We start from the raw sequence: 57671 nt of genomic DNA on the forward strand, positions 1-57671 counted from the left end.
ACTTAACTTTTTTGTGTCCAAGATATTGACTCAGATCCACTTTCATGAAAAGATAAAAGAGTCAATGCAATTCCCGCAATCAAACCAAGGATCATTGTAATAAAACCTACCCATGCCCCATTATAGGATGCAATTAGTTTTAAAGGTCCCTGGAAAGGTACCCATGGCAAAGAACTACCCCATTTAGCAATACTCGGAAGAAACCAACCGAACACTAAACCGATAAGAGGGATACCAAGCCACAAGATAACCTTATCCGTTTTTGAAAAATTTAGTAATGTATGATTACCACTCATTTAAATTTCCCCTTTTTTAGATAATACACTTGTAATGGCTTGTCTCCATACAGCTGCAACATCTAATTGAATTCCTATCATCGGATAGTTTGATAAGTTATCAAATGTTAACGCTAATATAATTGATTTTTCACGTAGTCCAGTAGACTCAATAAGACCAAATTCTACCCCTTTTTGCAATAATCTTATAAAACCGTCAATAAACCCCTCCTGTACGGCTTTAATTTTTAATCTATATTCTTTATTATGTGATGATTCCCGGCTTCCATATAAAAGAAACTCATTTAATACCTGGACAACAAGCAGTTGTGTATCTGTAGATTCTTCAATCAACAATTGCAATCCATCACTAATAATCTTCTCTACAAAATTCTCTTTCGTATACTCAATAATATGAACGTATTTTTCAAAACTATATCCCTCTAAAATCCAAGTGAATACAGCGTCTATTAGTTCTTCTTTCGAAGAGTAATAATAATATATGGATGGCTTCTGTATGCCTACAGAATTAGCGATCATGGAAAGTGAAGATTTTTCAATTCCATACTGTCCAATTAACGAGGTGGTCGTTTCAAGAATTTTTTGTCTTGTTGTTTCGCTTTTACTCATTTTCTCACCCTTTCTACCTATCGTTAGGTAGATATTAGCACCTAACTACACTGATTGTCAAAACGATTCATTGATTCCATTTAGAGAGTTTGATAAAACCTTCGTGCTTATGAAAGCCTCATTTCCGGAAAGTGAACGGAGAACTTATGCTGGACAGAAGGAACTGCTGGCCGATCCGCATTACCGTCTTATTACGGAAACGAATAGCCGTACAGGGACTGACGCTGCTGCTCACAGTGGAAACAGACTGGGGTTTGGCTGTGGAATGTGGGAACGGATTAGCGTCAATCGGCGAAGTCAAACTTATTGATGATGAGAAAGAGTTAATGGATTCCTTGAATGATATGGTGTTGAAGTATGAAGCCACTGATAGTTCATATAGGTTGCAAGATGTAGACACTGACTTTCTTGTTGGGATGAACAAAGGGATTCAAGGATTCAAAATAAAAATCAGCAGGATAGAAGGAAAAGCAAAATTATGACAAAATCATTCAGTAGAACGACAAGAACTTGTGATCAATCAACTGGAACGGTTTTCGAATGGAGACGAACAAGAGATTGCTTCTCTTATGAAAGCAAACCTTAAAAAATAACGTTTATGTTATAACGCTAACGGAGAACAAGAACTCATTAACAAACGACGTAAGGCTACCACTGGGAATTGAAGGTGGATATCATTGCAGGACTTATTGTTTACGAAGGTCAAAGAAATAATCAACTCTTGGGACCCAGCAGAGCTTTTGGCAATTCACTGCCCTGAAGACGAATACCATTCGGAAATCAAAGAGATCTGCCTACAAATCAAGAGTAACAATAATTATACCTCGCACGAGTTAGGCATGTTCATCCATCAGACATATCAGTCTTATCTACCTGTACAACGCAACCCGCAAGCAGCGCTAACATTTTACTGGCCTATTCTGGGTAGGCAGATCCGTTTACGTGGGACGGTCGAGGATATGAGCGAAAAGGCTGGGGCTGCCGATTTCCGGCAACGGTCCGTTGAAGCCCGAGCCGTAGCACTTACGGGAAATCAGAGTCGGGAACTTGTAAGGGAAGAAGAACTGGAGCATCCGCTTGCCGTACAGAGGGAGCGGATCAGCCGCGATCCTGAAATGACAGCTCCCAATTGGGGGTTATATGCAATGAACGTAAGGGAGGCGGGATTCTGGCAAGGGGATACTCAGCGGAAACATACCCGGGTTCAGTATTACTTATATGATGGACAGTAGTGGAAACATCGTAGGCTTTGGCCTTGATTGGTCAAGTTCGATCGGTATCCATTTGTCGAAAGCATAATCGATCGCTGCTATCTGTCGGGCTTTACCATCAAATTAGTCATAAAAACGCGAACGAACACCTTTGATCAATCTGCATTTTTTGGAGTTGAAAGCCGCCGCTAACTAATCAAATCGACTCTGAATCTTTACTTGGATTGCAATCTCCATCTAAGTTTTGTAAACTGGGTTCAAATTGGATAGTATTAACATCACCAGTAATGGGACGATGTTTTTTTATGTCCGCGGGAATGGGATAAAGTCTTTGTCATTTATGAGATCTGTCGGATGATAAGAACATTATGTCATTAAATGTCGCATAAAAGCGGCTTTTTCATCCCATTCCCGACAGATCGCCATAAAAGGAAGAATCTTGCGTAGCGTAGCTCGTCGACAATTGTATCGATTGTCATTCGGAGCAAGGTTAATATAATGGATCATTTGGACGATAGCGAATTAATCAGGGAACAAATCGCGAATCATGCATTTTCATTGCGGTTAAACCCCCTTATTGTGGACACTTCACCTCTTATTCGATTTAGTTAAATTTATCTAACTTTAAACGTTAAATTTGATGGAGGTAAATATATATGGGATTAGAGGTTGATCTATATTCGTTGAAATGCGAAATGCTTGATGACTGTGTTGATTTATTTATTGACACTTTCTCAAAAGAACCATGGAATGATGTTTATGAATCAAGAAAACAAGTTGTGGATCTTTTTGAGAATTACATGAAAAACAATTATTTTATTGGTTACGTTCTAAAAATAGGCGATGAACTTGTTGGATTGAGCATAGGCGTAAAAAAGCCATGTCTAAAAGGAATGGAATATTTCATTGATCAATTTTGTGTAAGTGAAAAATTCCAAGGACAAGGAGCAGGTAGCAAGTTTCTAGAGCTTATCGAATCTGACATTAAAAAGCAGGATATAAATACTATCGTGTTAACAACTTCCAAGGGATTCCCATCAGAAAAATTTTATATTAAAAATGGATTCAAAACATCTGATAATGCAATTCTTCTTGCCAAATGAGCATGCCTATTAGTTAACTCTCTTGCAAAGTAAAAAAATAAGCAGCTTATTTTTTTATACCTCTGTTGTATGGCTAAATTCATACGTGCAAAATAGCTGGGTATGGGAGAAACCTATACCCAGCTATTTTCTTCGATCATCGTAACCTTATGCGATCATAACGGCACTCATATACAGACCGTTTGAAAGGAAGAGTCGCATGAGAGAATGGATTGTGTTGGTGCAAAGAGGAGAGCATGATGCTTTCGTCGCCGCGACTGCGCTTTAAGTGGCTCGTCGGTTGCTGCGGTAACTCCGATACCGGGTTCATCTCCATCGTTGTCATTGTCCAACATTATTTCAAATTGAAGCCATTACGTGATAGCCGGTCTGTTATTTTGCTGGATGAAGGCTATGCAAATTGGCTCTGGACGCACGGATATATTATGGAGGATGTCGCTTATGGCATTGCATTAGCGGTAACGGATGAGCGCGCAACTGGGCGCCTCTACAACATAACAGAACCACAGACCAGAACGATGCTGGATTTCATACATGCGATTGGTGAGCAGCTGAATTGGAAAGGCATGATCATCCAAGTCCCGTACGGCCATCTTCCGGATGAACTAGGTATCCCCTTACACACAGAACAAAACATCATCGTCGAATCCATTCGAATTCGGGAAGAGCTAGGCTACCGAGAAGCTTTCTCCTTCGAGGAAGTGCAAGAGATTTTTCGTTGGAATGATTTAGTTCGATAATTTTTTTCATGAAATAACAAAACAACAAGCTGACGCCGTTATAGTACGGGCGCCAGCTTGTTGAGCCTTTACATGGAGTCTTGGGTATTCTCTCTGTAAACTATTTATTTCTGAAAGGGTCTTTCCTGTTTCTGCTTACTTCACTTATTAACGTTGATCCCAACAATAAGGCAGCGCCTATTATTTGGAGTAAAGTCATCTTTTCTCCTATAACAAGAGCTGAAATAAATAATGAAGTTAATGGGTCGATATAACTTAATACAGCAATGCTCTGACCTTTAAGTCCTCCCATTCCGGTAAAGAATAGATAGAAGCCTATACCGCCATGAAGTATCCCCAAGAGCAACATCAAAATAACAGAATTTCCAGTTAATTGAAATAACTTGAAGCCATCTCTCATAAGAACATAAGGTAATAGCATTACAAACGATAATACAAGCTGTATAAACGTGTTTTCCAGCCCATTCATATTTTTGATACATTTATTAACAAGGGTTAGTATTGCATAAAAACCCGCAGCTATCAGTCCATAGAAGATACCGAGCAAGTTATGTTCAGCTGCTTCTATCCCGCTGCTTTTCATAATGAAATACAGTCCGGCAATCGCTATACCAACACATACCGCTTTTTTTATTGAAGGTTTTTCTTTCAATAAAATAGGGGACAACATAATGACCAAAACTGGTGCAAATTAATAGCTTAAGGCTGCATTTGCAATTGTTGTTTCTTTATACGCCTGGAAAAGAAAGATCCAATTGCCGCTCAAAGCAATGCTCGCGATGAACAGTGCAACGGCATTCTTTTTCATGGTTTGCCACGAGAATTTATGTACAATACCGAACTCAAGCCCTAAACGCTGCTTAAATAAATTACATGTCTAACTTTTTGGGGTCACTTCAGATTCAATTCTTGTGGCTTTTGTATGTGGTTTTTCGGTAAACATGCCATTCCAAACGAGTTCCCATCTATAAATCTATGCATAAAAGGTATGCGGAAATTTAAAATGCTTCACTCCATCTATTAATAGTGGTCAAATAAATAACGTATCATCCTTCTCTTTGATCAAGACTGACCGGATGTTCTCATTGCAGCTATCAGGCACAAAGTAAAAATGAACGAACTCCGTCTCATTAGAAATCATATGACTGACAACTGCCTCTAAATTGATAGGGTATGCTCCTGGCTTCAGGATGGCTTTTTTCGCTGGGCTATTTTAAACATTTGGCTTTATAAAAATTGGTCATCGCTAAAAACTTGTCGTAGGTGATGTTCCATATGTTCATAGTAGTCCTGAATCAACCATGCAAGTGTGACAACGCTTCCGTCAGGTAGCTGACAAGTACGCGATAAATTCGTATCCGACAAGTTGGAAATCACACGAACTACAGATTGATTAAGACTCAACCAAAGTGCAATCACATCTTCCGAAGGTGCATCGATGTATTGTTGGGCTTCAACCCAGATTTCTTGGTTGTACGGGATTATAACCAATGGTTCTATCTGACATTGCAGTTGAATGAAACGGGATAGATTGTTGATTGCTGAATCACATAGATGACCCAGAATTTGAAGACGTGACCATTTACCTTCTGGGCGTGGCTGTATAATTTCATCGTGATCGAATTTTCGGAATCTTCGAGGGACGGATTGCAGCAAAGCCTCCAAGTTTGAAACTGTGTTCATAATCATTAGTATCACTCCTTCTTTTGTAAAACCGTAAAAGGCCACTCTCCAGCCGAACATTTTATCAATAATACCATAATATTTGATCATTATTTTTGTGTATTCTCGGAAAAACCTTTATCGATGGAAAAGTGACCACCAAACCATTGTCAGTTTGAATGTCATTTCCTTTCTCGATCCATAGTTTTGCACCCGAAAAGGGAACCCGTTATTATCATAGGGCCAGTCTTTTTTGCTGAGTGATCACGTGACCCCTTAATTTGCTTAACGCGGAAGACCACGTCAAGCAATGAATGGCCTAGGTTGTCAAACGTAAATAAATCCAATATAATAATGCATATCAACATTTTTTCGGCTCAAGGAAAGGTGGTATCCAGTTCTAACATGCGCTATCTGATTGCTTCCTAATCCCTAACTAAAAGGAATACGGAATGCAGGCGCTACCTGATGCGGTAGCGGAATTGGGTATGGTGTGTCCATTCCCGGTTGTTCTGATGACTCATGTTGGAGACGAAAACTGGAAAACCATGATGAGCTTAGATTTTACTTGCTTATAAAGTCTAAGTTTATGTTAGGCTTATTTTTGTTGTATTAAGCTGTGGCTTTTATGGTCTTCCGGCTGCGAGTGCGTCTGCATTCGCAGCCTTTTTTCGTATTAGGGATTTACCGTAACTATCGTTCATTTAGACGAGGAGGTAGACCTTATGAAGATCCAATTGTTTCAAAATGTGAGTAAAAGCTATGGCAACCATCAGATATTGGACCAGGTATCTTTTGCAGTTTATTCCGGCAACCGGGCTGCGATTGTCGGCGTTAATGGAGCTGGTAAATCAACCATCTTGAAATTAATTATGAATTTAGAGGAACGGGATGAGGGAGAAGTTTCTCTCAGGCTTGATGAAGGAAGACTGACGAGGCAGTCCTAGAGTAGTGAACTTAGCGTTGGCTTGTTGAACATCACTGTAGCCGAGCAACCGTCTAAGACAGTTGTTTTATGATCACTCATTTAGGTATCGCCGCCGCGGAAAACAAGTGATCAGCATGGTAAAGTTAGAAAAAAATTTATCATATGATGATCGAAAGTCAATTATGGTTAAAAAGAGAAGAAGGCGCAGATTAACATTAATTAAAAAAAGCCTATTTTTTAATTAGGATGAAAGGATGATATCAATGATGGGACCAAATCCTAGAGAGAAGTACCCTATACCCGGGAATAAAAATGTACAGTTCATCAACAATACGATTACAAAATCCAACATCATCGTTGGGGATTATTCATATTATGATGCACTAAACGGAGAATCGTTTGAGGATCAAGTGTTATACCATTATGAAGTCTTGGGAACGAAACTGATAATTGGAAAGTTTTGTTCAATTGCTCCTGAGACGAGATTTGTTATGGGAGGTGGTAATCATAGAATGGATGGCTCAACTTATCCGTTCAACATTTTCCGTAACGGCTGGGAAGCTTATACACCTGCATTGGAACAACTGCCTCTTAAAGGCGATACGATTGTGGGCAACGACGTCTGGATTGGCAGGCGTGCAACCATTATGCCGGGTGTGCATATTGGTGATGGAGCCATAATAGGTGCCGAGTCGGTCGTCGTAAAAGATGTGGAGCCATATACAATTGTTGGTGGGAATCCGGCTAAGGAGATACGAAAACGTTACTCGCCAGAGATTATGGAAGAATGGCTGGAAATCAGCTGGTGGGATTTTGATATTGCGATCATTATTCAAAATATTGAGGCGATCGTAAGCGGGGATATCGAATCGTTAAGAAAAATGAAAATCATTTCTGATTTAAAATAACTCAACTTTAGCAGCATGAAATCGCTAAATATGCCTTGATGTAGTTGGGTAAACCCCGGTAATTTACTGCTGGAGTTAACGTTAATTTAAATTGTTAATCTTCTTTCTTGACTTCGTGGCGTGATCTGGCGTGGCTTGTCAGGCAGTAGAAAGTAACATGAGATCACAATTGTCGTAAGGATTAGTTCATACGCGCAAAATTGCTGGGTATGGGAGTAACCTATACCCAGCTTATTTTCTTAGATTATCGTAACCTTTTGCGATCATAATGGCACTTATGTACAGAACGCTTGAAAGGAAGAGTAGAATGAGAGAATGGATCGTGTCGGCGCAAAGAGGAGATCCTGATGCTTTCGGACAACTTGTACTCCGGTTCAAGGACATGGCATTTGCCGTAGCCTATGACCGATTGCGCGATCCGCATTTGGCCGAAGATGCCGTACAAGAGGCATTTACCGAAGCCTATTTACATTTGCCCAAGCTGGTGGAACCGAGTGCCTTTCCCGGTTGGTTGAAGCGAATTGTCATACGTCAATGTAACCGGATTATGCGACGCAAGAGTCATCGTCTTGTTTCGTTTGATTCTTATGCACATGTTGCGGAAGCCGGACGAACGCCTGACGAGATCGCGGAACTACGGTAAATGCGGGAACTGGTTCGCCGCCACATATTAGGGTTGTCTTCAACTATGCGGGTACCCGTTCTGTTATTTTATATTCATGGCTACTCGCTGGCCGAGATTTCTTCTTACCTGGGAACACCGGTTTCGGTATTGAAAAAAAGATTGTACGACGCGCGGCGTAAATTGAAAGCTTCTCTCCCTGTCACTGACTTCATCTCGGCGTTCCAACAACTATATGAAGGAGGAAAACGAATGCTGCATATCGTAAATGGCGATATCGTTGCCGAGAAGCTGAAACAAGGTGTTGTTCCGGGGGACATCCTCGTATGGAGGGAGATTTATTCGGAAGGCCCCGTTTTTCTAGATCCGTCCGATCCTGCCGGCAGGTCTGTCCGAGCAGACTATTTGGAGAAGGCGATGGGTATCCCGTGCGAGGAATACATCGATGGCTGCGAATCGCAAGAGCAACAGCTCCGTAGGTTCAAGGATTACGATGAAATCGTATTATGGTTCGAACACGACCTGTTTGACCAAACAATGTTATGCTACTTGCTCTATTGGTTTTCACAACAAAAACTGGGGCGAACGAGGCTAAACTTGCTATGCATCGGAGATTTTCCCGGCATCGAACGTTTTCGTGGCTTGGGCCAACTGTCTGTCGAGCAGATGGGAACCTTATCGGGAACGTGGCATCTGGTTAAGAGGAAGGAGTTGGAATTAGGCCAAGCGTATTGGGAAGCCTTTACCTCATCCGATCCGCGCCGGCTAACGCAACTGCTGCAGGAGGATAGTTCCGCTTTGCCATTCGTTCGGAATGCCTTTCGTTTTCATTTATCACGCTTTCCCTCTGTTCAAGATGGACTTGGGAACGTGGAACGGACCACTCTGGAGTTTATCGCCCGGGGTCTGAACCAACCGATGGAGCTATTCCGTCAAGTGAGCGATGAGCTTCATGAGTTCGGTATGGGCGACCTTCAATTTTGGCTGATTCTCAAACAAATGGCAGTAGGACCACAACCGTTAATTCGTTTCGAAGGAGCGGAAGCCGCTATTCCCAGTTATACCGATCCTTCAGAGGACTTTCGCCATCGTCGCATTCTATTAACGGATACAGGCCGACGTGTTCAAGACGGAAAAGAGGACTGGGTAGCCGCCAACGGGATCGACTGCTGGCTTGGCGGGGTTCATCTTCTGGAGAAGGAACGAGTATGGCGTTGGGACGAGAAGGAGGAATCCATCGTTAGATCGGAAAAAATTTAGCTTATTTAGAAGTTCGGATTTGCTTCTATGAGCGCAAGCCTGGTGTCAGTCTAAAACATATTTATCGGAGGCAAAAGCGTGAACACTATATATTTTACAAAAGAACCCCCTGAAGATTTTACGCAATTACTTTCCCTCTATGAATCATTAGGATGGAATTCACTTAAATTATCCGTTGATGAATTGAAACAAATGTGCAATCAAAGTTGGTACGCTATTTATGCTTTTGATGATCAAAAATTGGTGGGGATGGGGCGTATTATTTCGGATGGAGTGATTACTGGAATTATATGTGGACTGTGTGTACTGCCGAGTTATCAGTCCAAAGGAATTGGCAGAGAAATGCTGAATCGAATGATTCGCCATTGTGAACAAAATCGCGTAATTCCTCAACTTTTGTGTACAGAAAGCTTGGAATCCTTTTATGAGTCTTTTGGATTCAAGAAATTTTCTGTTGGAATGACAAGAAATATAATTCGATAATGTTTTCTCATGAAATAACAAAACAACAGGCTGACGCCGATAGATTACGGTCGCCAGCTTGTTCAATATGCTCCTTCATCTTTTAAGAACTGAAATAAATTATGAAGCCAATGGATCTATATAACTTAATATAGCAATGCTCTGACCATTTAGTCCTCCCATTCAAATCATATTCACCCTTGAAGTATCCCGAATAGAGCATCAAAATTACACAATCTCCAGCTATCTGAAATAATTTGATAATTGTCAGGAGGAAGCGTACATGATTAGGAAACAAAAAATTGTAGTGATTGGTGCAGGTATTGTTGGCGCATCAATGGCCTACAACTTATCAAAGCGGAATCAGGATGTCACTTTGATAGAGTGTAATTCAACAGCTGCATGTGAAGCAACTGAAAAATCTTTTGCTTGGATTAATCCTTCGGGCCGGGTTTTAAAAAAATTTCGACATTTGTATGATGCAACGTTAGCCGAATATCATGCATTAGAAAAAGAACTGCCTGATTTAAAGATAAACTGGCACGGAGCACTAACATGGGGAGTTCCTACAAATATGGAGAAGTCTCGTATACAAAAATTAAATCGGCAGCAGATCATAGAACTAGAACCTAATTTGAAGGAATATCCGGAGGAAGCTATTTATACGCACGAAGAAGGCGCAGTAGATCCAATATTGACAACAAATCTTTTGGTGAAGAAAACAAAAGAACATGGAGCGAATATATTGTTTGATACAAAAGTGATGCAAATAAAAAAAAGAGGGTCCAAGGTTGTTGGTGTACACACCACAAATGGTTTTATAGAATCAGATGTTATTGTTTTAGCAACTGGTGTAGTTATACCCGAGCTATGTAAGCCCTTAGGCTTTGATGTTCCTGTCACTCCTTCGCCTTCTATTATTATTCGCATGAAATCGAAAGAAAAGTTAATCCATACTTTAATCTCAAATTCACAATTTGAAGCAAGACAACTAACCAATGATATGCTAATAGCTGCGGAAGATTATATGGATGAATCCGAAGAAAATGGGCCGGAGGCAATTGGAAAACGAGCCTTTGAAATCCTTTGTCACAGTTTAAAAGGCGGAGAGAATTTGGAATTGGAATGTATCAAGGTAGGAATGAGACCCATGCCTGAAGATGGTTATCCCATTGTTGGCTTTCATGATCAGATAAAGGGTCTATACCTAGCAGTTATGCATTCTGCCATTACGTTAGCTCCTGTAATTAGTCGCTTGGCTGCAAACGAGATTATAGATAACGTGCGGATCAAAGCATTAGAAAGCTGTCGGTTATCAAGATTTTAAACATGAAAAGTAATACTAAAACTCATATCCGAGTTGGTAAATAGTCCTAAAATTCACTCTACTATCTCGACGTACTGGTATACAATTTACGATATGGAACCATTTATTTTCAATAGAAAGTAGGTTATAAAATGAATATTAGTCGACAACTACATGATAGATTTGATCCAGTTGTATCTCACGTAAAACAAACATTCAACTCCGTTATTGCTTCAGGTTCTGCTCTTATTGTTATACATAACGATTCAATTGTTTCGGAGGAGTACTGGGGCAGACATTCATCAAATTTAGGTTCAAGACCTATTCAAGAGGATACTCAATTTCATGTAGCGTCTGTAAGGAAAAGTTATATTGGTTTTGCTGTCGCTTATGCAAGATATAAGGGATATATTGCTTCGATAGATGACCAAGTAATAAAATATCTATCCGATTTAGACGCTAACCTCTTACATTCCACTACCATTAGGCATCTACTTACACATACCCACGGATTAAACCGTAGTGAAGGTACTATTTATCGTGAATTTGCTCCAGGTAAGAGTTGGGCTTATCGTGGAATTGGCATAGATATGTTAACTCAAATTGTAAAAATAACCACAGGAAAAACGGTTGCGGAAATTGTAACGGAACAAGTGTTTCAACCACTTGGATTTAAGCAATCTGGTTGGTATGGAAATAAGAATGATAAACTAGTTGAAGTTATCCTACGACATCCTAATGATCCTGCTTGGTATACGAGTGAAAGTACTGATGGGGATAAAATGAATATGTATGTTTCAGCCAGAGAATTAGCATATTGGGGGTACCTTCATTTACAAGAAGGACTTATAAACAAGAAGCAAATTATACCTAGAGAGATAATTAACTTAGCAACCTCCGTACAAAGTCCAAAATCATTAGACCTAGACTTACCACAAAATGGATACCTATGGTTCCTTAAAGACTTGCCTTCTAAGAAAACAGAAATTGGTGAAAATGTACCTCAAGGCACATATCAAATCTTAGGATATACAGGCTCAACTGTGTTAGTGATTCCGAAACATAATCTGGTAGCAGTTCGGATGTTTAATAGTTTTGGTTCACCTACAGGCTTCGATTATCTAGAGGATATCAGATCATTTGGAGATACTATTATGAAGTGTATATTAAACGATAGTAAACGGGGATCGACTTAGTAATTACTGCAGCGGTAGTCTAGGACATTTTTTATGTTCCTGGCTGCCGATGAGTTTGTTATTCAGATCGTCCTTTTTCCTAATAAATGTTATTACTTGTAACAAATAAATCAGCTTAAAACCCCACCCCTTTCATCAGAATAGAAAAGATTTTCAATAAAATCAAAAAAGATTGTAATCGCCTCTTGAAATTGACGTTGCGTCATTATTTATAATAAGGGCATAACAGAAGATAGAGGAGAATTATTATGATGAGAAAAGGATTCATTCTGGTTTTAATTATGTTAACGAGTATCACAAGCGGTTGTGGAATATATTTGGGAGCATCTCCAACGGGAACTGAAATAATGGAAGAGCATTCTATAGAGGGTATGAAAGAGGTAGGGATCGAATTAACCAGCGATAATGTGGAAATTATCACTCATGATAAAAATACAATTGTAGCGACCTTAACTACTTTCGCTGAGGGTCCAAAACTATCGGTTACTCAAGAAAATCAAAGCATGATAATTAAAGTGGAAGATGGAACAGATTCATATCTGGCAGCCGTGGGTAGAATGCCACGCTTACAGATAAAACTTCCCGCCAGTTATCAGGAAAGTGTGGAGATAACCAGCAAATCAGGAAATACTCTGCTGAATCAATCTTCTTTGAATCAGGTAACGGTTAACACTAAGTCTGGCAATATCACTACAGAGAATTCGAATATAAAGCATTTTACAGCAAGAACCACAAGCGGTTCGATTTCTACTAGGAATGACCAGTTCATGGGGACATATGATCTTCAATCAAATAGTGGTAATATCGATATGTCCATCGTCAATAAGCAACTTGATGCAACGATCCATGCCGAGACGAATAGTGGAAAGCTGTCCGTTTCGCTACCATTTGAGCTAGAGAAGATGGAGGAAGACCTGATTGTAGGGCGTGATGGAGATGGTACCCACTCTATTAAGCTAAAAACCGGCTCTGGAAATATTTCTATCAAGTAAATCAGGTAAGGAGTTTATAGGAATATGGCAAACCAAAAGACTTTGATTTCTATCAAAGATCTCGCTCGACAAACCAATATAACAACTCGTACACTTCGATACTATGATTCAATTGATCTACTTACACCTGCTGAAACGACAGAAGGTGGTCATCGGATGTATACAGAGGAAAATACAGCGCGACTGTTTAAAATAATTTTTTTGAAAGATCTTGGTTTTCAATTAAATGATATAAAAAGCATATTAGATAGGGATGTATGGAACTGGGATGGTTACTTTGAAGAACATTTTAGGATGCTACAGGAAGAAAGAGCGAGACTGGATTCTTTGGAGCGAAGAATGAAAGAAATGAAAAATATCTTTGAACTGGAAGGCGAGTTAGAAGCCCCCGTACTATTGGAATTAATTAAATTAAGCAGACAAGATCCTCAGTCTCGCCATGAGCACATGAAAAGTTTGTTTAATAATAATGAAATTGCTCATTATAAAAACTTGCCTAATCTATCAAATGATGATCATGAAGCAAAAGAGTGGCTTCAAAAAGTAGCTGATTTAAAAAAATTATTGAATGAAGATCCTGCTTCATTACCCGTTCAGGAGATAGTAGCCTGGATTGATAGGAAAATGAGTGAAGCGCTGGGTGGGGATGAACAGCTGATGGAAAAGATTTAGGAAGTTCGTAAATCCCCTGAAATGTCTTCTGCTTTGCACTTCTATCCACTCGATTCTGATTTACTGGCATTTGTTGAGCGTGCTTTTGAGTTATATGACCAAAACAAGAAGAATAAAACAAAGGGGTGGGTCACATTGAGTTGATATAGTCATCTGTTGAGGGAAAAAGGGTTACATGTTCAATAAAATTGAGTACATACTCAGAAATAGAGACGAGGTTTTCATTCATGAAATTATTTATTTCTGACATTATTCAGGCTAAAAATCGTATTAAAAATCATATTGTCGAAACGCCTTTAGTTTTTTCGGATAGCTTGTCTGAACAACTATCTTCAAAAGTTTATTTTAAATTAGAAAATCTACAAAAGACGGGTTCTTTTAAAGCAAGAGGAGCACTCAGTAAAATTTCAACATTAATAAATCAGGAGAAAAGTAAAGGAGTCATCACAGCCTCCTCTGGTAACCATGCACAAGCAGTTTTCTATGCAGCTTCCTTATTTGATACTTCTGCACTCGTAGTCGTTCCAGAAAATACAGCACAAGCAAAAATAAGTGGAATTCAAAGATTCGGTGGAGAAATTGTACAGTATGGTGCTTCCTATGATGAGGCAGAAGAATATGCGGAACAATTAGCGAAGGAAACGGGCAGAAAGTTTATTCATGCATTTAATGATGTCGTTACAATGGCTGGACAAGGTACGATTGGTTCAGAGGCAATGCTTGAAAAACCGGATTTTGATGTCATTTTAGTACCAGTTGGTGGTGGAGGGCTTCTGAATGGGATTGCTACTGCTGCAAAAGCGATTAATCCTGACGTGCAAGTAATCGGAGTACAAAGTGAAGCTTCTCCAGCATGGCATGAATCATTCATGGCTGGAAAAATGGTTGATGTAACTTATCAAGCTTCAATCGCTGATGGGATTTATGGCGGCATCCATGAAGCCCCTTTACAGCTCGCTTTTTCAAGAATAGCTGGCAGTATATTAGTTAGTGAAGAAAGCATTTCACAAGCGATGAAATGGATGGCAACGAATCATCGTTATATGATTGAAGGCTCTAGTGCTGTAACGATTGCAGCGCTATTACAGAATCAAGTTCCAGATATTGCTGATAAAAACGTCCTCTGTATCATTACAGGTGGTAATGTGGATGCATCTTTATTTTTGAAAGTGATGAATGCACATCAGTTCTGAAAGATGAATTACCAAAACCGGTTAAATAATTTTAGGACGGTCACATCTGAAAAAAGATATGACCGCCTATTTGTATAATTCAATCCTACTAAAAACTTCGACGTTTAAAATGTTTTTTTTGAAAGATCTTGGTTTTCAATTAAATGATAGTAAAAGCATATTGGATAGGGATGTGTGGAGCTGGAACGGTTCCGTTGAAGAACATTTTCAGATGCTACAGGAAGAGAGAGCAAGACTGGATTCATTGGAGCGAAGAATGAAGGGAATGAAAAATATCTTTGAACTGGAAAATGAGTTAGAAGTCCCAGTTCTATTTAATTAAATTAAATTAAGCAGACAAGATCCCCAGTCTCGCCATGAACACATGAAAAGTTTGTTTAATAGGAGTGAAATTTATCATGATAAAAACTTGCCTAATCTATCAAATGATGATCCAGAAGAGAAAGAGTGGTTTCAAAAAGTAGCTGATTTGAAAAAAAGTTTGACCGTTTACAAAAATGATGAACCGAAATCATCTGTGATTTCGTTTTTTTCTTATTGAGTGAAAGGGGCAGAATAGTTGAATAACTCTCAAGTTTGATTAAAACAAGAAGGTGACTCAATAGAACAAAATTAGCGACCAAATTGAGTCGCTTCTTTTCTTTTACAATTACAACTTTCTACTATTTACTCTATTTGACAAGAATTGAAAAAGCACTATATACCAATAAAACTGCCATAATTATATTAAACTGTTGTCTGTATTGTAATAAGAGCTTTTGAAAAATCGAACCAAATAGACTCCAACTGAATGTACTCATTAAACCAACCATTCCTAAAAATAATGAGAAAAGAATGTAGCTGAAATATGAAGTGTAATTGGGGAGAATGAAGGTTGCTACTACTGTAATCCCGAAAAGAATACCTTTCGGATTAACAAATTGTAACAAGATACCTATTAAGAAAAAGTTTCTATTACCTTCATCATTTCCACTGTCATTATCTTTACTGGTAAGTATTTTAAAAGCCAAAAATAACATATAACCTACACCAAAAATGGTCAAAGGAAATTCAATTATTGGCATAACACTTGTAAGTATGATATTTAAAAAACTACACAATAATGTGATAACAAAAAATCCGACACCTACTCCTAAACAAAATTTAATTGTTTTCTTAAATCCATGTTTATTCGCGAACGCCATTGCCATGATATTGTTGGGACCTGGAGTAAAACTGGTAATAAAAACAAATAACAAAAATGAAAATAAAGGCATTTTAGGACCTCCCTTTTATGAAGTGTGTTATAATGTCTGAAACGAACAATATAACGTTTTACTTTTTATTATACATAACGGTCGTTATGTTGTACATGATATAGGAGTGAAGTTTATGGAGGAAATTCATCTTATTCTTGCAAGAAATTTAAAAGCTATCAGAGAGAAGGAAAAATTAAGTTTGGAAAAGGTCTCTCAATTAAGTGGAGTAAGTAAAACGATGATAGGGCAAATTGAAAGAGGAGAGTCAAGTCCAACTCTTACAACTATTTGGAAAATAGCTAATGGATTAAAGATCTCCTTTACTTCCCTAATAAATAATCCGCAGCCTGATACTAAAGTTGTTTTAAGAAATGAAATTCAAGTATTGTCTGAAGACAATGGAAGGTATAGAGTATATCCCTACTTCCCCTTCCAAGAGGATAGACGCTTTGAAGTTTACTCTGTTGAAATTGAAAAAGAAGGGATACTAAGTTCTGATTCCCATAGAGAGGGAACGGAGGAATTTATCACTGTTTTTGATGGAGAAGTAACTATTCGTGTCAGTGAATGTAAATATAAATTAAATAGTGGTGATTCAATTAGATTTAGGGCTGATAGACCTCACACATATTATAATTCTGGAGAAACATTAACCCGATTAAGTATGACGATATATTATCCAACCTAACAAAGCTTCATTTTAAAAAACTTCTTCAACTCCCTAACGGGTGCCATAATACAAGCTCGTAAATCTCCAGAAATGTTGTCTACTCTGCACTTCTATCCACTCGAATCTGATTTACGGGCATTTGTTTAGCGCGGTTTTGAGATATATGACCAAAACATGAAGCGTAGACAAATGATTGGATCACATTGATAAGATTTGTAGCGGGAATGATGGAATTTTGAACAAATTGTATCAATAACAAAATAAACACTTGGTTTTTATATTAATGATTGTTGACATTACTAACCTCTTGAAATATAGTAAATCTTGTAACACAAAGTCGTGTTATCCAAGAATGAGAGCAATGGAGCCGCTAAAAAATCGAGATTCGGTTTTTTGTCGGCTTTTTTTTTATTATTTTTTGAAAGCCTTTCCATTTTATTCTAAACATTGGCAGGATAATGAAATGGAAGAACAGAACGGGGAAACAGTTAGTAATACAGGAATATGACGGCAAGCAGGTACTACTATTTGTCAGTACACGGACAGGTCATCAGTGATAAAAATCACAGATGATTGAAAACTTTCAGCCAACGATCGATATGCGGGAAGAATGTTTTTAGAACAGGTATTTGTACAAAATGCTGTTTGTGATCACTGTGGAGACCGATGTCATTACGCTTGTGCTGAATTGCACAAAGCATGAAAGCTTTTTACCGCCCGGCATTGCCTCCGCTATTGCCAAGTCGGTAATCGGCATCGTCACCAATACCGATCTGGCGCCGTCTGAGGAGAAGATGGAACAGGCGAGGAGTTATTTGCAGGAAGCGGGGGCCTCCGAGATTTTTAATATGTCTGTCGTCCAGAATTTTGGGCTGGTAGAACTGGAGGCTGACTTTCAGGGATAAACGGCTTCTCACCGGCAGTTGGTGGAAAGAACGAGATTCAAAAGTACATATTTCATACAACGAGGTGCATAACACATGGATGGAAGAACTGTAATAGCCGGTGAAGTGCCTAATACAAGAATGGATATTCGTGAGATGCTGGAGGTACGTAAGATTATCGAAAAAGCCAAGGGCATTCTAATGAAGGGAAATGGTTTTTCCAAAAATGAAGCTTATCAGATGATTCGCAAACTAAGCATGGATCGGCGATATCCAATGATTGAAAATGCTTCTACCATTGTCATTTCCTATGATTGATTCGCAAATTAGACATCTGTGCAGATTACATACTGAACTATCTGATACTGAGGTGGACCGGATCGTTGAGGTGGCGGAGTCGTTTGAAACTTCGGATGGGGATTACGATGTTTTTATTGATGTGTTGTCCAAGTATGACAATGAGGCCATCGTGGTTTATCATCGCAGACCTGATGGCGGCCGCTCGATGTACAAGCATTCGTTGGTTAGTGATAAAGCCCTGCGGGAAAATGAGCCGGGGGTGCTACGTACGCTGGAGACAGGCATTATGTCGCGGGGGCTGGTCGCCTACACCACCCAGGCAGATCATCTCTTGCGGCAGACCGTTTACCCGATTGAGCATAATGACCGCGTCATCTGCGTCGTCATTTATGAGAGGAATGTAAGTGAGGAGATTCAATCGCATTTCGATGGCACCACATCGCCATATCAGGGTGATGAAATCCCGATAAATCTGTCTGCGCTACTGCGATTTAAGGAGACTGTGATCAATCAACTGGATGATGCGATCCTGTTTTTTGATGATGATGGCTTTGTTAAACTGAAGAACAGCCAGGCGGATATTTATTACCAACGGTTTGGGTATCGGGAGAATATTCAGGGTCTGCATTATGATAATCTTTCCCATGATCGGACTAGTTTCTCCCAGCTCATGAAGGGGGAGAATGTCTCGCTGCACATGAGCAAGGAGATGCTGATCGGAGGTCGCTACTACAGAGTGAAGCGATTTCTCATCAACGAACGTGAATTCCGCCTGGTGCTCATTTTACAGGATATTACTGAAATCAAGCGTAAGGAAGCTGAAATTGTCTCCAAATCGGTTGCGATACGTGAAATCCACCATCGGGTTAAAAATAATTTACAGACAGTCGCTTCCGTATTGCGTATCCAAAGCCGGCAGGTAAAGAGTGCTGAAGCGAAAAAGAGCCTAAACGAAAGCGTAAGCCGTGTTCTGGCCATTGCCGCGACTCATGAGCTTCTTTCCATGGAGATGGAGGCTAAGGTGAAGCTCTTAGAGGTGACTCGAATCATCGGTGCCAATATTCAGCGCTGCTTTGTGAACGGGAATAATATTCAGGTGAAGATGACCGAGAATCAGCCGATATATCTGGACAGTGACCGCACGGTAGCGATTGCGCTAATCATCAATGAATTAATCCAAAACAGCTATGAGCATGCCTTTGATAATCGGCTGGACGGGAATATCAACGTGAGCCTGATGCTTGAGAACGGATATGTGACAATTGATGTAGCCGATGATGGACAGGGCTTTACCGCCCGGAACAATTCGTGCAACAGCTTAGGATTGTCCATTGTGAATAGTTATGTAAAGGATAAGCTGAAAGGGAAGTTGAAAATCGATTCCAATTCCAGTGGTACGATTGCGAAATTTACATTTAAACTTTAAATGGATCAGGCTACAATGTTGTAGTTCTGCAAGCGATGAGGCTTAATGTTTCCAACCCCGGATTATCGGGATTGGGTTAAACGTTAAGCCTTTTGTATTGCTGAGCTTGTATCATTCCAAGATGAAGGAAGGAGGAAGGAAGATGAAAGAGGAGCTGCTTAGTGTCGGTATCGATATGGGAACCTCGACCACTCAGCTAATTTTTTCCAAGCTTCATATTGAGAACATGGCGTCCAGCTTTACCGTTCCACGTGTTGTGATTACGGATAAGGAAGTTGTGTTTCGCAGTGATATCTGTTTTACACCGATGCTTGCGGATAACAGAATAGATGCCGTGAAAATCAAGCATTTTGTAGAAGAACAGTACCAGAAGGCCGGGATTAATAAAGAAGATATCCAGACAGGTGCAGTAATTATTACGGGTGAAACCGCACGAAAGGAGAACGCCAATGAGGCGTTGCTCACTTTGAGCGGTTTCGCGGGGGACTTTGTTGTTGCGACGGCAGGCCCAGATTTGGAGAGTATTATTTCCGCTAAGGGAGCGGGGGCGCATACCTATTCCAAGGAGCATTCCACAACAATCGTCAACATTGATATTGGGGGTGGAACGAGTAATCTGGCGGTATTCTCCAGTGCAGATTTGCTAGATACCGGCTGTCTGGATATCGGCGGGAGATTGATAAGAGTTGACCAGAAGTCGCATCAGATCACCTATATTGCTCCAAAGATCAAGAAACTGATCGCGTTGAAAGGGCTTGATCTGTCGCTTGGTCAGCAGGTATCTCCCGCCGATCTGCAGCCGGTGGTACTCGAAATGGTACATCTACTGGAGGAAAGCGTGGGCATCCGTCCGCAAAGCGAGTTTTACCCGGAGATTATAACGAATAAGGGGCTAAAATTGGAGCAAAAAATTGCCTGCATTTCTTTCTCCGGGGGAGTAGCGGATTATATTTACAACGAAGCGGAAGGTGATATGTTCAGATACGGAGATATTGGTATTCTTCTCGGCAGGGCGATTGCGGCTTCAGCGTTGTTCACACAAATGACTGTGGTCCGTTCGGTTGAGACGATTCGCGCTACGGTGGTCGGAGCAGGCTCGCACACAACAGAAATAAGTGGCAGCACGATCACTTATACGGAAAAAAGCTTCCCGCTGAAAAACATTCCCATTCTCAAGCTGGCCTTGGCGGATGAAGCAGGTGTTGATCCGCAATTGTTGGCTGCAGCGATTTCGGAGAAGCTGGACTGGTTCAAGCTGGATAATGATATGCAGAGGGTAGCCATTGCTATCGAGGGCAAGAAAAGTTTGAGCTTTCCCGAAGTGCAAAGGTATGCAAGGGGACTGTTGCAGGGCATGGCGGAACTGATTGAGCGGGAGTATCCGCTGATTGTCATCGTACAGCATGACATGGCCAAGGTGCTGGGCCAGACGCTTTATGCTCTTCTCAATTATGAGAAGGATGTCGTATGTATCGACGGTGTACTTGTCGATAACGGTGATTATATCGACATCGGAAAACCGATTGCAGATGGTAAGGTGCTGCCTGTCGTCGTCAAGACACTGGTGTTTAACTAAAGTGTGAAGCTGTAACCGTATGATGAGTGACAATATTATTAAAGTAGGAAGGGTGTAATGAGTATGAGATTGAAAACAACTCTAAATGGAAAGACCTTTCAGTTCCGCGATATCAAGGATGTTTTAGCCAAGGCCAACGAGCCTAAATCAGGTGACAGATTTCAGGGCATCGCTGCTGAATCGGTCACCGAACGTGTAGCTGCAAAAATTGTGCTGTCCGAGCTGACAGTGGGAGACTTGACGGAGAATCCCATCATCCCCTACGAGTTGGATGAGGTGACTCGAGTCAACATCGACGGACTTAACAGACATCAATATGAAGCTAAGAAGAACATGACCATCGGCCAGTTGCGAGAATGGATCCTTAGTCACAAAACTACACAAGAGGATTTAATCCGAAGTTCTCGTGCCTTCACCGGTGAGGTGGCAGCTGCTGTGGCTAAGATCATGTCCGCTATGGACCTGGTCTATGGTGCCCGGAAGATCAACGTCGTCACCCGCTGTAACACCGCCATTGGACAACGTGGGACCCTGTCGTTCCGCTGTCAGACCAATAGTACCACCGACGACCCTGAAACGATCGTAATGGGACTGATGGAGGGTGTGTCATACGGTAGTGGTGACGCCTGTCTGGGCATCAATCCCGTGGAAGACAATGTAGAGAGCACACGCCGTATCGCGGATGGTGTGTACAACTTTATGTCCAAGAACGAGATCCCTACCCAAGTGGTGGTCCTGTCCCACATGACTACCCAGATGAAGGCCATGGAGCAAGGGGCGCCTCTATCTATGATTTTCCAGTCCATTGCGGGCACTCAAGCAGCCAATGACAACTTCGGTGTGAACCGTAAGCTAGTGGAGGAGGCCTATATATTGGCCAAGCAGCGCGGCACCAGCGTCGGTCCTAATCTGCTGTACTTCGAGACAGGTCAGGGTTCAGAGGTTTCCATCGGTGCAGACTTGGGCGTAGACGAGATGACTTTAGAAGCTCGGACCTATGGCTTCGGTCGTTATTTCAACCCTTTCATGGTGAACAATGTTTCCGGTTTCATCGGTCCTGAGACCCTGTATGACGGCAAAGAAATGATTCGCGCCAATCTGGAGGACCATTTCATGGGTAAGTTGATGGGACTACCTATGGGTATGGCTCCGTGCTTCACCAATCACACCTCTATTACCCAGGACGATCAGGAGATGGCAACTATGCTCCTCAACACAGCTGGAGCGAACTTTTATATGGGTGTGCCTGTAGGTGACGACGTAATGCTGGCCTATCAGGATACCAGCTTCCACAATGATGCGGCTCTCCGCGAGTTATCTAGACGGAAGCCTGCCCCAGAATTCCATAAGTGGATGATGAAACGCGGCTTGATGGACGAAAATGGTGTCCTGACAGAGCTAGCTGGCGATGGATCAATTTTCCTGAAATAATAAGGAGGGCTATAAGATGAATGAAGATAAGTTAATTGAACTGGTGAAACAAGTCGTTTCTGAGATGACGTCAACGCAAAAAAGTGACAATCCGGTAATGCTCGAGGCGGTTCCTTCTGACTCTGAGGAATACGTTCCTGATCTGTCGCAGGTGGATTTCCGCAAGGTGCTTGACATCCCTCATCCTGCAAATCGTGAGGAATATCTTCGCGTTAAGGCAAAAACGGAGGCACGTTTAGGCGTGTGGAGAACGGGTCCTCGTTACCGTACCAACACACTGCTACGCTTCCTCAGTGATCATGCTGCTGCTATGGATGCTGTGTTCTCCGATGTGTCAGAGGAAATGCTGGAAGAGATGGGACTGTTCTCCGTGAGTAGCCGCTGCAGTTCTAAGGACGAGCATCTGACTCGCCCGGATTTGGGACGCCAATTTTCTGAGGAGACCATCGCGAGGTTTAAAGCGAAGCTGAAGCCAAAAGCAAAGGTACAAATAATGGTTGGTGACGGACTTAGTTCCGCCGCAATCGAGGCGAACCTGCGCGACATTATTCCGGCGATCTCTCAGGGATTGAAGATGTATGGACTTGAAGTAGGCAATATCCCATTCGTCAAGAATTGCCGTGTACCTGCCATGGATGTAATTGGCGATGAGTTGGAACCAGAAGTAGTCTGCATGTTAATCGGTGAGCGTCCAGGTCTTGTGACCGCTGAATCTATGAGCGCCTATATCGCGTACAAGCCAACAGTAGGTATGCCAGAGGCACGGCGTATTGTCATCTCCAATATCCATGATGGCGGAACCCCTGCAGTTGAGGCGGGTGCTCATATCGCGGAATTGATCAAAACAATGCTGGAGAAAAAGACTTCCGGTATTGTGATGGGAGACTAGGGCCCAATCCATACGGATGACATGAGCAACTAAGTAATGAGATTTTTTGAAACACAGTTTAGAAGAACTGCAAGATAACGGTTATTCGATCACTTATACAGATTGAGGAGGTATATTATTATGGCAAACTCAGACGCATTAGGGATGATTGAAACTAGAGGTCTGGTAGGGGCGATTGAAGCAGCAGATGCCATGGTAAAAGCAGCGAATGTGACCTTGATCGGCAAGGAGCGAATCGGCTCTGGTCTTGTTACTGTCATGGTTCGCGGAGATGTAGGAGCGGTCAAGGCTGCGACGGATGCAGGAGCGGCTACGGCAGAGCGCATTGGCGAACTGATTGCGGTGCACGTAATCCCTAGACCGCACGCTGAAATGGCTGCAATTTTGCCAAAAGGGGTCAAAACTGCAGAATAGTAGACTTATTGATTCTGGAATTTATTCTGGTTCAGGATGGTAGGAGATTATTCTGTTTCGGTTCTCTACGAGTTCTCGCAAACGTCCAAAAGTGGCGGTGCTTTGGGGTAATGCCCCGAAGCCTTGCTATGCTTGGAAAAACAAAAAACCCGCGAAAATCCTTGTTATATCAAGGATTTTCGCGGGTTTTATATTTTCTTTGCTTGACTTCTCTTCCGCTATCTTCTGGATAGTGGTCGCGACTCAAAATCGAGAGGGAACCCGTGGGGGGGCTAGGTCCCTTACCGGCATAAAGCTACCATCATTAATCAAATTTTTGGTAGAGTAGTCTTTTTTCTTATATTTATCTTTCTTGCATACTTCTTGTTTTCGACTATGATAAGAGGAAGAAAGATTGAATGGGAGGATTATGATGCAAAAAATTAAAGTTGGAATTGTAGGTTTTGGTTCTTCTGCTGTTACCTTCCATGTGCCTTATTTGCAGGCATCAGAGTATTACGAGATTGCCTCGGTTGTCTCTTCCAATCCGGAAAAGGTACGACACGCAATCGGTGATGTACAGGTAGTGTCCTCTGTTAAGGAGATGCTACATAATCCACAAATTGAGTTGGTTATCATTACGACACCTACTGGTATGCATTATGAAATGACCAAAGAAGTTCTGCAGGCGGGAGTGCATGTAGTAGTAGAAAAACCTTTTGTCCTGACCGTACAGGAGGCAGACGACTTGATCGCCCTGCAACAAGAGACAAAGGCACTACTTAGCGTCTATCAGAGTAGACGATATGACAGTGATTTTCTAACCATTCAGCGTTTGATTCGAGAAGGTCGTCTGGGAGATGTGTATCTCTTTGAATCACATTTTGATCGGTATCGTCCGGTTGTTCGAGATCGTTGGCGAGAGAATGACGTGCCAGGTTCCGGCATCTTGTATGACTTAGGATCACATCTGATTGATCAGGCGCTGGTTCTGTTTGGAATGCCAGAGACTGTCACTGCCGATATATTGGCTCAGCGTCCAGGCGCCAGAACGGATGATTTTTTCCATGTTACTCTTCAATATGAGCGGTTGCGTGTCGTTTTGCATGCAAGTAATCTTATAGTACATCCAGGGCCACGATTGCAAGTGCATGGGGACAAAGGTAGCTATATCAAGCACGGCATTGACGCGCAAGTCCCTGCTGGTCAAAATCCAAGGATCATGACAAAGGATAAATGGGAAAAAGAACAGGGTGAAAATGTCTATGGGCAACTGGCAACAATCTCAAATGATGAAATGATTATCGAAAAGGTCGTTTCTGAAATAGGTTCCTATCAATACTACTATGATCAAATGTTTGAAGCGATTCGACTAGGAAAAGAGCCCCCAGTTACAGCAGAAGAGGCCAGAAAAACAGCTATTCTGATTGATGCTGCGAAAAAAAGCAGTCTGGAAGGTAAAACTATTCGCCTCCCCTTACCATAAAGGGTTGACCCTAAAGTCAGCCGTTTATTTCACCAAGGAAGAGTATAGTGGATAGGGATGTATGAAGAAGGTACGGTTACTTTATCTATTGAATTTTTGACAATAGTTGCTTTTAGATTTAAGTAAGTTCACAATAGTATGAGTAATATAATTTTTCGGGGGGTTAATCATGAATAAACCTATTTCTATATTTGTATGTTTGATTCTCGTATTCTTAGTTGGATGCACAAGTGGAGAAGGTAAGAAGACGGATGAAATGCCTACTGTCATATATTTTGGTCAGGGAGAGGAATGGTTCGCTACATATACAATTTCTAGTGTTAGAGAGTCATATTTTGCTTCCTTGTATATCCAATATATTACGGATAGAACGAAAACAACCGTAAAACAAACAGCGGATATTGGTAAGATTGAATATATCCTTAAGGGAAAAGAATGGACACTAAGTAGCAGTGAGCCTCAATCATTAGTAGGAATTCTCAATTTTCATACTGCTACAGAAATAAATGCTGATCAATTCGATCTAGATTTAGCTGACACGGTCACATTAGAGGTAAGATGGAAGGATCAAGTGGAAAAGATTGATCTTAAGAGATAGGACAATTTTTCAAATAGGTAAGGTACACGATTGTGATCTATGGTACAAAAAATTATACCAAAGAGTAAGTATGCGACTATTTATTATCAAGGGACGATACATAATATTGAAAAAGTCTTTGATTATTACAATAATGAATGGTTGCCAAATTCAGAGTACATAGAGCCAGATGAAAGCTATGAAATAGAGTACTATGACAGCGAGCGTTTTCTGGGGAATGAAAATAGTAATTCAGAAATTATCTTTTTATTACCTATTGTGAGAAAATGATTTCACTTCAGCCATGTAGAATGAATTACCATAAACCGGATAAACATTTTTAGGGCGGTCACATCTGTAAAAAGATATGGCCGCCTATTTGACGTATAAGAATATATAGAAATTCTTATACGCATGAAAAAAACACCCTCTAGGGAAGAACCAGGTTCTTCGATAGAAGTTATTCTTATATGCTTCAATCCTACTAAACACTACGATTCTGTAATTGTTCCGCCATTTACATGAATGACCTGTCCAGAAACATATCGGGAATCATCGGATGCTAGATATACATAAGCAGGGGCCAATTCAAACGGCTGTCCTGCACGCTTCATAGGTGTGTCAGCACCAAATGTACTTACATGCTCAGCGGGAAAAGAAGAAGGAATCAGCGGAGTCCATATCGGACCAGGTGCGACAGCATTTACACGGATTTCCTGCGAAGCAAGCGATTGGGACAGGGATCTTGTGAAGGTGGTAACTGCTCCTTTTGTTGCAGAGTAATCAATTAACGTGACGTTACCTTGGTATGCAGTAATGGAGGAGGTTAACACAATAGAGCTTCCTGCCTGCAAATGTGGTAAAGCTGCCTTGGTTACATAGAACATCGGATAAATATTCGTTCTAAAAGTAAGGTCCAACTGTTCTGCGCTGATATCCAAAATACTATTTTGAGGATACTGCACGGCTTGATTTAGGACGAGTACATCCAGTTTTCCGTAGGTATCAATTGTCTGTTTAACAATCGAATTACAAAAAGACTCCTCTTTTAAGTCCCCATCAATCAGAGTACACATGCCTCCGTACTTTTCTACATATTCTTTCGTTTTCTTCGCGTCTTCATGTTCGTTGTAGTAAACAATGACAAGCTTTGCACCTTCTTTTGCAAAGGCAATCGAAGTCGCACGTCCAATACCGCTATCCCCACCTGTTATGAGAACAACTTTATCTTTTAATTTGTCGCTTCCCTTGTATGCAGGATTGTCAAAAATAGGGACAGGTTCCATGAATGCCTCGGTACCTGGTTGAACATCTTGATGCTGCGGTGGGAATGTGTGAATTTCTTCTGTGGTCTTTTTCTGCTTGTCGTGATAAGGAACTTTCGGATACATGAGAGGGCCTCCTTCTAGGTATTGTTTACAGTTAAGCTTTACCAAACGAGCAGAACTACATGTGCGTGTCCATAATAAAATCTTGTTATGACACAGCACGTACAAGTAATGCCTTCTGTGTACATGAGTAAAAATAAAGAGTAAAACCTTCTACTTTGTAAATAAAAGAAGGGTGAATAGCTCACCCCGTACTCTATTGCTACTGAATATATTTACCTAGATAAAATTTTCCAAAACAGAGAAATTGTAGCTCGTATAGCCGAAAAGATACCTAGAAAATCAAAATAAACGGAATTTTGTCTAAGTATTGACAAATCAAAAAATAGAATGGCCCTAAAGGGCTAATTGTGATTAATATCACATCATTAGCAAATACTGGAATGTTTTAATTTAAGCGTAATCATTAGATAAGATTTCCAGTAATGCTTCTTCAAGGAAACAGCAGAGTCAAAAGGAGGAATAAGGGATGAGTGAACTTTCGCGCCAAACAAAAAAAGAAAAAAAGCCTCACAAAGAGACCGAACAAAACTTGAAAGGTACCTTTGCTTCGGTTTTATTACTAGGTGGTTTTATCTTGGTAACCTGGTTATTCGTATTTAAAATATTTTTAGACAGGGCCTAGAGACAAGAAGGAATAGGGGAGGGTTTTGTATGCATTTGCATCGATTTGAAAAAATCTGGTTGATGGTTGGTGGAGCAACGCTTGTTTTATTTCTTGTTGTATTATCTGTAAACGCATATGCAATGGGGATGATGCCACCCAGCCATATGAAAATGATTGATCCGAACAAAGTAGATGAGACAGCACCGTTTGATAATCCCGGCTTACATGAAACAGGTGAAAATGAGTACGATCTGGTGATGAGCTCGATGGTGTTTGCTTTCCAACCTAACCAAGTTGAAGTTCCTGTGGGAGCAAAAGTTAAATTTATTGTAACCAGTAAAGATGTTGTGCATGGCTTTCAAATCCCTAAAACAAATGTAAACATCATGGTATTGCCAGGACACATCAGTGAAGTGACTCATACATTCGATGAACCAGGAACTTATCTCATCATTTGTAATGAATATTGTGGCTCTGGACATCAAATTATGGCTGCCACAATTATTGTGAAGTAATAAAGAAGGGTAGTGATGTTGATGGCATTGCATGTAGAAAGAAGAGAGACGCCTGCATTTTCTGACATGGATAACAGCCAGAAGAATGAACCAAAGGTCAAGGTTGACCGGGCTAGCGCCAAACTTTCTCTGGTTCACATATACGTAGCTTACATTGGTTTTGCGATCGCCATTTTGTGTGGCTTGTTACAGGGATTGGTAAGAGGGGGCATTATGACATTACCTTCCTGGCTTAATTATTATCAGATTTTAACAGCGCACGGTGTATTACTGGGCCTAGTTTTTACAACATTCTTTATTGTCGGATTTTTCTTATCGGGATGTGCGAGAACGTCAGGTGGTAGCTTGTCACCGATGGCACGTAAATTAGGCTGGATCGGTTGGTATCTGATGACAATTGGTACGGTAATGGCCACAATTGCGATTTTAGCGAATACGTCCAATGTCCTTTATACGTTTTATGCTCCAATGAAAGCTTCTCCGTTTTTCTATATTGGTGCTGCCTTACTTGTAGTAGGTAGCTGGTTTGGTGGCTATGCGATTTTTAATAACTATATAAACTGGAGAAAACAAAATCTAGGAAAAACATCGCCACTCTTCCAATACATGGCAGTTGCAACTATGATTCTGTGGCAAATCGCTACGCTAGGAGTAGCTGCAGAAGTTTTGCTACAACTGATTCCATGGTCACTTGGTTTGGTTCCAGATGTTAACGTTCTTTTGAGCCGTACTCTGTTCTGGTATTTCGGTCATCCACTCGTTTATTTCTGGTTAATGCCAGCTTATGTTTGCTGGTATGTGAACATTCCGAAGATAATCGGTGGCAAAATCTTTAGTGCTTCACTGGCTCGTCTCTCCTTTATTCTATTAATCCTGTTTTCAATCCCCGTTGGATTCCATCATCAATTAATGGAGCCTGGAATATCAGATAAATGGAAATTGTTGCACGTAATTTTGACTCTTACTGTAGTGCTTCCTTCTCTTATGACCGCATTTTCACTTTTCGCAGTATTTGAGACAACAGGTAGAAAAAAAGGAGCGAAAGGGCTGTTCGGCTGGTTTAAAAAACTACCTTGGAATGACGCACGCTTCTTTGGTCCAATGTTAGGTATGCTAGCATTTATTCCTGCAGGAGCTGGTGGAATTATCAACGCAAGTAACCAGATGAACGCAGTTGTTCATAACACAATCTGGGTTACGGGGCATTTCCATCTTACAGTAGGTACGAGTATAGCCTTAACGTTCTTTGGTATCAGCTATTGGTTGATTCCATCGCTTACAGGGCGGATTATGACAAAAGCTCTACACAGAGTTGCCATTTTACAAGCGGTCATGTGGACATTCGGAATGGCTATCATGTCTGGTGCCATGCACTATTTGGGTTTGCAAGGAGTTCCAAGACGTACTGATTACACCACATATTTTGATCATCCAGAAGCATTAAGCTGGATTCGTCCACAAGCCTTGATGGGAATGGGCGGAGCTGTCTTATTCTTTGCAGGGGTACTACTGGTTGGTATCATCGTGTATCTCGTTTTCTATGCGCCAAAAGGAGAAGAGGAGTACCCCATTTCGGAAACGCAGGATGCAGAAGAACGAACTCCAAAAATCTTGGAACGCTGGTCTCTATGGCTAGGTATTGCGGCATTTTTAATCATCGTCGCGTACGCCTATCCGATCTATCAGTTGATTGATCACTCACCTCCAGGCTCACAACCGTTTATTACCTGGTAGGTTAAAAGGGTGTACCCGAATTTTTTACCTAGAGGAAACAGGAACATGGATATAGCAAACCCGCCAATTTAAATGGACTGCACCCCAATTGTTAGACACACCTAACAATTGGAGGTGCAGTCCATATCAATGTCCTCGGCTAATGTATTAGCTAAGTTTATATTTTTCAGTAATGACTGAAGCATCAACCGTGAATCCTCTTTTTTTCATTGTATCAGCTAGCGTTTTCTGAGTGCCGCCGTCCTGGTCGGCAACAAGATATCTGTCAAAACCCGAAACCGAGGAATTCCATCCGTCCACGATTACATAATGCGAGTTACTTCCTTCCTTAAGTCTTACCATGCATATATTACCGTTCTGGACTTCTCCAGAAACGTCAGCTATTTTATCAATTTTTACTGCGATGTTCTGATTTCCCATTTTTGCTGTGAAACCACTTCCCGTAAAATCAGCGGCGTTGTTTGTACCTTTTTCGCCTTTCATCGAATGGGCAAATCCATAATAATTTGTTTCCGTGTTCCATGTTTGTATAATTTATCAAAGCTACATTCAGGACAACGTTCAGGTGCACAAACGGTTTCAACCTTAAAGAGCATATCGGATTCATTTTCTTGTGGTACTTCAATTGTAGTGAGGTTAGGTAAGAATAATAAGTCGGACATGCTACTTTCTCCTTTATCAAACAAGCTTTAAAAACTGGTAAAATATCGATTTTTTAATAAAAATCTGTTCCAAAACAATAATGGGAAATCCAATTCCTAAAATTTAAGCCTGTTGTTTTTTTGCAAAAAATTGTTGTACAACAATAAACACCACAAGTGCAATGCCGACAAGTATACCGCTTACTAAACCTACATAATCTATAGAACCTATACTTATTACTCCTCCCCCTATTACAGCTCCTAAACCGATTCCCAAGTATAAAGCCGATGCACTGAAAGAGAGAATCATTGAAGCCTGATTAGGGTTTAATGAAATCAGGTAGGAATTTAGTGCTGGATTCATACCAAAACCAGGAATTCCCCATAACAAAGCAACAAGAGAAACTAGAACAATTGTCAATGTAGATGGGTTTAACAACGTTAACACTGAGAAAGCTATTAATAGAATCCCAAATCCAGCAAGAGATAACATGAGTGTTTTAGGGGCACCTATACGATCTGTGAAATAGCCTCCAACGAGATTACCAAAAAGGGCACCTATTCCAAACAACAGTAAGAAGATACTAATATTTTCAATATTAGTGATTGCTGTTATTATAGGGGCTATATAAGTGTAAGTCATAAAGCCACCAGTTGTAGCAATAATGCTAACACTTAAGGTTAACAATATTGTTTTATTAAAGCTTTTCAAACGTTCTTTTATACTTATAAAAGCTTCCCGTTCAATTTTTGGTAAAAGTATTAATACACCAATTGTAGTGATTAAAGATACCAAGGAAACAAGTGCAAAGGAATAACGCCAAGATATCGCATTTCCAACCCAGGTTCCAATAGGCGCGCCTACTATTAGTCCCACGGTAATCCCGGCGATTATAAAGGACAAAGCTCTCCCACGCATAGTAACAGGGACTAAACTTGCTGATGCCGCCATAGCCAAAGGAGTAAATAAAGCTGCAGCCAAGGCAGCCATTATCCTTGTGACAAATAACCATTCAAAAGAAGTTACTATTATAGAAAGACCATTAGCAATTGTAAAAACTAGCATGGACAATACCAATAGTGCTTTTAAAGGCATATTAATTGTTATCGTTCCTAAAACAGGTGCACCAATTGCGTATGCGATTGCAAACGCAGTAACTAATTGGCCTGCCACGGCAATAGAGACATTCATATCGTCTGCAATGCTTGGTAATATACCGGCAATGACAAAATCATCTGTACCAATAATGAAAGTACCTATTACTAAAATAAAAATACGGTAATTCATTTTATGTCACTACCTTTACCTTGATTTTCCACCTTGGTCCAAAATTTAATTAGGTTTTCTAACTTTGCTTCAACTTCCTGTAAATTTCTTATTTGTTCACGAGTTTTCTCTAATTTTTCCCTGTATAGAGAAAGTGCAGAGGAAGCACAGCTGGAGTTATTATCTATGGGATGAAGAGATCCACAGGATATAACAGGAAAGATCTCCTCAGTATTTAAACCTAAATCTAAGAAAAGTTGAACTGCTTTTACACGCTCCACATCCTCCTCGCCATATACACGATATCCATTTTCTAATCGCTTTGGATAAATTAAATTTTTTTCCTCATAATATCGAATTGATCGGATGCTGACTCCGGTTTTTATTGATAATTCGCCTATTTTCATATTAATCTGCCCTCCTAAATTACTACGTTATAGCCATATTAAAGTATGACATGGTGTGAGGGTCAATATCCATTCTTTGAATTATGATGTTCTCAACATAGTACAGTTTAAGTATTCAATTATCCTTGGGTAATATTCCTAAATATTAATTTCTAAACTTAATTTTAAAAGGCGTTTCCACTACATAATCCGATTTCACACTTAAAATGTTGTTATGTTTCTAATAGTAATTTCCACCCTTTTATCCGAAGACCCGATAAATAAAACTTTTGTTGTCAATTATACTGTTCGTACAAGTTAGCTTTACCTCTAAGGGACGTTATGGTGCTCCAAAAATTCATTTTCTGCTAAGAAGTGAAGGTATTTCTATTAGTTTGAAGAGAACTCAGCGACTTATGAAAAAGGCGGACATTCGATTAATTACAAGGAAGAAATTCCGCCCGCAATCAAGTAAAGATAGAGTAATAGAAAGACCTAATATACTAGATCAAGACTTTACAACAACATCTATTAACGAGAAATGGGTAGCAGATATTACATATATCCATACTCTTCGAGATGGATGGTGCTATTTGGCACCCGTTCTTGATCTACATTCAAAGAAAATCGTTGGATACTCTTTTTCTCAGAATATGACAGTAGGGTTAGTTTTACATGTGTTAGAGAATGCATACGTCACTCAAAAACCCGCAAAGGGTTTCATTCTTCATACCGATTTAGGTACACAGTACACAAGTCAAGATTTCGCACAGCATGTTGAGGAATTCCACATGATTCACTCATTTAGCAAAAAGGGGTGCTCCTACGATAATGCCTGCATTGAGTCCTTTCATGCCATACTGAAAAAAGAAGAAGTACACCATGTGAAGTACATAGATTATAAGTCAGCAAAGCTTGCGCTTTTTACATATATAGAAGGCTTATACAATCGCAAACGGATACATGGAGGTTTAGGGTACAAAACACCACAAGCAGTAGAAGATTTGCTGAGAAACGCATCCTAGCACTTAACTTTTTTGTGTCCAAGATATTGACTCAGATCCAAGCATGATGGGAAGCATTCGTGAGACAGTGACGGATTTAGTAAACGAGCTGGCATCAGAAGATATTGTGAATATATGGGACTTCGTAAACCTTTATGGATTCATCGGGAACGTTTACAAATGGCGTTAGAAAAATGCAAGTGAAAGACATTTTCTTGTGCTCAATAAGTATTTCAACCCACTTACATTGCACGAGATGTGTTGAGATCATCTCAAGTTAAAATTAACCCCCTATGCTTGTCCTATTTTTTAGTGGGATGGGTATAAGGGGTTTTTAAGAATAGCTTTTTTTCAATCTGATACAATTAATGTACTAAGTCTAAAACTGTAAATAAGTTCACTTTCCTGTTTCAAAAGAAATGCCCTCATGGTAAAATCGATTTGAGTTTTCACTAATATTTCACTTGTACTATAAAAATTCATAACATTCAAACTGATATTAACTATTCAACAGAGAAACACACAAAGGGGATCTCGATTATGGCTGAAAAATTTGATGTTGTCATTGTAGGCGGAGGCCTGGCTGGTTTATCTGCCGGTGCATTGCTTTCTAGTAAAGGGAAGAAAGTAGCACTACTAGAACGCGGAATGCTTGGAGGACGTGCCGTTACACTGTCGATCAAAGGTTTTAACTTTAATTTTGGTGCACATGCAATCTACGCAAGAGACTCTTCTGTTTTACGTACCTTTGAGGATAAATTGGGGTTACATATTGACTGGCAAGATTTTGATCCGGATAAAGCAAAATATGATATCGGTAACCAACTTACCAGTATGCCTGCCAATATCGTAGGTTTATTCCGTACCAAGGTGTTGAAGGGTTTCGATAAAATTGCGTTTACCTTTGAAATATTAAAAACTATGCTAAAAATGGAAACAGGTCATTCGCACATGTCCATTGCGAAATGGATGGAGAATCAAAATGTTAATGAAGATGTAAAAGAAATGATGTTAACGCTTGCATCTTCCAATTTTTTCACCAAGGAACCAGAAAAAATTCCATCTGATGTGTTTTTTACCTACTATCGTCGTTTATTCGCCACTAATAAACCTGTAGCTTACATTGGTGGAGGTTGGCAGGCTCTCATAAGTGAATTCGTTCGAGTTATGGATGAAAATCATGCTGAGATTATGACGAAAACAAAAGTAGACAGCATTACGTGGGAGAATGACCGAATCAAGGCAGTTCATGCCGGAGAGACGACAATTGAAGGGGACGAATTTATTTTCGCAATCCCTCCTAAAGAGATGGTGAAGATTTTCAAGGAAACGAAAATTGATCATCTTGTTTCCCACTACGCGGCTTATAAGCCAAGTGTAGTACTGGTATATGATATCGGATTGTCTAAAAAAATCGATGTACCATTTACCTATGTGTACGATAAAAAAGAAAATATGTTTATTACCGACATTTCCCACTACGATACTACCTGTGTACCAGAAGGTGGTCAACTTCTCCAGGCAACGGCATATTTACGCCAGGATGAAGTGGGTAATAAAGAAATTGTGGATCAATATAAAGAAAAAGTGGAAAAACTATACGATAAACACTTTCCAGGCTGGCGTGATAAGCTTGTGGTTCCACGTGTTTCTGTAAAAGCCGTCGTTCAGGAGATTAAATGGACAATGAGTCAGAAACCAATGCCAGTATCTAGTACGGATTACCGCAATCTCTTCTTTGCTGGTGATTGGTGTGAGGGTCAAGGACAACTCTCTGAACTCTCTTTCTCCAGCGCTTATGAAGTAAGCAAATTAATCTTTGAGAAAGAATAATTGGAAATTACCCCTTGTCCAAAAAGGCAAGGGGTTAATTTTTGTTTTGAAATGTGATAAAATATACGTTTGAGGACGATAAATGTATCGATAAAGGATGAGATTAGATGATAAGTACAAATGGTGTTACCCTGCGCTACGGTAAACGAGCGTTGTTTGAAGACGTAACAATCAAGTTTACGCCGGGTAATTGCTACGGCTTGATTGGAGCAAATGGAGCAGGAAAGTCAACATTCTTGAAAATCCTGTCTGGCGAAATCGAACCAAATAATGGTGATGTTCACATGACTCCAGGCGAACGTATGGCTGTATTGAAGCAAAACCATTATGAATTTGATGAAGTAGAAGTACTGAAGACTGTTATGATGGGTCACAGCAGACTTTTTGAAATTATGGAAGAAAAAAATGCTCTATATATGAAAGAAGACTTCTCTGAAGAAGATGGTATGCGTGCATCTGAACTGGAAGGCGAATTCGAAGATCTTAACGGATGGCAAGCTGAATCTGATGCTGCATCTCTTCTGATCGGTCTTGGCATTGAGACAGATTTGCACGAGAAAAAAATGAAGGAACTAGATGGCAGCCAAAAGGTACGTGTACTCCTTGCACAAGCACTGTTTGGAAATCCTGACAACCTGCTTCTCGATGAGCCTACCAACCACTTGGACATCGAATCGATTCGATGGTTAGAGAATTTCTTGGCTAACTATGAGAATACCGTAATCGTGGTATCGCATGACCGTCACTTCCTGAACCAAGTATGTACTCATATTGCTGACATTGACTTTGGTAAGATCCAAATGTATGTGGGTAACTATGACTTCTGGTATGAGTCCAGCCAATTGGCTCTTAAATTGATGAGAGAGCAAAACAAGAAAAAAGAAGAAAAAATCAAGGAATTGGAGAGCTTTATCGCACGCTTCTCTGCCAATGCTTCCAAGTCCAAACAAGCAACATCCCGTAAAAAGACGTTGGATAAAATTACACTGGATGACATTAGACCTTCCAGCCGTCGTTATCCGTTCATTAACTTTAAACCTGAGCGGGAAGCCGGAAAAAATATTTTAGAAATTACAGGTTTAACAAAGTCAATTGATGGTGAAAAAGTAATTGACAACCTTCATATGATCGTGAACAAAGGAGATAAAATTGCTTTGGTTGGTCCGAACGGATTGCCAAAAACAACTTTGTTCCAGGTCTTAATGGGAGAGTTGGAAGCAGACAGCGGTTCTTACGCATGGGGTGTAACAACAACTCAAGCATACTTCCCGAAAGATAACTCTGCTTATTTTGATGGTTGCAATCTGACACTTGTTGATTGGCTACGTCAATACTCTAAAGATCAGGATGAGACATTCTTACGTGGTTTCTTAGGCAGAATGTTATTCTCCGGTGAAGAGGCATTGAAAAAAGCTAACGTATTGTCCGGGGGAGAAAAAGTACGCTGCATGCTATCCAAAGCGATGATGCCAGGTGCCAATGTCCTATTGTTCGATGAGCCAACCAACCACTTGGATCTCGAATCCATTACAGCACTAAATAATGGATTGATGGAATTTGACGGTACAATGATGTTCGTATCCCATGACCATCAGTTCGTGCATACCATTGCGAATCGCATTATTGAAATCACACCAAATGGTATTATTGACAAGTTAATGACGTACGATGAATATCTGGAGAGCGAAGAAGTGAAACAGCTTCGTGAAAAAATGTATAGCTAGTTCTAACCAAAGTCTTACTGGTAGGGCTTGTGATAAACGTATTCCAGAACAGAAGAGAAAGGGTTAACCACATCAATGGTTAACCCTTTTACCAAAAACGCTGGAGGGCATCATGACGACTTTGCACGGTATCTGGTTGCCAGATGCTTTTTTTCTTTTTTGTTTACAGGGCGGCGAAGTTGTACCTGTCAGTTTGTGGATAGATCAACTAGATGATGAAGAACGGCGATTAATTAGCACAGCAAGCAAGGTTGGGACACGCTCGTTTCAGGTACCTTACTGGTTTGATCAGGGTGAATTTTATCCTTCTAACAAACCAAAGTTAATGTCTGCTCAAATAAGTGGCTTATTGGTACCGCTTGCAGATGCATTACCATTTTTGTTGAAAACGAACATGGATCATTCCATTTCTAGTCAGGTGTTCGCTTCTGATACGCTTAGATATTGGCAAAAAGCTTCCATGTTTGCCTTGTATCTTCTCGAACATTCCAGATTTAAACCATCAGTTGCTCTGGTAAAAGGTAAGCGCTACGGATATTCGGAAGCAACAGCTTATTGGGATGTGGATTTGAGCAGGGAGGAAGAAAAGAATCAATTTAACCACTTAGCCAGCTCCATGCCAGCCATAAGCCGCGCTTATGATCCATTAAAAACAGGCAATGAAATGAATACCGATCCATTTAACATTCTGCACGAGTTTTTACTGCAATCAATTGAAGTAACCTTTATCAAGTGGTTGTACAAGGAAACAGGCGAGTACGCACGGCTTTTACAGAAAAAGCGGCTGGATACCCCTTTACAATGGCTACAAGGTTTACTCGTAAAAAATACGGCATCAATAGAAGGCTTAACCAAAGAATTGCAAGGCTTCAAGCAACATATTGATAAGTGGACTCGTGGAGAATTGCGCAACGAGCGGGATTTTGTTGGACATATCCCGATGCGACTTTTTTTACAGCTACAGCCTCCAGCGATGGAGAATCTTACGGAATTGCAGCTTCCTGAAGCAGAGTGGCTTCTTCATATTTGCTTACAACCGATCACTGATCCTGGTCACTATATCAATGCAAGAGATATTTGGTTAGGAACAGATTCTGCTGCCCAGTATTTTGGCTCCTTACTTCCCCGTGCTCAATTTTTCCTGCTGGAACAATTGGGAAAAGCATCCCTATATGTACCGCAGTTAGCAGATGAATTAGCAAAAGAACTACCATGGCAACTCTCAATGACTTCGAGCGAAGCCTTTTATTTTCTTAAGGAGCTTGTGCCTAGCTTACAAACAGCTGGATTTGGGATTCAGTTACCTTCATGGTGGATGCAGAAGAGTCGCAAATCACTCGGAATCAAACTGCGTGTGAAGGATTGGAAAGCGATATCTGACTCTAAGCAGTCTGGAGACGTGACCCGTTTTGGATTTGAAGAGTTGCTACAGTTTGATGTGAGAGCTGCATTAGGTAATCAGGAAATATCTATGGACGACTTGAAGAAAATCGCTACTTCTCAATCACCGTTAGTCATGATACGCGGGGAATGGGTAGAGGTAGATCATCAGGCATTAGCTAAGATCCTTCCGTATTTAACCGAGCATAAGGAGGAGGATCTCTCCCTACACGATTTGTTATATCTGATGGCAGATATGGAAACATCGAGTGAATTAGATGCTTTGCCGATTGTTGACTTTGAGGTACCTGAAAATCTGCACCATTTACTCAGCGGTACATTACAGGATGTTCATGAGATGTACCCTACGCCTACTGTTCTGAAAGGAATCCTGCGTCCCTATCAGGAAAGAGGTTATACCTGGTTAAAAGCACTGACAAAAATGGGCTTCGGAGTCTGTTTAGCAGATGATATGGGTCTAGGGAAAACCCTTCAGATGATTACGGTTTTAGCATCGGAAAAATTGGATCAGCCAGCTTTAATTGTATGTCCAACCTCCCTGTTAAATAACTGGGACAAGGAAATTGATAAGTTTGCCCCTCAGTTACGGGTTTACACGCATCATGGTCCTGATCGATTGCATGACAAAGCCCTTGAGGATAAGGTGAAGGAACACGACGTAATCCTTACTTCTTATGCATTACTAAATCGGGATGCGGATGACTTGCGCAGGATCAAGTGGTCATACTTGGTCCTCGATGAAGCGCAAAACATTAAAAACAGCAAAAGTAAGCAGGCAAAAAGTGCGATGAAAACGGAAGCTACGTATCGTGTTGCGATGACGGGTACGCCGATTGAAAATAGACTAAGTGAATTGTGGTCGATCTTCCAGTTTTTGAATCCGAATTATCTAGGGTCACTCGCCCATTTCCGAAGTCATTTTACGATACCAATCGAACGGTATCAGGAACAAGGGCGCAGTGAAGCACTGAGAAAGCTTGTTTATCCATTTATTTTGCGCCGTCTAAAAACCGATCCGGCCATTATCGCTGACTTACCAGAAAAAATCGAGAGTAAAACGTATTGTTCTTTGACTAAGGAACAGGCTGTGCTTTATCAGCGTGTTGTTCAAGAAATGATGGATAAGATCCAGGGTGCAACTGGTATGCATCGTCGAGGTCTTGTTCTGGCTACCTTAACGCATCTGAAGCAAGTATGTGATCATCCAGTTCTTTATTTGCATCAGCAGGCAGACCAGATCGAACAACGCTCAGGAAAAGTGAAGCGAGTGACACAACTCGTGCAAGAAATCATGGAGCAGGAGGAAGCTGTTCTAATTTTTACCCAGTATGTAGAGATGGGTAGGTTACTTCAACAGCATTTGTCCACTGTCTGTAACGAAGAGGTCCTGTTTTTACATGGAGGTGTAACAAAACAGGCCCGAGATGAAATGATTGATCGTTTTCAGACGAATTCGGGTCCACGTATATTTATTTTGTCATTGAAAGCTGGAGGAGTAGGGCTTAATCTGACTCGGGCCAATCATGTTATTCATTATGATCGCTGGTGGAATCCGGCAGTAGAAAATCAGGCAACAGACCGGGCTTATCGAATTGGTCAGAAGAAGAATGTCCACGTCCACCGCTTGATTTGTCAAGGAACACTGGAAGAACGAATTGATCAGATTATCGAATCCAAAAAAGAGCTGGCAGAACAAATCATCCATTCTGGTGAACAGTGGATGACCGAATTATCAGCAGGTGAGCTTCAATCCATATTTGCACTGCGTGAAGATCTGCTGTATCAGGAAGAGGAGGAGCTGCTGTGAATATAGAGTCGAATAATATCGCACCAGCTCTAGCCTCCCGGTTTAAGGAGCTGATTCGCGAAGCGGGGGGAACGGCACGTCATCAGCGAGGTCGTACCAAAGCAAAAGATGGTGGTGTTCGGGGCTGGACGGCAGACCAACAAGGGATAACTGCACAGGTTACAGGATCAAATAGCAACACCTATTTGGTGCAATACAATCCAAAACTTGTTACAACCGAACAAAGACAGATGAGTATGCAGGTATTGCTAGACGAACCATTGTATCTAGCTCAGCTGATGAATGGTCACTTTTCCAAGGAGCTGTATGAAGACCTTACATCACTAGGGATCTCTATTTTACCTGACAACTTGCTTGCAGGTAGAAAGACGTGTAGCTGTCTTGATCAGGCAGTCCCATGTAAACATATATTTGCCTTGTATTATCAACTGCTTGTTGAGATGGAAGATAATCCTCTTGTGTTTTTTTCTATGTTAGGCATGGACCAAAGAGAAGTAGTAGATCAGTTTCAGCGGAAATGGCTACCTTCCCATTATTCTTTGCCAACAGAAGGGCAAAATTCGACGGCTTTTCCTTTTGTAACCTCTTCTGAAATGGAACGAACAGCGCCTCGAGAAGAAGTGAGGAAGGACCAACATGAAGGTTCTATTTTTCTACGCAGATCTGTAGATAACGGTACATATTTTCAAACAAAGATTCCCGACTCTCTACTGAATTTACCTGTAAAAAGTGAGGAAACCTTACCAGAACAATCCCTTCTTATTTGGGGTCCTCCTGTATTTGCACAACGCAATGGAAATATTGTAACTGGTGCCTTGCAAGAGGTATATCGCATCATTGCTAAGAAGGCGGGTGAGGAGAGGAAGGACTTGTCGTGAAAATATATGCCATGCATATCAAGTCATCTGCTCTCGACCCAAGCGTGCTCCACACTTTACTCACCATTCTTCCACTTGAAAGACAGAAGAAGGTTGCCAGATACAGTAATCGAGCTGATCAGGTTAGAACATTAATAGCGGATGTGTTTGTTCGAGATTTGATTCGGCAGACCTTACATATTCCGTTCGAACAGATAGGAATCTCAACCAATGAGTATGGGAAACCATTTGTGACGAACGATAGCATGAATGGTTTTTCATTTAATCTCTCTCATTCTGGTGAATGGATCTTTGTTGGTACGTTCCATGATTCAATTGGAGTCGACGTTCAACAGTGTAAGAAAATCCAGCTTCGCCTGGCAGACAGATTTTTTTCTGCGGAAGAACAAAAACAGTTATTGCTTCAGCCAGAAAACCATCAGGAAGCTATTTTTTTTCGATACTGGGCATGTAAAGAGAGCTATATCAAGTACGTTGGTAAGGGAATATCATACAAGCTGTCATCCTTTACCATACAATTAGGTTCTAGCTCGGACATACATGAAGTACACGAAAATGGACGCGATACAGGAATTCGCTGTAGGGAATATCAGGTTGATCCAGGCTATAAAATGGCAGTTTGTGCAAAAAGCATTTCTTTTCCAGAACATCCGATTGTAATAAATTGCGAAAAATGGTTAGTAGAGTTAGGAAAAAGAATAGAGAATAACGAATAATGTCAAAAGCAGCATATCTCTACATAAAAGAGATATGCTGTTTTTTCTTCTATTTTTCTGCAATGGTCATATGGTAAAGTAGTACGTCTAAATGAGAAGGGGAGGATCTGAATATGATTTATGCCGCACCTAATCAGTCAGAAGCCATAGTTTCATTCAAGACCCGCTACGACAATTACATCGGAGGCAAATGGGTGGCTCCTGTTAAGGGAGGATACTTTGAAAATGTAACTCCTGTTACAGGAAAAGCGTTTTGCGAAGTAGCCCGCTCTACAGAAGAAGATATTGAATTGGCACTGGATGCAGCACATGAAGCCAAGGAAGCGTGGGGACGAACATCAGCTACGGAACGAGCGAATATGTTAAATTGTATTGCAGATCGAATGCAGGAAAATTTGGAAATGCTGGCCGTAGCAGAAACGTGGGAAAACGGAAAACCAGTACGTGAGACGATGGCAGCAGATATTCCGCTCGCTATTGATCATTTCCGCTATTTTGCAGGGTGCATTCGTTCACAGGAAGGATCGCTCAGTCAGGTGGATGACGACACTGTAGCGTACCATTTCCATGAGCCATTAGGTGTTGTCGGTCAAATTATTCCATGGAACTTCCCTCTGCTTATGGCAACATGGAAGCTGGCGCCAGCACTAGCTGCAGGAAATTGTGTCGTGTTAAAACCAGCAGAGCAAACCCCTGCTTCCATTATGCTGTTAATGGAATTAATTGGCGATTTAATTCCTCCAGGTGTGGTTAACGTGGTGAACGGTTTCGGACTGGAAGCAGGTAAGCCACTAGCTCAAAGTAATCGAATTGCCAAGATTGCTTTTACAGGCGAGACCACAACTGGTCGATTGATTATGCAATATGCATCGCAAAATATTATTCCTGTAACGCTGGAGCTGGGTGGTAAGTCTCCTAATATCTTCTTTGAAGATGTGTGTGCAAAAGATGATGCATTCTTTAATAAAGCTATTGAGGGCTTTGTGCTCTTTGCATTGAACCAAGGTGAGGTTTGCACGTGCCCATCTCGAGCTCTCATCCACGAATCGATCTATGACACATTCATGGAGCGTGCCTTGGCTCGTGTAGAAGCAATTAAACAAGGCAATCCACTAGATACAACAACAATGATTGGAGCACAGGCATCCTCAGAACAACTGGAAAAAATCCTTTCCTATCTGGATATAGGTAAACAGGAAGGTGCTGAATGCTTGATCGGAGGAGAGCGTAACTTCCTAGCCGATGATCTGGCTGGTGGCTACTACGTGAAACCAACCGTGTTCAAAGGACATAACCGGATGAGAATTTTCCAAGAGGAAATATTCGGCCCGGTTGTCAGTGTGACGACCTTTACAGATACTGAAGAAGCACTTGCGATCGCCAATGATACACTTTATGGTTTGGGAGCAGGTGTATGGAGCAGAGACATGAATCAGGCATACCGCATGGGCCGCTCCATTCAGGCAGGACGTGTATGGACGAACTGCTACCATGCGTATCCAGCACATGCCGCATTTGGTGGATACAAAAACTCTGGTATTGGAAGAGAAAACCACAAAATGATGCTCTCTCACTATCAGCAAACCAAAAACGTGCTGGTTAGTTACAGCGATCAGGCGTTAGGCTTCTTCTAAGATGGATGCGGTAGCAAAAGTTCTCGCAACTGACGAAGCACTGGCACTGATTGAACGTCTGAAGCAAAAGCATGGTCCGCTCCTATTTCACCAATCAGGAGGATGCTGCGACGGCAGTTCCCCCATGTGTTATCCAGAAGGTGAGCTCTTGATAGGGAATCACGATGTGAAGCTGGGAGAAATAGGGGGTTGTCCTTTCTATATGAGTGAAGCTCAGTATGAATACTGGAAACATACCCAATTAATTATTGATGTTGTAGAAGGAAGAGGCGGCATGTTTTCATTGGAAGGACCCGAGGGAGTGCGGTTTTTGACGCGTTCCAAGGTGTTTCCTGCTGCTCGGAGGGATGAATAAATCTAGTAAAAAGAAGAATGACTCCAGATATTATGCTGGAGTCATTCTTTTTAAGTGAGGAAATCCGATTTTGTGAATTGACTTTTGTTCAATGTCAGGCGTTGAAGTTAGGTATTCTATCTTGTGCGAATCTGATACGAGAAGGTATTTAGATTAATAAGACAATAACAGGTTTTTGAGGGAACTTTCAAATTCCTTATATTCCTAACAGCCAATTCTATAAGAACATTCACTTCCAAATCAACAGAAATATTCTTGCTCAGGATCCCGCGAAAAATTACGGCAAATCAAGAAAAAGGGAGATCGGCTCTAATTTGAAGAGGTTAAACCGGATCTTGATAATATTGAGATTTTTAAAATGATTACGACGATTCCGATTAATCGCACAGTAGTACCATGATATAAACGATTCAAAAAGAAAATAAAGTATTAAGTTTATTTCGTAAGTCATAGGAAGAACAACAGTATGGTTAAGAGTCTTTATACTAATTTACAATGTAGGCATAGGAGGTCGTGCCCATGAGAGATCGATATACAAAGATTCTACATATCCTTCAAAACTCAAATGGATTTGTCACAGGGACAGATATTAGTGAACAATTACATATTAGTTCAAGGACAGTGGTAAATGACATCAAAGACTTGAATGAAAATTATCTTATTGGCGCACTGATCGTTTCAAACAAACGTCAAGGTTATCGGCTAAAAGGAGAGATAGCTGGATTCAAGCAAGGCCAACATATTGAGTTTGAGGATCGTGGATTTTACATAATCAAAATACTGCTGGAATCAAAGGAGCTCACGACCTATGAACAATTATCTCAATTAATCTATTTTTCACCACAAACGATCCGATCTGATATTCAACGGATATCGCAAATGATAACATCTCAAAAAAGAAATCTCGCAATAGAGGTATTACCATTTCAAGGTATTCGTTTAGAGGGAGATGAACTTGATAAACGATTACTACTTGAAAGTTTGTTTAGAAAAAACTTTATGACGATAAAAGAGCTTCATTTAGAGTTGTCTGAACGTTTTCTTGATTGGATTGTTATTGAAGAAATAGAACAGGTAATAACCATCGTTATTGATAACGTTACAAAATATATGGTGAATATTCCACCAGAAAAGTTAAGTAGTTTAGTAGCACATTTAATTATAGCCGTATGTCGAATTAGACAAAATTACGAGATTTATGAAGGGAAAGTGGATGAACAATTATTAGCTTACGAGGAATATGATTTAGCGTCAAAAATCATTGATGAAATTGAAGAAGCTTTCCAGATGGAGATAGGCTCGTTAGAAAGGTATTATTTCTGCTTGCATCTTATGAGTCAACGAATCATTGTAAATTTTTATGATTTTGAAAGTAGTTTTCCCCATGACCTGATGGTCAGAATAAAAAATATCTTAAAAGAACTTGGTATGCAATATGGCTTACATTTTCACGAGGATCGTCAATTATTGACAGGTCTCCTCTATCATTTAACCAAAGCACAATACCCATTGAGGTATCAATTGTATGTAGAAAATCCTTTTATTTCTCATATAAAAATGGAATATCTTCTTGCTTACCATATATCGGTATTATTTGCTCATTCCTTGGAGATGAAAATGAACTTTTTTCTACCTGAAAGTGAAATTGCCTATATTTCTCTCCATATTGCAGCACATATCGAAAGAACTAAAAGGAATAAGGGAGTTGTTGCAATTGTATCTGGAAGTGGTGTTGGTACTTCTATCATACTAAAACAAAAAATTCAGAGGCACTTTCTTCACATAGAAATTGATGGAGTATACTCCCTGCAAATGTTAGATAAGATCAGTAATGATGTTATGTTGATTGTTTCAACAATAGATGTGGAAAAGAAAGGGATTCCTGTTGTTAGAGTTAATGAATTTCTTGATGAAACTGATCTAGAAAAAATTGAAATCGCTATCAATCAGGGTTACTTAGATCGCGCACTAAGCAAAGAAAGATTTATTCTCTTAGACGAAAAGAATAAGCAAGATATTTTAGTAGAAATGACTAAAAGAATGAATATCAACCATATGCTAGAGAGTATTTTCATAAGAGAAGAGATGTCTTCAACTGAGATTGGGAATTTTGTAGCAATGCCTCACCCAATCGAGAGATTCGATATAGCAGAAACAATGATTTTTGTTGCTATTAACAAAAAGCCTGTTTTGTGGGGAAATACAAATGTACAACTAGTTTTTCTAATCTTACCGGGTGAGATAGATAGGGAAAATCACTATAAAGTTTTTAATCAACTTTATCAGCTGGTCAAATCAAAAGAAAGAGTGCAAGAGATTGTTCAGGCAACGGATTTCCACACTTTTATGGAAGTACTGCACTAATACCAAAGTATTTTATCTTCTGGACCATGGGTCAGATAACATCGTTTTCTTGTTATCTCGAATCATTTGGTGAAAGGAGTGATGCCTGAAAATGACTGATAGTAAAACAAGTTAGTACAAAAAAGGACAGTGAGGAGAAAAGAGAAAAATATGGAATTGAAGGAAGTAGTACACGAGAGTATTGTGAAAATTTTCCCAGAGTCTATTAACCAGGAAGAGGTGTTACGCCATCTTAGTAACTTGCTACTGGAAGAAGATTATGTGAAAGAAAGCTTTTCGAGAGGAGTATTAAAAAGAGAAAGGGAATTTCCAACCGGATTGGAATTAGAGAGAATTCATGTGGCGATTCCACACACTGAAGTAGAGCATGTGAAAGAAGCAGCAATAGCTGTCGGGATTGTTAAACAAGGCACGACATTTGCTAATATGCAAAATCCACTCAAATCCGTAAAGGTTCATGTTGTATTTATGCTTGCCTTGGAAAAAAGCGAATCTCATATGGAAATACTAGGAAAACTTATGGACATGATTCAGGATGATAAAATTTTAGAAAAGTTAATAGAGTCCAATACAGCTTCAGAAGTTATACAGGTTATTCGAAATACATGATTACACATCAACTTACAAACGAAATACAAAAAAGAAAGGTGATTATGATATGAAAAGAGTTGCTGTTTGTTGTGGAACAGGTGCTGCTACATCAACGATTGCGATGAGTAAACTAAAAGCGTACATTCAAGAGAATGGTTTAAAAGTTCATTTAACACAATCCAGAATTCCAGATATTACGAATCGTCAAAGTGATTTTGATTTTATTGTCTCAACTATAGCTGTTCCGCCATCAATAAAAATCAAAACACTGAATGCATTACCTCTCTTGACCAATATGGGAAAAGATAAGTTTTTTGCAGAATTTGAAGCAGCCCTCAAAGAGTAAGTAAAAAAGAATATTGATAATAAAACAACTAAGGAGGGCATCAGATGGAATTTCTCCAAAAAGTGGTAGATCTTGGGGCGTTTGTACTTCTACCAATCATTATCTTCTTATTTGGTTTAGTTTTACGCACTAAACCAGGCACAGCATTTCGTGCAGGATTGACTGTTGGTATTGGATTTATCGGTATTAACGTTATTATTCAATTATTGTCGAGCAGTTTAGGTCCGGCAGCTCAAGCGATGGTTCAAAGATTTGGGAGTAATCTAAGTGTAATTGACGTAGGATGGCCTGCGGCAGCGGCAATTTCTTTTGGGACCTCAGTAGGAGCACTAGCAATCCCGATTGGTTTAGGTGTTAACATTATTTTATTAATATTTGGTTTAACGAAGACGTTAAATGTAGATTTGTGGAACCTGTGGCATGCCGCATTTACAGGATCACTTGTATTTATGATGACGAATGATTTTGGATTGGGTGTATTGACTACCTTAGTTCATACCATTTTGATTCTGGTGTTATCAGATTTAACAGCACCTCATGTTGAAAAGTACTTTGGTTATCCAAAAATTGCATTTCCTCACGCAACGGCTACTCCATATTATTTGTTTGCAATACCACTAGAAAAACTGTTTAATTCAATTCCTGGTTTCCGTAATTTAAAAGCAGACCCGGAAGCAATACAAAATAGACTAGGTGTTTTTGGAGAAACGGCAGTATTAGGTTTGATTCTTGGGGTTATGATTGGTATCTTGGCAGGATACGATTTAAAAGGAGTAAGCCAATTAGGTGTTCAGACTGCTGCGGTTATGATGCTCTTGCCTCGTATGGTATCTATTTTAATGGAAGGGTTGCTACCGATTTCAGAAGCCGCCTCCGAATTAGTTAAAAGTAAATTTCCACATCGGGATGTTTACATAGGAATGGATGCAGCATTAGCGGTAGGACATCCGGCGGTTATCGCATCTTCTCTACTTTTAATTCCGATTACATTGGGTCTGGCTGTACTTATTCCTGGTAATACAGTGTTACCATTTGCTGACTTGGCTACTATTCCATTTATGATTTGTCTAATGGTTCCGATCTTCCGTGGAAACGTAATTCGTATTGTATTAGCTGGAACAATTGCAATAGGCGTTGGCTTGATGATTGCGACTTATGCTGCTCCAATGATTACGGCAGCTGCAAAAACAGTTGGCTTCCAATTTCCAGATGGGGCATCAGGTATTTCCTCATTAGTTGATGGGGCTGTACCAACCACAGCACTATTCTTATTTGCAGGTAAATATGGTTACATTGCGGTTGGTCTAATTGGTCTTCTAACTTTGGCTATGGCATTCTATATCAAAAACCGCGATAAAAAATTAGTAGCATCTCAAGGTAACGAATAAAAATTTTTCTATTTAAATTGTACTACTATATCTATGGGGAGGAAAAATTAGTTATGTTAGAAGATTTGAAAAAAACAACTTGGAAATTAAATCTAGAATTACCTAAAAACAATTTAATTACCATGACGAGTGGTAATGTAAGTGCACGCGATCCTCAAACAAATCTTGTAGTAATAAAACCAAGCGGTATTGCTTATGAAGATTTGCAACCGGAAGATATGATTGTTGTTAACATGGAAGGGGAAATAATAGAAGGAACGTATAAACCTTCTGTCGATACAAAAACACATCTATATGTCTATCGCAATCGTCCGGATGTTCATGGAGTTGTCCATACTCATTCTCCGTATGCAACTAGTTTTGCAGTCATTGGTCGAGAAATTCCACCAGTTACAACCGTTGTATGTGATATATTTGGTGGACCAGTCCCTGTAGGTCCCTATGCAAGGATTGGTGGAAATGAGATCGGAAAGGCTATAGTTGAACATATTGGCGACTCTACTGCGATTCTATTACAAAATCATGGCGTATTCACCATTGGAAAAACTGCAAAAGAAGCAGTAAAGGCAGCTGTTGTGGTTGAAGATGTCGCAAAAATTATACATTTAGCACAACAAAAAGGGGATCCAATTGTAATTCCTGCAGAAGAGGTGCAGAGAGAACATGAGTTTTATCAAACTGCCTATGGTCAATAATTTCACAACTAAAGTAATAGCCAAGAGTTAATCATAGATAGAAATGGATTGGGAAGAAAGTAAAATCCTAAGAGGCGATCAATTCCCGATATTCAACTGGGTAGAGGTCGCCTAGTTTTTTCTGGAAACGTTCATAGATATAGTAGTTGATGTATTCAGTAATTAGATTGCGTGAGGTAATTTCATTTATGGCTTTTTAAGGTAAAGCTTTTCGGTTTTAAAAGATTGCTGTAGTGATTTGTTAGATAACTTGGTATTTTCAAATAATCTTCTACCAAAATCATGTCAATTGGTATAATAGTATAGCCATAGATAAAACGTGAACTAGGAAGAGAGGGGGGACTACTGATAAAAAAGGGAAGAACTCTATTCATTTCAATCGGAGCAATCATTATAATTCTTGCAACACTCGCCATCACTTTTGTTTTATTCTTACCATCACCTATCGAAAAAGTCTCAGCACTTGAAATCCTGATTAAAATCGAAAAAGCAAATGGAAAACTGATAAAGCTTGGGGAAGATGTGAGTGCGACGTGGTACGGAGCTAAGTTTAATCAAGGCGAATCGGTAGACCATATGAAACGGAAAATGGAAGAGAAAGGTTGGACGTATTTGACTCAGGAGGGTTCAGGATACTTTTTCGAGAAAGGAAAAGAGAAAGCTATTATAACTTCGCAATCTTTCTCCTTTAAAAATGTATTATTTAAGGTCCCTGTGGAAATTGATCTGTAATTTGACGTTTCTAGGTATGAACATAAAAAGAAAAGCTTCAAAGGAGAGTGTTTGTCTGCCACACACCATTGAAGCCTTTTTTACTTATTTAACTACATGATCTAGTTCAACCGTAAGTCGTTCAGTTTTCGGTAAGAAGAAGCAAAGAATCGCTCCTACTGCTGGCATTAACACGATTGCACATAGAATCGGGAAAAGTCCATAGCTGTCAGCTGCAACACCCAGCATAAGCTGAACAATACCTGCGATACCACCTGTAAGGCCGATTACTAGTGAAGAAGCAAGACCTGCTCGCTCAGGCATAAGTTCCTGTGCATACACCACTGAAACAGAGAAAGTAGACATCATTACTAGACCTAGTAAGAAAAGACAGATCATAGCTGCAACTCCGCTGATCCAGGGAAGAAGCAGGGCAAGAGGTGTGCTCAATACTAACGAATATTGGGTTACGTGACGCATCCCGAACCTGTCACCGAGCGGTCCACCAGCAATTGTACCTAGCGCACCACCACTAAGTAACAAGAAGGTAAACACCCAAACCTCGTCCGTTGATAATCCATAGGTAGCTATATAATAGAGTGGTAAAAAAGTAAGTATCCCAGTATTAGCGATACTTCGACTTGCAACAACTGCAACAAGGGCTACTATTCCAGGATGAATTGGGGGTTTTCCCCCTTGTGCCCCTTTCTTTTTAAGAGGAGCATGACCAGTTTCGGTCTTCATGGTAAAAAACAGAAAGAATAGACTAAATAGTATGGCAATCATCCCGAGCCATATGGTACCATCTGTGCCTGTTTGTGTAAGAAACCATAAACTTACCGGTGCGAGTGCCATTCCTGAGTTTCCACCGATTTGAAAAACGGATTGAATGGAACCACGATTTTTTCCTGGTAATCGATGAACACAACGATTAGCATCTGGATGAAAGGCAGCTGAACCAAAGGAAGCTAGTAATACAGCAACCAGCAATAAAATAAACTGATCAGACAGATAAATAATGAACATGCCCGCACCTAACAGGAAGAACCCAAGCGGGATAAACCACGGTTTTTCACGACGATCAGAAAATGTTGCTAGTAGGGGTTGCAGGAATCCACCAACCAGCCCGTGAAAAAGTACAATCGTACTCATCTGGGTGTAACTAAGACCATACCAAATATGTAATAATGGGAGAATGGCGATATAAATATTGTACAAAAAATCATTTGCCAAATGAGACGTGCTTAATAGACCTAGTCTGATCCTCTTGTTTTGAAACAAGAAAAGCCCTTCTTTCTTTCTATGATGGTTTCGATTATAGTCTTACACCCTATAAGAAAACAAGGATTTTTCTAATTATTCAAATAGCGAAGTGTAATTTATTTGATCGATGGCAAGAAAATGAATGTATGGAAAAGAGCGGAGGCGATGTATCCCATGACGTCAAACATGCTGCAAAAGGGAATGTTTCTTTATGCCTGGACCGTCAATGATTTGGGTATTCCAAAAATATTGGAGGAATTTCAGCAAACAGGCTGTAATGCGGTTGTGCTGAATAGCAGTTATCATCAGGGAAGGTTTTTTCAACCGCGACAAGAAAGCTTTTATGCTAGTACTCATGCCGGGATTTTTTTCACTCCTACACTGTCAGCCTATGAACGAATAAAGCCTGTTGTCCATGAGGAGATTGCAAAGACTGAGCTTTTTCCTCGTATGAGGGAAGCGTGCGAAGAGAACGGCTTTCATTTCACCACGTGGTGGGTAGGGCTTCATAATTCCGCATTGGGACGAAAACATCCAGAGCTGTGCGTTCAGAACGTTTGGCAAGACCCATACACCTATGCACTTTGCCCTGCTCAACCAGATGTTCAACAGTATGCAATCTCCTTGTTCACCGATACTCTACAAGTTGTACAGCCCCAGCGGATTTTAGTGGAGACAGCAGCTTTTATGACGATGAAACATGGAGGGCACCATGAAATCATGCTCCTTCATATGGGTGAGGCGGTACAATGGTTGTTATCCCTCTGTTTTTGTCCGTGTTGCAAGCTACAGGCAGAAAAATCTGGAGTAGATGCAGATGCTGTTCAGGCACTGGTTAAGCGATTAGTTTCTTGTCATCTGGAACAAGATTATGGACCATTAGCAGAAGATGCACCTCAAATCGCACATTACTTACTAGAGTACCCTGAACTATACGCATACCAGCAATCACGAATGAAAACCGTAACGAACTTGGTAGAGGTCTTGTACTCAATTGCCAAACAACATCACGTAAAACTAGATTATATTCCCTCATCTACCGCGCTTCTTATCAATCAGTCTTTTATGGAGGGTGTCTCACTAAACCAGATTGGTTCTTTCGTTGATCGTTTTGTTCCTCTTATGTATGAAGATAAGGCTGATTCTATCCGCTATACCATTCAAACATTGCGCTCGCACCACGAAGGTGTATCAGTAGGAGCTGCTTTTACCGTGCATCATAACCGATTAGCAAGTAAAGAGAGCTTGGTTGGCAAAGCTAAGATTGCAGTAGAAGAAGGGGTGGACTCTATCTATTATTATAACTACACTCTGGTAAATGAGCGCAGACTCTCATGGATTAAGGCAGCTAATGAAGCAGTAGATAAAATATAGTAAAATTACAGTTATCATGCATGCGCTTTCTTACTATATCCGATACAATGTCAATCAGAGAGGTGGTGGCACATATGGTAAAAAATGTAGCTGTGATTGGTGCAGGAGTGATGGGGCACGGCATTGCCCAGTCCTATGCAAGCGCTGGTTTTTCTGTCTATATATATGATCCGCAAGAAGCCATGCTAAAAAAAGCTGCTCAGCTCATTCATGCAAGTCTAGATTTATTTGTCGAGCAAGGAATCATTTCAAGTCACAAAAAGCAGACTGTCATGGACAATTTGCGGTATACGACCGATCTGGATATCGCAATTCAATCAGCCCAATTAATTACAGAAGCAGTTCCTGAGGTACTTGATATCAAATGGGATCTTTTTAATAAATTAGAACAAAAAATCAGTCCGGATGTAATTATAGCCTCTAACACATCAACCCTTCCGTTAATGGACATGGCAAAGCATGTAAAACATCCAGAACGAATGATCATTACACATTTTTTTAACCCTGCTCAAATTGTTCCACTAGTAGAGATCGTAAAACATGAGAAAACAACAGAGCAGGTTGTCGAAACCATGGTGGACATCATCAGACAGATTGGGAAACAACCTGTTTTATTACAAAAAGAAGTACCAGGCTTCATTGCTAATCGTCTTCAGGCAGCATTAGTGAGAGAGGCGTTCTATCTGCTGCAAGAGAGTGTTGCAAGTGCAAAAGATATTGATATGGCGGTAACAGCAGGACCGGGATTTAGATGGTCAAAAATCGGACCACTACAAACAAGTGATTTTGGCGGACTAGATACATGGATGCGCGTATTAGATAATCTATCTCCTGTTCTATGTAAGGATGAGACATCCCCCCGAATGGTTAAGGAGCATGTGGAAGTGAATGAACTAGGTGTAAAAACGGGTAAAGGTCTCTTTTCTTATGAAGCGGGAGAAGCAGAGAAACAAACATATGAACGTGATCTTTATTTCCTGCGTATGCTTTCTCTTCGTCAGCAAGATAATGAGTAGCCACCCATTTTTATCGAGATTCGTATAAAAAGCAGTGGAAGTAAGTGAAAAGTGCTCTCTCTTTCTTGTTTGCTCAGTAACATTTCCCTTCTGTTGTTACTTTTAGTATAATAGTCTTATTTTCAATCAGGTATGAATGATTGAGTGGGGACTCCTTCTTAAAAGGAAGTTTTTACAAGCAGAGAGGGGAAAGAACATGAAAAAACCTGAAGATACACGTGTCGTAGTCGGTATGTCCGGCGGTGTTGATTCTTCAGTCACAGCGCTTCTCTTAAAGGAGCAAGGATATGATGTAATCGGCGTGTTTATGAAAAACTGGGATGATACTGATGAATTCGGTCATTGCACAGCGGAAGAGGATTACCAGGATGTAAGACGCGTGTGTGACCAAATCGGCATTCCTTACTATACCGTTAATTTTGAAAAGGAATATATGGACAAGGTATTCTCTTATTTTCTGGATGAATACAAAAGTGGACGTACACCAAACCCTGACGTAATGTGTAATCGTGAAATCAAGTTTGGAGAATTCCTGAAAAAAGTACTGGATTTAGGAGCCGAGTACGTTGCTACTGGGCACTATGCTCGCGTCGAACTAATCGATGGGGAGTATAAGCTATTACGTGGTGTAGACGAGAATAAGGATCAAACCTATTTCTTAAATCAATTGGGTCAACAGCAATTAGCAAAAACGATGTTCCCAATTGGACATTTACCAAAAAAACAAGTCCGTGAAATTGCTGAGCGAGCTGGTCTTGCAACAGCAAAGAAAAAGGATAGTACGGGAATTTGCTTTATCGGTGAACGTAATTTCCGTGAGTTCTTACAAACCTATTTACCAGCTAGACCTGGAAATATTGAAACCACCGATGGAGAAGTAATTGGCAAGCATGACGGGCTCATGTACTATACATTGGGACAACGCCAAGGGCTTGGAATAGGCGGAGGAGCGGGAGAAGGTCTTCCTTGGTTCGTCGTGGACAAGGATCTGGAACGAAATGTATTACTCGTTGGTCAAGGTTCTAATCATCCTTGGTTGTATTCATCCTACTTGATTACAACAGACGTGAAGTGGGTAAGTGATCAGCCGAAGGAAAAAGAATTCACCTGCGTAGCCAAATTCCGTTATCGTCAACCGGACCAACTGGTAACTGTAGAACATCTTGAAGGAGATACGTATAAGGTTATTTTCGATCAAGACCAGAAAGCGGTGACACCTGGTCAAGCCGTTGTCTTTTATGAAGGACAAGAATGTCTGGGTGGCGGTACCATCGATAAAGTATATGTTCCTGCCAAAGAACAAGCCAATGTATAATCCTATTTACATGTAGCAAATGCTTGACCGATGCAAGGAGGCACCGGATGGATAGTACAAGGAAGTCAAAAATATTTGTCATTGGTTCACTCGTGTTCATCGTCATTGTAATTGCTATCTCTTTTTTAGGTTTTCGTCAATCTAACAATGTGAATGAAGAGCTGATAAAAAAACAGATAACAGAACATGGTGGCGAGTACCTTTCTGCTGCTGTCGTTCCAAAAGAAGAGAGCCCGTTTAAGAAAAGCGGAAAAGGTAATACGATCTATAAAGTGGAGTATAAGAAGGATGGAAAAATCCTGACAGCCTTCTATCGCTCCTATAATGATTTATCGATTATCCGTGAGCCAGAGGAATGGATTTTCTCTCCATAGCATAGCGCACATAATAAAACGCAGGCATGATTCCGGTTAGGAATGATTACCTGCGTTTTTTGTACGTGGAAAAACAAGTGGATAAACAATGAATGCACTTGCAAATAGAGCAAGTCCGAGCAGGAAGGTCTTAAGATCTGCCATTCCAGTTTTTATCACCCATAATGAATAGAGACACGCCAATAATCCAATGGTGAAATCGACAGCACGGTTTAGACGACTATGCTGTTCGTAGGTAATGCCACGATAGGCAAGTTTTACCTGATATAGCCCAGAAACCATGTACGGTATCAAGTAAGCCAGTGTGGCGACCGTAATGACGAAATCGAATGCTCCTGCGATTGTATTGGATATCGTCGAAAAGATGAAAAGTTGAGTCATTGCATTCGAAATGAATAAGGCTACCTCCGGACTCCCGTGCTTATTTGTCTTGGCAAAAAGTGCAGGAAACATTCCTTCCTTAGCAGCCTGGTAAGGAACCTCAGAACCAATAAGAATCCAGCCTAATGTGGTGCCTATTAGCGACAGGAGAGCAAGAATCCCCATTATATTACCACCGATTGGACCCAAGATCGCAATGAGAGCATCGGCAAGTGGTTTATCTGAGTTCTGCAACTGTTCCATCGGCAGAACACCCATCGTTAGAAGTGTGATCGTGAGGTAAATAAAAACAACAAGAAGTAACCCAAGGATCGTACCAATCTTCACATCACGCTGAGAACGGGCCCTCGAAGATAAAATGCTTGCTGACTCAATCCCGACGAATGCCCAAAGGGTAGAGATTGCCGCCTGATTGATTTGCCCGAGAAGTCCTGTTGATTCAGATGTAACCCCATTCTGAATGGGATAAAAGAATTCTCCCATCATGGACCACTGAAAAACGGAGAGTGCCACAACCATAAAGAACAGAAAACCAAGTACCTTGGTAGTTGTAGCCATAAAGTTAAGCCTGCCGGCCATTAGTGGTTGTTTACATAAGATAAAATGTGTGATCCAAAGATAGAGGGTACATACCGTAAAAGTTAATAATTTACCCAATTCCAGAGAGAACGTACCAACTGAAAATAATATGTGATTACTATTCAAAATGGGGAAGAAGGTAGATAAATATCCCGCAAATGTAGTAATGATTGCAACATTTCCAGACCAGTTGGCTATCCAATATCCCCAGGCAATGTTAAATCCAAATATTTTTCCTTTACGTGGGTCCTCGAATAAGGCACAAGCGTAGCTTTGAGGACCTGCAGTCAGATCAGGGCGACGAACGGCTAAATTACCAAAGACCAGACCAATCATTAAAACGCCAAGACCAGTAAAAAGCCAAGCAAGTGTTACTGCTAAGGGGCTGGCGATTTTTGCTAATGATCCTGGTAACATAAAGATTCCAGAACCAACCATGTTTCCTACGACTATGGCTGTTAGCATCCAGGCTCCCCATTTTTTTGTTGTCATGTAATCAGTTCCCTCCATGTTGCAAAAAAAACACCCGTATAAAAGCAGTTAAAATCATAGCAGAGCGGGAGTGATAAATCAATTTCACTAAAAATATTCAATATTTTTAAATAATAATTGAAAAAAGAATGGATGCAAAATAAGTGTATAAATATAATGTTGTTTTTTACAGAATAATTTGATAATTTCAAAGGTATTGAATGAATTTGTTAGTAATGGAAAGGAGAGGTAAAGCATGTCCGATCTTCTTGTTCAACAAGATTTTTCCATGAATATTCCCGAACTTTACAACTTTGCAGGCGAGGTGGAAAAATTCGCTCGCCGTCATCCAGATAAAGAGGCACTCCTAATTGTTAGCCCTGATGGGGATGAAGAACGGCTCTCTTATGGAGAATTACTTCTTTATATGAACAGAATAGCTTCGGCTCTTCATCATCTGGGAATAACTCGTAAGGATCATGTCCTTGTACTCTTGCCTAGAGGTAAAGAGGCGTATGCAGTCTATTTGGCACTGTTAAAATTGGGTGCAGTCATCATGCCAGGCTCCGAGATGCTTCGCAGTAAAGATGTAGAATATCGGGCACAGCACGCTGGTGCGAAAGCTATCATTGCAACATATGAAATTTTGGACGAATTATCTTTGTTGAAGCAAAATTGTCCAACCATCCAGTATTATATTTCTGTTAATGGTAAGCAACCAGGATGGACAGATCTGGATGAACAGCTAACTGAGAATGCTGAAGAGGTACCAACAGTTGAAACCAGCTCGGATGAGCTAGCGTTTCTCTCCTACACCTCAGGAACAACAGGTGGACCAAAGGGAGTCATGCATGTTCACGGCTGGCCGTATGCTCATTTGGCT

55 protein-coding genes and 4 pseudogenes (1 of these 59 running past the window's edge) are annotated in these 57671 nt (G+C 40.4%); 47 read left to right on the forward strand and 12 right to left on the reverse strand.

What is annotated here, in order from left to right:
- Positions 1-2 precede the first annotated feature (2 nt).
- Both LM917_RS09025 and LM917_RS09030 read right to left on the reverse strand, forming a co-directional pair.
- Positions 3-296 (reverse strand): YqeB family protein, encoded by a 294-nt coding sequence (locus tag LM917_RS09025; protein ID WP_232697181.1) that lies wholly within the window; start codon positions 294-296, stop codon positions 3-5.
- Positions 297-905 (reverse strand): TetR/AcrR family transcriptional regulator, encoded by a 609-nt coding sequence (locus LM917_RS09030; RefSeq protein ID WP_232697182.1) that lies wholly within the window; start codon positions 903-905, stop codon positions 297-299. It abuts the gene before it with no gap.
- 290 nt (positions 906-1195) lie between these two features.
- Here LM917_RS09030 and LM917_RS09035 point away from each other — a divergent pair.
- The 4 genes and pseudogenes from LM917_RS09035 to LM917_RS09050 all read left to right on the forward strand — a co-directional run.
- Positions 1196-1498, forward strand: a pseudogene (locus LM917_RS09035) (FMN-binding negative transcriptional regulator); the annotation flags it as partial.
- Between the two features lie 84 nt (positions 1499-1582).
- Positions 1583-2137, forward strand: coding sequence for a pyridoxamine 5'-phosphate oxidase family protein (locus tag LM917_RS09040; RefSeq protein WP_232697183.1), 555 nt, complete (start codon positions 1583-1585; stop codon positions 2135-2137).
- Between the two features lie 635 nt (positions 2138-2772).
- Positions 2773-3219 (forward strand): GNAT family N-acetyltransferase, encoded by a 447-nt coding sequence (locus LM917_RS09045; protein ID WP_232697184.1) that lies wholly within the window; start codon positions 2773-2775, stop codon positions 3217-3219.
- A 236-nt stretch (positions 3220-3455) separates the two neighbouring features.
- Positions 3456-3959, forward strand: a complete 504-nt coding sequence (locus LM917_RS09050; protein ID WP_232697185.1) for an NAD-dependent epimerase/dehydratase family protein — start codon at positions 3456-3458, stop codon at positions 3957-3959.
- Positions 3960-4059: 100 nt separating this feature from the next.
- On the opposite strand, the gene LM917_RS09055 is transcribed toward LM917_RS09050, so the two are convergent.
- Positions 4060-4611, reverse strand: a complete 552-nt coding sequence (locus tag LM917_RS09055; RefSeq protein ID WP_232697186.1) for a DMT family transporter — start codon at positions 4609-4611, stop codon at positions 4060-4062.
- 575 nt (positions 4612-5186) lie between these two features.
- Positions 5187-5648, reverse strand: coding sequence for a DinB family protein (locus LM917_RS09060; RefSeq protein WP_232697187.1), 462 nt, complete (start codon positions 5646-5648; stop codon positions 5187-5189).
- Between the two features lie 698 nt (positions 5649-6346).
- Here LM917_RS09060 and LM917_RS09065 point away from each other — a divergent pair.
- The 11 genes from LM917_RS09065 to LM917_RS09115 all read left to right on the forward strand — a co-directional run bounded on the left by LM917_RS09065 (position 6347) and on the right by LM917_RS09115 (position 15482).
- Positions 6347-6568 carry an ATP-binding cassette domain-containing protein gene (locus tag LM917_RS09065; RefSeq protein ID WP_232697188.1) on the forward strand — a complete coding sequence of 74 codons (222 nt, stop codon included), beginning with the start codon at positions 6347-6349 and terminating at the stop codon, positions 6566-6568.
- Positions 6569-6815: 247 nt separating this feature from the next.
- Positions 6816-7457: a streptogramin A O-acetyltransferase Vat(I) gene (vat(I), locus tag LM917_RS09070; protein ID WP_232697404.1), complete on the forward strand. Its 642-nt coding sequence runs from the start codon at positions 6816-6818 to the stop codon at positions 7455-7457.
- A 277-nt stretch (positions 7458-7734) separates the two neighbouring features.
- Positions 7735-8100, forward strand: a complete 366-nt coding sequence (locus LM917_RS09075; protein WP_232697189.1) for an RNA polymerase sigma factor — start codon at positions 7735-7737, stop codon at positions 8098-8100.
- A complete protein-coding gene (locus LM917_RS09080; protein WP_255668091.1) occupies positions 8101-9339 on the forward strand; it encodes a DUF1835 domain-containing protein in 1239 nt (412 codons plus the stop codon).
- A gap of 78 nt (positions 9340-9417) precedes the next feature.
- Positions 9418-9822 (forward strand): GNAT family N-acetyltransferase, encoded by a 405-nt coding sequence (locus tag LM917_RS09085; RefSeq protein WP_232697191.1) that lies wholly within the window; start codon positions 9418-9420, stop codon positions 9820-9822.
- A 262-nt stretch (positions 9823-10084) separates the two neighbouring features.
- Positions 10085-11128, forward strand: a complete 1044-nt coding sequence (locus LM917_RS09090) for an NAD(P)/FAD-dependent oxidoreductase (protein WP_232697192.1) — start codon at positions 10085-10087, stop codon at positions 11126-11128.
- Positions 11129-11259: 131 nt separating this feature from the next.
- The gene (locus LM917_RS09095; RefSeq protein WP_232697193.1) at positions 11260-12303 is read left to right on the forward strand and encodes a serine hydrolase domain-containing protein; all 1044 of its coding nucleotides are present in this window, start codon (positions 11260-11262) and stop codon (positions 12301-12303) included.
- A 248-nt stretch (positions 12304-12551) separates the two neighbouring features.
- Entirely contained in the window at positions 12552-13295 is a 744-nt protein-coding gene (locus LM917_RS09100; protein ID WP_232697194.1) for a DUF4097 family beta strand repeat-containing protein, read from the forward strand.
- Positions 13296-13319: 24 nt separating this feature from the next.
- On the forward strand, positions 13320-13967 hold the full coding sequence (locus LM917_RS09105) for a MerR family transcriptional regulator (RefSeq protein ID WP_232697195.1): 648 nt from the start codon (positions 13320-13322) through the stop codon (positions 13965-13967).
- 227 nt (positions 13968-14194) lie between these two features.
- A complete protein-coding gene (locus LM917_RS09110) occupies positions 14195-15160 on the forward strand; it encodes a threonine ammonia-lyase (protein WP_232697196.1) in 966 nt (321 codons plus the stop codon).
- A 109-nt stretch (positions 15161-15269) separates the two neighbouring features.
- The gene (locus LM917_RS09115) at positions 15270-15482 is read left to right on the forward strand and encodes a MerR family transcriptional regulator (protein WP_232697197.1); all 213 of its coding nucleotides are present in this window, start codon (positions 15270-15272) and stop codon (positions 15480-15482) included.
- Positions 15483-15831: 349 nt separating this feature from the next.
- Here the strand turns inward: LM917_RS09115 and LM917_RS09120 are convergent, their stop codons facing one another.
- The gene (locus LM917_RS09120; RefSeq protein ID WP_232697198.1) at positions 15832-16416 is read right to left on the reverse strand and encodes a LysE family transporter; all 585 of its coding nucleotides are present in this window, start codon (positions 16414-16416) and stop codon (positions 15832-15834) included.
- 115 nt (positions 16417-16531) lie between these two features.
- Here LM917_RS09120 and LM917_RS09125 point away from each other — a divergent pair, with 115 nt between their 5' ends.
- From LM917_RS09125 to LM917_RS09175, 11 genes and pseudogenes are all read left to right on the forward strand, one after another.
- Positions 16532-17086, forward strand: coding sequence for a helix-turn-helix domain-containing protein (locus LM917_RS09125; protein WP_232697199.1), 555 nt, complete (start codon positions 16532-16534; stop codon positions 17084-17086).
- Between the two features lie 611 nt (positions 17087-17697).
- Positions 17698-17973, forward strand: a complete 276-nt coding sequence (locus LM917_RS09130) for a EutP/PduV family microcompartment system protein (RefSeq protein WP_255668097.1) — start codon at positions 17698-17700, stop codon at positions 17971-17973.
- Positions 17974-18111: 138 nt separating this feature from the next.
- Positions 18112-18270 (forward strand): annotated as a pseudogene (locus LM917_RS09135) (ANTAR domain-containing response regulator); the annotation flags it as partial.
- Positions 18266-19678, forward strand: a complete 1413-nt coding sequence (locus LM917_RS09140; RefSeq protein ID WP_232697405.1) for a sensor histidine kinase — start codon at positions 18266-18268, stop codon at positions 19676-19678. The pseudogene LM917_RS09135 and the gene LM917_RS09140, both read left to right, overlap by 5 nt.
- Positions 19679-19820: 142 nt before the next feature.
- Positions 19821-21254 (forward strand): ethanolamine ammonia-lyase reactivating factor EutA, encoded by a 1434-nt coding sequence (eutA, locus tag LM917_RS09145; protein ID WP_232697201.1) that lies wholly within the window; start codon positions 19821-19823, stop codon positions 21252-21254.
- Positions 21255-21317: 63 nt separating this feature from the next.
- Positions 21318-22685, forward strand: a complete 1368-nt coding sequence (gene eutB, locus LM917_RS09150; RefSeq protein ID WP_232697202.1) for an ethanolamine ammonia-lyase subunit EutB — start codon at positions 21318-21320, stop codon at positions 22683-22685.
- A 16-nt stretch (positions 22686-22701) separates the two neighbouring features.
- Positions 22702-23574 (forward strand): ethanolamine ammonia-lyase subunit EutC, encoded by an 873-nt coding sequence (gene eutC / locus LM917_RS09155; protein WP_232697203.1) that lies wholly within the window; start codon positions 22702-22704, stop codon positions 23572-23574.
- Between the two features lie 120 nt (positions 23575-23694).
- Positions 23695-23988 carry a BMC domain-containing protein gene (locus tag LM917_RS09160; RefSeq protein ID WP_232697204.1) on the forward strand — a complete coding sequence of 98 codons (294 nt, stop codon included), beginning with the start codon at positions 23695-23697 and terminating at the stop codon, positions 23986-23988.
- Between the two features lie 412 nt (positions 23989-24400).
- Positions 24401-25453 carry an oxidoreductase gene (locus LM917_RS09165; RefSeq protein ID WP_232697205.1) on the forward strand — a complete coding sequence of 351 codons (1053 nt, stop codon included), beginning with the start codon at positions 24401-24403 and terminating at the stop codon, positions 25451-25453.
- Between the two features lie 169 nt (positions 25454-25622).
- Complete coding sequence (locus LM917_RS09170; RefSeq protein ID WP_232697206.1) at positions 25623-26051, forward strand: hypothetical protein; 429 nt, start codon at positions 25623-25625, stop codon at positions 26049-26051.
- A gap of 39 nt (positions 26052-26090) precedes the next feature.
- Positions 26091-26321, forward strand: coding sequence for a GyrI-like domain-containing protein (locus LM917_RS09175; protein ID WP_232697207.1), 231 nt, complete (start codon positions 26091-26093; stop codon positions 26319-26321).
- A 200-nt stretch (positions 26322-26521) separates the two neighbouring features.
- On the opposite strand, the gene LM917_RS09180 is transcribed toward LM917_RS09175, so the two are convergent.
- Positions 26522-27421: an SDR family oxidoreductase gene (locus LM917_RS09180; RefSeq protein WP_232697208.1), complete on the reverse strand. Its 900-nt coding sequence runs from the start codon at positions 27419-27421 to the stop codon at positions 26522-26524.
- Between the two features lie 466 nt (positions 27422-27887).
- Here LM917_RS09180 and LM917_RS09185 point away from each other — a divergent pair, with 466 nt between their 5' ends.
- The 3 genes from LM917_RS09185 to LM917_RS09195 all read left to right on the forward strand — a co-directional run bounded on the left by LM917_RS09185 (position 27888) and on the right by LM917_RS09195 (position 30274).
- Entirely contained in the window at positions 27888-28043 is a 156-nt protein-coding gene (locus LM917_RS09185; RefSeq protein WP_232697209.1) for a cytochrome c oxidase subunit 2A, read from the forward strand.
- A 29-nt stretch (positions 28044-28072) separates the two neighbouring features.
- Positions 28073-28540 carry a cytochrome c oxidase subunit II gene (locus tag LM917_RS09190; protein WP_232697210.1) on the forward strand — a complete coding sequence of 156 codons (468 nt, stop codon included), beginning with the start codon at positions 28073-28075 and terminating at the stop codon, positions 28538-28540.
- 66 nt (positions 28541-28606) lie between these two features.
- Positions 28607-30274, forward strand: a complete 1668-nt coding sequence (locus tag LM917_RS09195) for a b(o/a)3-type cytochrome-c oxidase subunit 1 (protein ID WP_232697406.1) — start codon at positions 28607-28609, stop codon at positions 30272-30274.
- A gap of 147 nt (positions 30275-30421) precedes the next feature.
- Here LM917_RS09195 and LM917_RS09200 read toward each other — a convergent pair whose 3' ends face one another.
- From LM917_RS09200 to LM917_RS09215, 4 genes and pseudogenes are all read right to left on the reverse strand, one after another.
- Complete coding sequence (locus tag LM917_RS09200) at positions 30422-30757, reverse strand: hypothetical protein (protein WP_232697211.1); 336 nt, start codon at positions 30755-30757, stop codon at positions 30422-30424.
- Positions 30757-30936 (reverse strand): annotated as a pseudogene (locus LM917_RS09205) (transposase family protein); the annotation flags it as partial. The gene LM917_RS09200 and the pseudogene LM917_RS09205, both read right to left, overlap by 1 nt.
- Positions 30937-31039: 103 nt before the next feature.
- Positions 31040-32203, reverse strand: coding sequence for an MFS transporter (locus LM917_RS09210; protein ID WP_232697213.1), 1164 nt, complete (start codon positions 32201-32203; stop codon positions 31040-31042).
- A complete protein-coding gene (locus LM917_RS09215) occupies positions 32200-32589 on the reverse strand; it encodes a MerR family transcriptional regulator (protein WP_232697214.1) in 390 nt (129 codons plus the stop codon). Before LM917_RS09215 ends, LM917_RS09210 begins: the two co-directional genes overlap by 4 nt.
- 290 nt (positions 32590-32879) lie before the next feature.
- Here LM917_RS09215 and LM917_RS09220 point away from each other — a divergent pair.
- The 13 genes and pseudogenes from LM917_RS09220 to LM917_RS09280 form a co-directional block, all read left to right on the forward strand.
- Positions 32880-33593, forward strand: a pseudogene (locus tag LM917_RS09220) (IS3 family transposase); the annotation flags it as partial.
- A 519-nt stretch (positions 33594-34112) separates the two neighbouring features.
- Positions 34113-35405 carry a phytoene desaturase family protein gene (locus tag LM917_RS09225; protein WP_232697215.1) on the forward strand — a complete coding sequence of 431 codons (1293 nt, stop codon included), beginning with the start codon at positions 34113-34115 and terminating at the stop codon, positions 35403-35405.
- A 107-nt stretch (positions 35406-35512) separates the two neighbouring features.
- The gene (locus LM917_RS09230; protein WP_232697216.1) at positions 35513-37129 is read left to right on the forward strand and encodes an ABC-F family ATP-binding cassette domain-containing protein; all 1617 of its coding nucleotides are present in this window, start codon (positions 35513-35515) and stop codon (positions 37127-37129) included.
- A gap of 112 nt (positions 37130-37241) precedes the next feature.
- Complete coding sequence (locus tag LM917_RS09235) at positions 37242-40337, forward strand: DEAD/DEAH box helicase (RefSeq protein WP_232697217.1); 3096 nt, start codon at positions 37242-37244, stop codon at positions 40335-40337.
- Positions 40334-41215, forward strand: coding sequence for an SWIM zinc finger family protein (locus LM917_RS09240; RefSeq protein ID WP_232697218.1), 882 nt, complete (start codon positions 40334-40336; stop codon positions 41213-41215). Before LM917_RS09235 ends, LM917_RS09240 begins: the two co-directional genes overlap by 4 nt.
- Positions 41212-41931, forward strand: coding sequence for a 4'-phosphopantetheinyl transferase family protein (locus LM917_RS09245; RefSeq protein WP_232697219.1), 720 nt, complete (start codon positions 41212-41214; stop codon positions 41929-41931). Before LM917_RS09240 ends, LM917_RS09245 begins: the two co-directional genes overlap by 4 nt.
- A gap of 113 nt (positions 41932-42044) precedes the next feature.
- Positions 42045-43565 carry an aldehyde dehydrogenase gene (gene adh, locus LM917_RS09250; RefSeq protein ID WP_232697220.1) on the forward strand — a complete coding sequence of 507 codons (1521 nt, stop codon included), beginning with the start codon at positions 42045-42047 and terminating at the stop codon, positions 43563-43565.
- A gap of 1 nt (position 43566) precedes the next feature.
- Positions 43567-43920, forward strand: coding sequence for a DUF779 domain-containing protein (locus tag LM917_RS09255; protein WP_232697221.1), 354 nt, complete (start codon positions 43567-43569; stop codon positions 43918-43920).
- A gap of 519 nt (positions 43921-44439) precedes the next feature.
- Complete coding sequence (locus tag LM917_RS09260; RefSeq protein WP_232697222.1) at positions 44440-46284, forward strand: BglG family transcription antiterminator; 1845 nt, start codon at positions 44440-44442, stop codon at positions 46282-46284.
- A 150-nt stretch (positions 46285-46434) separates the two neighbouring features.
- On the forward strand, positions 46435-46893 hold the full coding sequence (locus tag LM917_RS09265) for a PTS sugar transporter subunit IIA (RefSeq protein ID WP_232697223.1): 459 nt from the start codon (positions 46435-46437) through the stop codon (positions 46891-46893).
- A gap of 49 nt (positions 46894-46942) precedes the next feature.
- The gene (locus tag LM917_RS09270) at positions 46943-47221 is read left to right on the forward strand and encodes a PTS sugar transporter subunit IIB (RefSeq protein WP_232697224.1); all 279 of its coding nucleotides are present in this window, start codon (positions 46943-46945) and stop codon (positions 47219-47221) included.
- Positions 47222-47265: 44 nt separating this feature from the next.
- On the forward strand, positions 47266-48609 hold the full coding sequence (locus LM917_RS09275) for a PTS galactitol transporter subunit IIC (RefSeq protein WP_232697225.1): 1344 nt from the start codon (positions 47266-47268) through the stop codon (positions 48607-48609).
- 53 nt (positions 48610-48662) lie between these two features.
- The gene (locus LM917_RS09280; RefSeq protein WP_232697226.1) at positions 48663-49304 is read left to right on the forward strand and encodes an L-ribulose-5-phosphate 4-epimerase; all 642 of its coding nucleotides are present in this window, start codon (positions 48663-48665) and stop codon (positions 49302-49304) included.
- Between the two features lie 816 nt (positions 49305-50120).
- Here the strand turns inward: LM917_RS09280 and LM917_RS09285 are convergent.
- On the reverse strand, positions 50121-51296 hold the full coding sequence (locus tag LM917_RS09285) for an MFS transporter (RefSeq protein ID WP_232697227.1): 1176 nt from the start codon (positions 51294-51296) through the stop codon (positions 50121-50123).
- Positions 51297-51452: 156 nt separating this feature from the next.
- Here LM917_RS09285 and LM917_RS09290 point away from each other — a divergent pair, with 156 nt between their 5' ends.
- The 4 genes from LM917_RS09290 to LM917_RS09305 all read left to right on the forward strand — a co-directional run bounded on the left by LM917_RS09290 (position 51453) and on the right by LM917_RS09305 (position 55357).
- Positions 51453-52652, forward strand: coding sequence for an alpha-amylase family protein (locus tag LM917_RS09290; RefSeq protein WP_232697228.1), 1200 nt, complete (start codon positions 51453-51455; stop codon positions 52650-52652).
- Between the two features lie 74 nt (positions 52653-52726).
- A complete protein-coding gene (locus LM917_RS09295) occupies positions 52727-53668 on the forward strand; it encodes a 3-hydroxyacyl-CoA dehydrogenase family protein (RefSeq protein WP_232697229.1) in 942 nt (313 codons plus the stop codon).
- A gap of 196 nt (positions 53669-53864) precedes the next feature.
- The gene (gene mnmA / locus LM917_RS09300; RefSeq protein ID WP_232697230.1) at positions 53865-54983 is read left to right on the forward strand and encodes a tRNA 2-thiouridine(34) synthase MnmA; all 1119 of its coding nucleotides are present in this window, start codon (positions 53865-53867) and stop codon (positions 54981-54983) included.
- A 47-nt stretch (positions 54984-55030) separates the two neighbouring features.
- Entirely contained in the window at positions 55031-55357 is a 327-nt protein-coding gene (locus LM917_RS09305; RefSeq protein WP_232697231.1) for a hypothetical protein, read from the forward strand.
- Between the two features lie 36 nt (positions 55358-55393).
- Here the strand turns inward: LM917_RS09305 and LM917_RS09310 are convergent, their stop codons facing one another.
- Positions 55394-56809 (reverse strand): amino acid permease, encoded by a 1416-nt coding sequence (locus LM917_RS09310; RefSeq protein WP_232697232.1) that lies wholly within the window; start codon positions 56807-56809, stop codon positions 55394-55396.
- Positions 56810-57044: 235 nt separating this feature from the next.
- On the opposite strand from LM917_RS09310, the gene LM917_RS09315 reads away from it, so the two are divergent.
- Positions 57045-57671 carry the beginning of an acetate--CoA ligase gene (locus LM917_RS09315; RefSeq protein ID WP_232697233.1) on the forward strand. 975 nt of this gene lie beyond the right edge of the window, so 627 of the gene's 1602 nt are visible here — the first part of the coding sequence; the start codon lies at positions 57045-57047; its stop codon lies off the right edge, out of view.

The sequence above is a fragment of the Brevibacillus daliensis genome (genome assembly GCF_021245735.1).
Classification (GTDB): Bacteria; Bacillota; Bacilli; order Brevibacillales; family Brevibacillaceae; genus Brevibacillus_B; species Brevibacillus_B daliensis.

Excerpts from the sequence above, each read along its gene's own strand:
- LM917_RS09025 (WP_232697181.1), bottom strand. The coding sequence starts at position 296 with ATGAGTGGTAATCATACATTACTAAATTTTTCAAAAACGGATAAGGTT.
- LM917_RS09030 (WP_232697182.1), bottom strand. The coding sequence starts at position 905 with ATGAGTAAAAGCGAAACAACAAGACAAAAAATTCTTGAAACGACCACC.
- LM917_RS09045 (WP_232697184.1), top strand. The coding sequence starts at position 2,773 with ATGGGATTAGAGGTTGATCTATATTCGTTGAAATGCGAAATGCTTGAT.
- LM917_RS09050 (WP_232697185.1), top strand. The coding sequence starts at position 3,456 with ATGATGCTTTCGTCGCCGCGACTGCGCTTTAAGTGGCTCGTCGGTTGC.
- LM917_RS09060 (WP_232697187.1), bottom strand. The coding sequence starts at position 5,648 with ATGATTATGAACACAGTTTCAAACTTGGAGGCTTTGCTGCAATCCGTC.
- LM917_RS09065 (WP_232697188.1), top strand. The coding sequence starts at position 6,347 with ATGAAGATCCAATTGTTTCAAAATGTGAGTAAAAGCTATGGCAACCAT.
- LM917_RS09075 (WP_232697189.1), top strand. The coding sequence starts at position 7,735 with ATGTACAGAACGCTTGAAAGGAAGAGTAGAATGAGAGAATGGATCGTG.
- LM917_RS09080 (WP_255668091.1), top strand. The coding sequence starts at position 8,101 with ATGCGGGAACTGGTTCGCCGCCACATATTAGGGTTGTCTTCAACTATG.
- LM917_RS09090 (WP_232697192.1), top strand. The coding sequence starts at position 10,085 with ATGATTAGGAAACAAAAAATTGTAGTGATTGGTGCAGGTATTGTTGGC.
- LM917_RS09095 (WP_232697193.1), top strand. The coding sequence starts at position 11,260 with ATGAATATTAGTCGACAACTACATGATAGATTTGATCCAGTTGTATCT.
- LM917_RS09100 (WP_232697194.1), top strand. The coding sequence starts at position 12,552 with ATGATGAGAAAAGGATTCATTCTGGTTTTAATTATGTTAACGAGTATC.
- LM917_RS09105 (WP_232697195.1), top strand. The coding sequence starts at position 13,320 with ATGGCAAACCAAAAGACTTTGATTTCTATCAAAGATCTCGCTCGACAA.
- LM917_RS09110 (WP_232697196.1), top strand. The coding sequence starts at position 14,195 with ATGAAATTATTTATTTCTGACATTATTCAGGCTAAAAATCGTATTAAA.
- LM917_RS09115 (WP_232697197.1), top strand. The coding sequence starts at position 15,270 with ATGTTTTTTTTGAAAGATCTTGGTTTTCAATTAAATGATAGTAAAAGC.
- LM917_RS09120 (WP_232697198.1), bottom strand. The coding sequence starts at position 16,416 with ATGCCTTTATTTTCATTTTTGTTATTTGTTTTTATTACCAGTTTTACT.
- LM917_RS09125 (WP_232697199.1), top strand. The coding sequence starts at position 16,532 with ATGGAGGAAATTCATCTTATTCTTGCAAGAAATTTAAAAGCTATCAGA.
- eutA (WP_232697201.1), top strand. The coding sequence starts at position 19,821 with ATGAAAGAGGAGCTGCTTAGTGTCGGTATCGATATGGGAACCTCGACC.
- eutB (WP_232697202.1), top strand. The coding sequence starts at position 21,318 with ATGAGATTGAAAACAACTCTAAATGGAAAGACCTTTCAGTTCCGCGAT.
- eutC (WP_232697203.1), top strand. The coding sequence starts at position 22,702 with ATGAATGAAGATAAGTTAATTGAACTGGTGAAACAAGTCGTTTCTGAG.
- LM917_RS09160 (WP_232697204.1), top strand. The coding sequence starts at position 23,695 with ATGGCAAACTCAGACGCATTAGGGATGATTGAAACTAGAGGTCTGGTA.
- LM917_RS09165 (WP_232697205.1), top strand. The coding sequence starts at position 24,401 with ATGCAAAAAATTAAAGTTGGAATTGTAGGTTTTGGTTCTTCTGCTGTT.
- LM917_RS09170 (WP_232697206.1), top strand. The coding sequence starts at position 25,623 with ATGAATAAACCTATTTCTATATTTGTATGTTTGATTCTCGTATTCTTA.
- LM917_RS09175 (WP_232697207.1), top strand. The coding sequence starts at position 26,091 with ATGGTACAAAAAATTATACCAAAGAGTAAGTATGCGACTATTTATTAT.
- LM917_RS09180 (WP_232697208.1), bottom strand. The coding sequence starts at position 27,421 with ATGTATCCGAAAGTTCCTTATCACGACAAGCAGAAAAAGACCACAGAA.
- LM917_RS09185 (WP_232697209.1), top strand. The coding sequence starts at position 27,888 with ATGAGTGAACTTTCGCGCCAAACAAAAAAAGAAAAAAAGCCTCACAAA.
- LM917_RS09190 (WP_232697210.1), top strand. The coding sequence starts at position 28,073 with ATGCATTTGCATCGATTTGAAAAAATCTGGTTGATGGTTGGTGGAGCA.
- LM917_RS09195 (WP_232697406.1), top strand. The coding sequence starts at position 28,607 with ATGGATAACAGCCAGAAGAATGAACCAAAGGTCAAGGTTGACCGGGCT.
- LM917_RS09200 (WP_232697211.1), bottom strand. The coding sequence starts at position 30,757 with ATGAAAGGCGAAAAAGGTACAAACAACGCCGCTGATTTTACGGGAAGT.
- LM917_RS09210 (WP_232697213.1), bottom strand. The coding sequence starts at position 32,203 with ATGAATTACCGTATTTTTATTTTAGTAATAGGTACTTTCATTATTGGT.
- LM917_RS09215 (WP_232697214.1), bottom strand. The coding sequence starts at position 32,589 with ATGAAAATAGGCGAATTATCAATAAAAACCGGAGTCAGCATCCGATCA.
- LM917_RS09225 (WP_232697215.1), top strand. The coding sequence starts at position 34,113 with ATGGCTGAAAAATTTGATGTTGTCATTGTAGGCGGAGGCCTGGCTGGT.
- LM917_RS09230 (WP_232697216.1), top strand. The coding sequence starts at position 35,513 with ATGATAAGTACAAATGGTGTTACCCTGCGCTACGGTAAACGAGCGTTG.
- LM917_RS09235 (WP_232697217.1), top strand. The coding sequence starts at position 37,242 with ATGACGACTTTGCACGGTATCTGGTTGCCAGATGCTTTTTTTCTTTTT.
- adh (WP_232697220.1), top strand. The coding sequence starts at position 42,045 with ATGATTTATGCCGCACCTAATCAGTCAGAAGCCATAGTTTCATTCAAG.
- LM917_RS09255 (WP_232697221.1), top strand. The coding sequence starts at position 43,567 with ATGGATGCGGTAGCAAAAGTTCTCGCAACTGACGAAGCACTGGCACTG.
- LM917_RS09260 (WP_232697222.1), top strand. The coding sequence starts at position 44,440 with ATGAGAGATCGATATACAAAGATTCTACATATCCTTCAAAACTCAAAT.
- LM917_RS09265 (WP_232697223.1), top strand. The coding sequence starts at position 46,435 with ATGGAATTGAAGGAAGTAGTACACGAGAGTATTGTGAAAATTTTCCCA.
- LM917_RS09270 (WP_232697224.1), top strand. The coding sequence starts at position 46,943 with ATGAAAAGAGTTGCTGTTTGTTGTGGAACAGGTGCTGCTACATCAACG.
- LM917_RS09275 (WP_232697225.1), top strand. The coding sequence starts at position 47,266 with ATGGAATTTCTCCAAAAAGTGGTAGATCTTGGGGCGTTTGTACTTCTA.
- LM917_RS09280 (WP_232697226.1), top strand. The coding sequence starts at position 48,663 with ATGTTAGAAGATTTGAAAAAAACAACTTGGAAATTAAATCTAGAATTA.
- LM917_RS09290 (WP_232697228.1), top strand. The coding sequence starts at position 51,453 with ATGACGTCAAACATGCTGCAAAAGGGAATGTTTCTTTATGCCTGGACC.
- LM917_RS09295 (WP_232697229.1), top strand. The coding sequence starts at position 52,727 with ATGGTAAAAAATGTAGCTGTGATTGGTGCAGGAGTGATGGGGCACGGC.
- mnmA (WP_232697230.1), top strand. The coding sequence starts at position 53,865 with ATGAAAAAACCTGAAGATACACGTGTCGTAGTCGGTATGTCCGGCGGT.
- LM917_RS09305 (WP_232697231.1), top strand. The coding sequence starts at position 55,031 with ATGGATAGTACAAGGAAGTCAAAAATATTTGTCATTGGTTCACTCGTG.
- LM917_RS09310 (WP_232697232.1), bottom strand. The coding sequence starts at position 56,809 with ATGACAACAAAAAAATGGGGAGCCTGGATGCTAACAGCCATAGTCGTA.